We start from the raw sequence: 57,671 nt of genomic DNA, 5'->3' as shown, positions 1-57,671 counted from the left end.
TTACCTGTTTTTTCGGTAATATTTAAGGTTTTAACTCCTTTACCACCACGGTTTGTAATTCTGTATTCGTCAAGACTTGAACGTTTTCCGTATCCGTTTTCAGCAACAACTAAAATTTCGCTGCTCATATCATTTACAGTAACCATGCCAATAACTTCATCTGTATCATCTTTAAGGGTAATTCCACGAACTCCAGAAGCTGTTCTTCCCATTGGACGGGTTTTAGTCTCTTCAAAACGAACTAATTTACCAGATTTCACAGCCAAAATAATTTGACTTTCTCCATTAGTTAATTTTGCTTCTAATAATTCATCGCCTTCCTTAATAGTAATTGCAGCAACTCCATTTACCCTTGGTTTAGAATATTTCTCTAAAGACGTTTTCTTAACCTGACCTTTTTTAGTCACCATAATAAGGTTATGGCTGTTGATATACTCTTTATCTTTTAAATCTTGGGTACAGATAAATGCTTTTACTTTATCGTCGCTTTCAATATTTACCAAGTTTTGGATAGCTCTACCTTTAGCAGTTTTACTTCCTTCGGGTATTTCATAAACACGCATCCAGAAACATTTTCCTTTTTGGGTAAAGAACATCATATATTGGTGATTCGTTGCCACAAACATATGCTCTAAGAAATCTTGATCCCTAGTACCAGCACTTTTTTGACCAACTCCTCCTCTATTCTGAGTTTTGTATTCCGTAAGATTGGTACGTTTAATATAACCTGCATGAGAAATTGTAATAACCACATTTTCATCAGCAATTAAATCCTCAATACTTACATCTCCACCAGAATATTCAATTATAGAACGACGCTCATCTCCATATTTATCACGGATTTCAGTTAGTTCTTCTTTAATCAAAGCAATTCTCAAGTTTACATCCGCTAATAAAGCTTTCAAATGCTCGATTAACTTCATGATTTCTTCGTATTCAGTTCTTAACTTATCTTGTTCCAGACCTGTTAATTGACGCAAACGCATTTCAACAATTGCACGAGATTGAATATCTGATAAATTGAATCTTTCGATTAATTTTTCTCTTGCTTCTTCGGTACTTTTTGAAGCCTTGATTAAAGCAATTACTTCATCAATATTATCCGAAGCGATAATCAAACCTTCTAATATATGCGCTCTTGCTTCCGCTTTTTTCAATTCAAATTGCGTTCTACGAGTCACCACATCATGACGGTGTTCGATAAAATAATGAATCAAATCTTTCAGATTCAACATTTGCGGACGCCCTTTTACAATTGCAATATTGTTTACACTGAAAGAAGATTGTAATTGCGTAAACTTATAAAGTGTGTTTAAAACCACATTTGGTGTAGCATCACGTTTTAAAATATAAACGATACGCATCCCGTTTCTATCCGATTCATCTCGGATATTTGCAATTCCATCAATTTTTTTATCATTAACCAAATCAGCCGTACGCTTGATCATATCAGCTTTATTGACTTGATAAGGAATTTCGGTAACGATAATACATTCTCTTCCATCCACTTCTTCAAAACCTACTTTAGCACGCATTACAATACGCCCTCTACCGGTTTTAAATGCTTCACGAACTCCTTCATACCCATATATTATACCTCCAGTAGGAAAATCTGGGGCTTTGATATGTGTCATCAACTCGTCAACTTCAATATCATTATTATCCATGTAAGCCAATGTACCATTGATTACCTCGGTCAAGTTGTGAGGTGGCATATTGGTAGCCATACCTACTGCGATTCCTGTTGCCCCATTAATTAATAAGGTAGGAACACGAGTTGGCATAACTGTTGGCTCTTCTAGTGTATCATCAAAATTTAATTTAAAATCAACCGTTTCTTTATCGATATCCGCCAAAATTTCTTCCGAAATCTTACGCATTCTAGCCTCCGTATAACGCATCGCTGCTGGACTATCACCATCCACAGAACCAAAGTTACCCTGACCGTCAATCAATAAATAACGCATACTCCATTCTTGTGCCATACGAACCATGGCATCATAAACAGAGGTATCTCCATGTGGGTGATACTTTCCAAGAACCTCTCCGACAATTCTTGCGGACTTTTTATGGGCAGATCTGGAGTTAACCCCTAAATCATGCATTCCAAATAATACTCTTCGATGTACTGGTTTCAAGCCATCTCTAACATCTGGAAGCGCTCTGGATACAATTACAGACATCGAATAATCGATGTAAGCAGTTTTCATTTCATCTTCAATGTTAATAGGAATTAACTTTTCTCCTTCAGACATAAGTTGTTATATTAAAAAATTATATTAGTTTCAAAACGTGCCAATATACGGCTTTTTGAAATTTTTGAACCTATTTTAACCTACTTATTTCAATGATTTATTAACAAATTAATCTTCACTTTTAGTTGATAAATTAAGGGAAATTTAACTTTAATATTATTATTATTTTTGTCAATTAGCTGACAGTAGTAGTTAAGGGAATGATTTTTGTTTTTCAATTACTAATTCACTAAATTTACGATATCAATTATATATTATGGATGATAATTTTTCACCAAGAGTAAAAGATGTTATTACCTACAGCAAAGAAGAAGCTTTGCGATTGGGTCATGACTTCATAGGAACTGAACACTTGATGCTGGGTATTTTAAGAGATGGAAATGGAAAAGCAATTCAAATACTGAATAACCTATCTGTCGACTTAGATCATTTACGCAGAAAAGTAGAAATCCTAAGCCCCGCAAGTCCAAGCGTAGACGTTAATGTTGAAAAGAAAAACTTACACTTGACACGTCAGGCAGAACGAGCGTTGAAAACCACTTTTCTTGAAGCAAAAGTATTTCATAGTTCGTCCATTAGTACAGCACATTTATTGTTATGTATTTTAAGAAATGAAAACGATCCAACAACCAAGCTACTAAATAAACTTAAAATTGATTATGATGTAGCTAAAGAACAATATTTAAATATGACTCCAAGCGAAGAAGAATTTTTAGAAAACTTGCCAAAAAACGAATCATATAATGACGATTCAGGACAAGATGACAGTCTTAAGGAAGGAACTTTTAACAATCCAGCCAACAAATCAAATAAAAAGTCTAAAACTCCTGTTTTGGATAATTTTGGTAGAGATTTGACTGAAATGGCCGAAGAAGGGAAGTTAGATCCTGTTGTAGGACGTGAAAAAGAAATCGAACGTGTTTCTCAAATTTTGAGCCGTCGTAAAAAGAATAATCCACTACTTATAGGGGAACCTGGTGTAGGAAAATCAGCTATTGCCGAAGGATTAGCTTTGCGAATTATTCAAAAGAAAGTATCACGAATCCTTTTCAACAAACGCGTTGTAACATTAGATTTGGCAAGCCTTGTCGCAGGGACAAAATACCGTGGGCAGTTTGAAGAACGAATGAAAGCTGTTATGAACGAATTAGAAAAGAATGATGATATTATTCTTTTTATAGATGAAATTCATACAATTGTTGGAGCTGGTGGCGCAACAGGTTCTTTAGACGCATCTAACATGTTCAAACCTGCATTAGCAAGAGGAGAAATTCAATGTATTGGAGCAACAACTCTAGACGAATACCGTCAATATATTGAGAAAGATGGCGCATTAGAAAGACGTTTTCAAAAGATAATTGTGGAACCAACATCTGTTGCGGAAACTATTACTATTTTGAATAATATAAAAAATAAATACGAAGACCATCACAACGTTACTTATACACAAGAAGCAATTGAAGCTTGTGTGAAATTAACGGACAGATACATGTCAGAACGCTTCTTACCAGACAAAGCTATTGATGCATTAGACGAAGCCGGTTCAAGAGTTCACATTACCAACATTGAAGTTCCAAAACAGATTTTAGACTTGGAACGTCAATTAGAAGATGTTCGCGAACTGAAAAATGTGGTTGTCAAAAAACAAAAATACGAAGAAGCCGCTAAGCTTCGTGACGACGAAAAAAAGATCGAAAAAGATTTAGCAATTGCTCAGGAACAATGGGAAGAAGATGCTAAAAATAATAGAATTGAAGTTACCGAAGACAATGTTGCCGATGTAGTTTCTATGATGACTGGAATTCCAGTAAATCGTATTGCTCAAACTGAAAGCAACAAACTAGCTAAACTACCAGAACTTATTGAAGGAAAAGTTATTGGACAAAAAGAAGCTGTAATGAAAATTGCTCGTTCGATCCAAAGAAATCGTGCCGGATTGAAAGATCCAAACCGACCAATTGGTTCGTTTATCTTCTTAGGACAAACTGGTGTTGGTAAAACACAATTGGCAAAAGTATTGGCAAAAGAATTATTCGATTCAGAAGATGCATTGATTCGCATTGACATGAGTGAATACATGGAGAAATTTGCAATCTCTCGTTTAGTTGGCGCACCTCCGGGATACGTAGGTTACGAAGAAGGTGGACAATTAACAGAGAAAGTAAGAAGAAAACCATATTGTGTTGTCTTATTAGATGAGATAGAAAAAGCACATCCTGATGTTTTCAATATGTTATTGCAAGTTCTTGATGATGGTTATTTAACAGATAGTTTAGGTCGAAAAATCGACTTCAAAAACACTATAATTATTATGACTTCCAATGTTGGAGCCAGACAATTAAAAGATTTTGGTCAAGGAGTTGGTTTTGGTACCGCCGCTAAAGTTGCCCAAGCCGATGATAATTCAAAAAGTATCATTGAAAATGCATTGAAAAAAACTTTTGCACCGGAATTCCTTAATAGAATTGATGACGTAATTGTGTTCAACGCTTTAGAAAAACATGATATTGATTTGATTATCGAAATCGAATTAAAAAAATTATATGCTCGTGTTGCGGAATTAGGGTATCAATTAAACCTTTCTGATAAAGCAAAAGCTTTTATCGCTGAGAAAGGATTTGACAGACAATTTGGCGCAAGACCATTGAAAAGAGCTATCCAGAAATATGTTGAAGATGCACTTGCTGAAGAAATTATCACTTCAAAAATTGCCTCCGGAGATGAAATTTACATGGATATTGAAGACGGAGCCCAAGAATTAACTGTACAAGTTCATAAAGCTGGCGAACCAACGAATCCATAAATTCTTTTAAAATTACACGAAATAAACCCGTTACGTTTTTATAACATAACGGGTTTATTCTTTATACAAATTGAACATTTTTTGAAAACAAATATTTACATTTGATTTCTAAAAAAAGGTTTAAATAAAATCAATTTATGTCTCAAAATAAAGTTATCCTGGGTAGCGAAGAATGGTGTTCATTTCCTGAATTGGGAATTCCAACGATTAAAGCACGTGTTGATTCAGGCGCTAAAACATCTGCTTTACACGCTATAAACATTGCTCCTTTTATCAAAAATGAAGCAAACTGGGTAAAGTTTGATATCAATCCGATTCAAAATAATCTAAAAACGGTAATTCATTGTGAAGCACCTTTAGTTGATAAACGTTTTGTAAAAAGCTCCAGTGGCTTTAGAGAACAACGCTATGTTATTCAAAGTAATCTGAAAATTGGTGATTCAATATGGCCAATAGAAATGACATTGACTAATCGAGATTCCATGGGTTTTAGAATGCTTTTAGGTCGTGAGGCCATGAGTGGAAGAGTTCTTGTAGACCCAGAACAAAAATATCTTTTAGGACAACCTACCTCAGATAGCTTGAAAGAACTGTATAAAAATTCTGAAAAAGCCAGTTCAGGTCTGCGCATTGGCCTTTTAGCCAGTAATCCAGAATTATACAGCAACAAACGTATTATGGAAGCAGGTGAAATGCGCGGCCATGAAATGCATTTTTTGAATATCAAAGAATGTTACATGAAACTGGATGCAAAAACACCTGAAATTCATTACCGTGGAGGAAAAATATTAAATCAATTTGATGCTGTTATTCCCAGAATCAGACCAAGTATAACCTTCTACGGTTGTGCTTTAACGAGACAGTTTGAAGCATTAAAAGTATTTTGCCTAAATTCTTCAAACGCGATTACACAATCGCGCGATAAGCTGTATTCCTTACAATTACTTTTAAATCATGGTGTAGAAATTCCTACTACCGGATTTGCAAATTCACCTTTGGATACGGATGATTTAATAAAAATGGTTGGAGGCTCTCCTTTAATTGTTAAATTACTCGAAGGAACACAAGGGAAAGGCGTTGTATTAGCCGAAACCAAAAAAGCAGCCGAAAGCGTTATTAATGCATTCAAAAGCTTAAATGCCAATATATTAGTTCAAGAATTTATCAAGGAAGCCAACGGTAAAGATATTCGTTGTTTTGTAATTGACGGAAAAGTAGTAGCCGCCATTCAACGGGAAGCAATGCCAGGCGAATTTAGAGCTAACATCCATCTTGGAGGAACAGCTTCAGTCATAAAAGTGACAGCTGAAGAAAAACGAATAGCCATAAAAGCTGCAAAAGCGATGGATTTGAAAGTAGCTGGTGTGGATATTATTCGTTCTTCAAAAGGACCATTATTATTAGAAGTAAATTCTTCCCCAGGATTAGAAGGAATCGAAGGTGCTACCAATAAAGACATTGCAGGCGAAATGATAAAAGCCATTGAGAAAAATTTTAAGCAAAAATAACAATCTGTAGTTATCCAAAAATCTCAATTAGTCAATCAACCTTTAAACTTAAAAAGCATGAATCCATATCTTGATATCATCATTCGCAGTGCCGCCGTTTATTTTTTTATGGTTGTAGCTTTAAGGCTTTTTGGTAAGAAAGAATTATCGCAACTCAATACTGCAGACGTTATTTTAATATTATTAATCAGTAACTCTGTTCAAAACGCAATGGTCGGAAGCAACACCTCTCTTTATGGCGGAATGGCTGCAGCAACAGTACTTTTTACTATTAATTTTATCTTGAAAAAATTGATGTATAAGTACCAGAAGTTTAGTGATTTTATGCAAGAAAAACCAGAAATATTAATTCATGATGGAAATCTGGATTTTAAAGCATTAAGCAAATTAAACATTTCTTCTGATGAATTAAAAGAAGCGATGCGCGAACATGGAATCGAGTATTTTAAAGACGTAAAACTCGCTATGCTTGAGATTGATGGAAATATCAGTATTATTTCTGATTTAGAAAATCTTCGCCAAACCCATTATAAACGAAGACGTATTCATAAAAATTTAGCTGGAATAAACTAGCTACAAACGAACTCAAAAATACTTTTACACGAGTATTTCTGTAATCCTGAAATAACTATGCTGGATTCATTCAAAACATATTTTCAATCCAAAACCAATCTAACGGACGAACAATTCCTTTCGATTACGAGTACATTACAATCCAAAAAAGTAGAAAAAGGTACTATCCTACTCCATCAGGGCGACATTTGCCACCATTCCTTTTTTGTATCAAAGGGATTATTGCGTTCTTATACCATTGACGAAACTGGAAAGGAGCACATTATTCAATTTGCACCGGAGAATTGGATCATTTCAGACAGAAGCAGTTCTTATTTCAACGAACCTTCCGAATTGTTTATTGATGCCATTGAAGATACGGAAATTGTTTTTATCGATAAAAATTTCATTGATGCAGCAGCCGAAATTAGTATTGCTTTTCGACAACAGGACAATATTGCTTTGCACAATCATATTCGTCAACTTCAAAAACGAGTAAATCTCTTACTGGGAGCAACAGCAGAACAACGTTATTTGGATTTTATAACTATTTATCCGAGTCTTACTTTGCGTATTCCACAATGGATGATTGCTTCTTATTTAGGCATCACACCAGAAACATTAAGCAGGGTTCGCAAGGAATTAGCCAAAAGAAACTTCAAACCGTATTAATTCATACAAATTCATTTCTTATCCTACATCAATGCATCTGGTTTTAATCTATAGTAAATTTGTACTATAATTTAAATCAGACATAGAAATGAAAACAAAAAATATTGAATTAGTATTAGCTCCACCTACACCTCACATGGTTGGTGACGGATTTAGAGTACATAATTTTATTCCGAGTGGTCATAATTTAGACATGAAAAGAATGAGTCCGTTTATTATGATGGATTATAATTCTAAATTTTACTTCCCGCCAACAGATCAACCCAGAGGCGTTAGCGTACATCCACATAGAGGTTTTGAAACCGTTACTATTGCCTATAAGGGAAAAGTAGCCCATCACGACAGTTCAGGAAATAGCGGTGTCATTGGCGAAGGTGATGTACAATGGATGACTGCAGCTTCAGGTATTTTACATAAAGAATACCACGAAGAAGAGTTTAGTAAAAATGGTGGCGATTTTCAAATGGTACAACTTTGGGTCAACCTTCCTGCAAAGGACAAAATGTCAACACCAAAATACCAAGGAATTACCAATGACCAAATCAACAAATTCGAACTTCCTGAAAATGGTGGCGTGATTGAAATTATAGCCGGACAATATGAAAATGTAAAAGGTACCGCTTCGACTTTCACTCCCGTTCATTTACTAAATGCCAAATTGAATAAAGGAGCAAAAACCTCCTTCAATTTTCCTGCAAATTATAACACTGCGTTATTAGTAATTGAAGGAAGCATAAAAGTTAATGATACTGAAAATGTTCCAGCCAACCATTTTGCTTTATTCCAAAACGACGGTGAAACATTTACCATTGAAGCAATTGAAAACACAATCGTTTTAATTTTAAGTGGTGAACCTATCAATGAGCCAATTGCCGCACACGGTCCATTTGTGATGAACACCCAAGCCGAAATTATGCAAGCATTCAACGATGTGAATATGGGAAAATTCGGTTATTTGGAAGAATAATTTCCTTATTTTTATAGTTTAAAACATAAAAAATGTCAAATATAAAATTAATAATAGAAGAACGCCCGAGCAATATTGGTAACTTTATGGTTGGGCGATTGCTTCCCTTTCGAGAAAAAAGAATGGTTGGACCATTTGCATTCATCGATCATATGGGACCAACCTGCATGAGCGATTATGAAAATTTAGATGTTCCGCCACATCCACATATAGGGCTTTCGACTTTGACTTATTTGTTTGAAGGGAGTATTATGCACAAAGACAGCTTAGGAACTAAAATGGAAATCAAACCGGGACAAATCAACTGGATGACTTCGGGAAAAGGGATTGTCCATTCAGAGCGAACACCTCAGTATTTACGTAATTCTGATAAAATGTTGCATGGTCTTCAAATTTGGGTGGCTCTACCCAAGGAATTAGAGCAAATCGAACCTTCTTTTTTCCATGTACCCGAAAATGAAATTCCAGAATGGAAATCAGATACTATTGCTTTCAAACTTATAGCCGGAGAAATACTCGGAAGAAAATCACCTGTTCCAGTTTACAGTCCGCTTTATCTTTTGGAACTAAAAAGTACCACTCGCCAAACGGTGAATATTGGTAAAGACTTATTTGGCGAAAGCGCTTTATACATTTTAGAAGGCAGTATCGAAAGTGAAGGTAATACTTTCGGACCAAAGCAAATTTTGATTGCCAAAGACAGTAAACTTTGCACCTTTGACATGGCAGAGAATACAACCATTTATATTTTTGGAGGAGAACCTTTTCCCGAAGAAAGGATTATTTATTGGAATTTTGTCGCTTCAAGCAAAGAACTGATTGAAAAGGCAAAAGAAAAATGGTTGGCACAAACTTTTGATAAAGTTCCAGGCGAAAGTGAATTTGTTCCACTTCCGGAGCAAAATAAAAAATAGCAATTATGATTAAAATAACAGCGCACATTGGCGCAGAACTTTATAAAACAGAAGTAAAATCCGCTAGCAATACAATTATTTCAGACGAGCCTGAAAGTGCAGGAGGAAAAGATTTAGGCTTTGCGCCAAAAGAATTACTGGCCTCCTCATTGGCAGCTTGCACCTGCATCACGTTACGCATGTATGCGAACCGAAAAGGATGGGATTTAACAGATGTAAAAGTTGAAGTCACTTTTGAAAAAGATACAACGGAAAATAAGTCCAAAATAATGCGCAACATTCAATTATTTGGAAATTTAGACGATACTCAGAAAGCAAGATTATTAAATATTGCCGATAGATGTCCAATGCACCAAATACTAACTAATCCTATCGAAATTACAACTGAATTAAATTAAAAAATTATGGTAATTGAACAAATAAACGAAATTAAAAAAGGCTATTTTAGAGCTTCTGATAATGAAATAGAAGCAGGAAGAATGACCTATACTTGGGCTGGAACTGATAAATTTATTATTGATCATACCGAAGTGAATGATGCATTTGCTGGGCAAAGCGTGGGCAAAAAACTGGTAATGGAAGCCGTACAATATGCAAGGTTGAATAATCTTAAAATCTTGCCTTTATGTCCTTTCGCAAAAAGCGTATTTGACAAAACGGAAGAAATACAGGATCTTTTATTTTAAGAATTAAAAACTTCAAAGCCATAAAAAAACCATTCGCAGTTACGAATGGTTTTTTTTTATAGATCTTAATCTTACTGAATTATAAAAACAAACTAAGCAAGTAGTAAACTAATGCCGCTAAAATAGCTGAAATTGGAATAGTCAATACCCAAGCCCAAACTAAACTTACTGTAACACCCCAACGAACTGCTGAAATACGTTTCGTTAAACCAACACCAATTATAGAACCAGTAATGGTATGTGTAGTACTTACCGGAATTTTTAAATGTTCTGTAAAATACAAGGTTAAAGCTCCTGCAGTTTCGGCAGCAACACCTTCAAAAGAAGTTACTTTTGTTATTTTAGAACCCATTGTTTTTACAATTTTCCAACCACCACTTAAAGTTCCCGCTGCAATAGCAGAATAACAGGCTAAAGGAATCCATGCTGGCATAACACCTTTTATTTTTAAATCATCATTTGGAAGTATTACCTGCAACCAGTCTGGTAAGCTTACTTGCGCCACACCGCTTGTATGTATGTAAACTGCAACTGCCGCAGCAATAATACCCATTACTTTTTGAGAATCATTTCCTCCATGTCCTAAACTAAAGGCAGCAGAAGATAGTAATTGCATTTTTTTTAACGAAGCTGTAGCTTGATGTAAGTTTAAACTACTAAACACCAAACAAAAACAACTAACCGATAAAACGATAAAGGCAACCAAAAACCATTTTATGTTATGCGCTTCAAAAGCAACACTCCAAAAATGAGAATCAAAACGAGGTTTTTCAATAGCATCATAATATAACATTTGACCTTCTACAAACCAAATTGTTAAAACCATTAATCCAATTGTAAATAGTTTTGGGAGAATACTTTTTTTAGAAGCATTCAAAAGCCAAATAGAGATTAAATAAGAGATTAAAGCACCCAATAATGGAGCCAATACAATGAAAGCGATAATAATCAGTACTCCTGAAGGCATTCCGCCATCTTTTCCTGCTTTATACCAACTTACTATATTGTACCAATGTTGTGTTGTCCCATCCACCATATAACCTGAAAAACCATGAACCGCAATAGCATGTGCAATTGCTGCTCCAGCAAAACCTCCAATTAAAGTATGAGATGAACTGGAAGGAATTCCTTGCCACCAAGTCAATAGATTCCAGATAATTGCAGCTATAACCCCAGCCAGAATAACCACAAGGTTGATTTCCATGGTATGGGCTGTTTTTGCAACAGTATCTGCTACTCCAAAACCAAAAACCCAATAGGCCAAAAAGTTAAAGAAAGCAGCCCAAAGCACTGCTTGAAAAGGAGTCAAAACTTTTGTAGCTACAACTGTAGCAATAGCATTGGCAGCATCATGAAAACCATTGATGTAATCAAAGATTAAAGCCAAAACTATAATAACTATAAGTAGAGTAAATTCCATAAATATATTTCAGTCTAAACTGATTGAATTAAGAATGTTTTACAGAAATAGATTCTAAAACACTTGCTACACTTTTACATTTGTCTGTAGCTGATTCCAAAACAGATAAGACCTCTTTATATTTTATAATGTTTTTGGCATCAGTTTCATTTTCAAATATTTCGAATACTGCTTTATTATAAACATTATCCGATTTATTTTCCAACTTACTGATTCGTGCGCAAGCATCCGTAATATTCTTGATTTTTTTGAAACTTCTCAATTCTTTTACCGCAACATCAATATTCTGACACGCTTCAAGATTTATTTCTGTCAGTTTTCTGATTGATTTTGTAATCTTATCCACCTGATATAATCTCATTCTACTGGCAGCACCATGAAGATTATCAGCAACATTGTCTATTGAAGTAATCAAAGAGTGAATATCTTCTCTATCAAAAGGAGTAATAAAGTTTCTGCTCAATTCTAAATTTGTCTGACGTGTGATGTCTTCTCCTTTTTGCTCTAAAGCATCAATTTTTTGAAAAAGAACTTCTCTTTCTTTCAAAGGAAGATTCACTGCTTCGTGTAAGTTTGAAGCTAATTCAATTAAATTACTGGATGCTTCTTCAAAAAGAGGAAAGAATTTTTTGTCTTTTGGAACTAAAAACTGGAAAATACTATTTATTGACATTTTATATATTTTAGAACTGCAAAATTAGTTCATTATTTTAAGCTAATGTTAAGTTATCGTTAACAAATCATCTTCAATTTGAAAACTATTTAAAAAAGAAACTGTTTTTTCAATGTCGTAATGCAAAATTCGGTCCTCTTTTACCAAAGGAACTTCCTCACGATACGCATTTAAAAACATTTCGATAAAATCACTGGATTGCAATGGTCTTCTATATTCTATGGCTTGTGAAGCGTTCATCAATTCTATTGCTAAAATTCGCTCCAGATTATCCATAACACGCAACGCTTTTGTAGCGCCATTTGCCCCCATACTTACATGGTCTTCCTGTCCGTTGCTGGACACGATGCTATCGATACTGGCAGGAGTTGCTAATTGCTTATTCTGGCTTGCAATACTGGCAGCTGTATATTGTGGAATCATCAAACCGGAGTTCAACCCTGGATTATCCACTAAAAATGCAGGAAGATTACGCAGACCTGATATCAATTGATAGGTTCTGCGCTCCGAAATGCTACCTAATTCTGCCAAAGCAATTGCCATGAAATCCAATGCTAACGCTAATGGTTGTCCATGAAAATTACCTCCGGAGATGATTTGGTCACTTTCAATAAATATATTAGGATTATCCGTCACCGAATTGATTTCCGTTTTGAACACTTTTTTTACATAATCAAAAGCATCTTTTGAAGCACCGTGAACTTGTGGCATACATCTAAAAGAATATGGATCTTGGACATGTGTTTTTTCTTGCTCAATAATTTCGCTTCCTTCGAGAAAACCTTTTATACGATTTGCAGTTACAATTTGTCCTTTGTGAGGACGAATAAAATGAATCAATTCATGAAAAGGTTCGATTCTACCATCAAATCCTTCAAGAGAAATAGTTCCTATCAAATCCGCTAAATAAGAAAACTTATTCGCTTTCATCAAAATATGTGCACCATAAGCACTCATGAACTGAGTACCATTTAATAAAGCCAAACCTTCTTTGGATTGTAAAATAATTGGTTCCCAATTAAAACGCTTCAAAACTTCACTGGAATGTACTTTTTTACCTTCAAAACACACATCACCTTCTCCTAATAAAGGCAAGGATAAATGTGCCAACGGAGCTAAATCGCCCGAAGCACCAAGTGAACCTTGCGTATAAATTACTGGCAAAATATCATTATTATAAAAGGCAATCAATCGCTCCACTGTTTGCAATTGAATTCCGGAATGCCCATAGCTCAACGATTGAATTTTGAGTAACAACATCAGTTTAACAACTTCATTCGGAACTTCCTCCCCTGTTCCACAAGAATGTGATTTTACTAGATTTTCTTGCAATTTCGATAAGTTTTCATTCGAAATTTTCACATTACAAAGTGAACCAAAACCAGTATTAATTCCATAAATAGGTGCTGAATGCGTTGCCATTTTTTTATCCAAATAATCCCTGCATTTTTGGATATTTACTTTTGCCTCGTCTGATAATGCTATTGTTTTATGATGCGCAATAATCTCGTTTAAAACCTCTAATGAAAGTACTTCAGTGCTTATATAATGTGTGTTTTCCATTCCAATTGTATTTAAGTGCCCAAAATTGAATAAATCAATATTAAAAAGCAACATTTTTTAATAATAATTTAAAATTCATATTCAAAAAAAACCAAATAATAGATTTCATGCAAATTATCCTATATTTAAGATTATTAAAATTCTTAGTTTAGAATACCGGTTGAATTTATACTATGAACTAATTTATTGGCATAAAATTAAAGAAATTCAGAGTGTATTAACTACAAATAGGAATGAATTTAGAATTTAAGTTTAATCAAAAGTGAGACACAACCACTCAACAGCGTTATAAAATTCAGACAATTATAAGAATCATGCCAACGAAAAGGATATTTATTGAAAAATATTTATTTTTAATCCAAATGCGATTGAATTTTTAAAATATTCGCAAAAACTGAATTTAATGTTTTGGTTTTTATAAAAAACTGTACTTTTGGGAAATCAAAATGGTAAACAACAGATCAACATATCAATCTTCGATAACAACTCAAAACTGGGTTGCAATTTCTGTTACATCTACTGCTACAACAACTACAACTACCCCTTAGGGGTATTCATTTTACATATAATCCTAATTTATTATACTTTTTCCTGAAAGGAGAAAGATTTTGGATGTATAAAAAACATTGCATTTTTAAAATAAAACATATACAATGAAAGTATTAAAATTTGGCGGAACTTCGGTTGCCAATGCACAAAATATAAAACTGGTACTAGATATCGTCATCAATAAAGCAAAAGAAGAAAAATTAGTAGTAGTGGTTTCTGCTTTTAGTAAAGTCACTGACCTGCTTCAGCTTGCTTCGCAAAAAGCGGCTGCCGGAGATGAAAGTTTCAAAGATATTCTTGCCGAAATAGAGAAAAAACATTTAGATGCCTTAAAAGAATTTATTCCTGTAAGCGAACAAAGCAGTTTGTTAAGTCATATAAAAAGAATAATAAATCATCTTGAAACATTACTGGACGGTTGTTTTCTTTTGGGTGAATTATCCGCCAGAACTTCCGATACTATTTTAAGTTTTGGTGAATTACTGTCTTCTTACATCATTTCTGAAGCATTAAAACAAAATCTAAAAAACAGCAGTTATAAAGACAGCCGCGAATTAATAAAAACGGATAATCATTTCGGAAAAGCTACCGTAAATTTTGAAGTTTCAAATCAACTAATCGCTGATTTCTTTGCTTCGAATGAGAATCAAGTAGTTGTAATGCCCGGATTTATTGCCGCATCCCTTGATGGCATCAACACTACTTTAGGTCGTGGTGGTTCCGATTATACTGCCGCAATTATTGCTGGAGCATTGAATGCATCTGACTTGGAAATTTGGACTGATGTAAACGGAATGTTTACAGCTAATCCGAAAATTGTAAAACAAGCACAACCAATCGCCTTCATTTCCTATCAGGAAGCGATGGAGTTGTCGCATTTTGGTGCCAAAGTTTTATATCCACCAACGATTCAACCGGTATTGAGAAAGAATATTCCAATTCATATCAAAAATACTTTTGAACCAGAAGCCGAAGGAACTTATATTTCAAATCAAGAAATGGTTCACACAAATCCTGTAAAAGGAATTAGCCATATCGACAATATTACTTTGATTACACTTGAAGGACCCGGAATGATTGGTGTTACAGGTTCGTCTAAAAGACTTTTTGAAGTATTATCACATGAAAGCATCAATGTAATTTTCATTACTCAAGCTTCATCGGAGCATTCAATCTGTATAGGAATTTTAAATTCGGATGCTGATATTGCTGAAGAAGCAATCAATAAAGCTTTTGAAATTGAGATTTTACAAAACAAAATTGATCCATGTATCGTTGAAAAAAACCTTTGCATCATTGCTTTGGTAGGCGAAAACATGAAAAATCACCAAGGTTTAAGCGGCCGAATGTTTAGCACTTTGGGTAAAAATAACGTAAACATCAGAGCGATTGCTCAAGGTGCTTCCGAAAGGAATATTTCGGCTGTTATAAACGAAAGAGATGTAAAAAAAGCATTGAATACGTTGCACGAAAACTTTTTTGAAGAAAACACCAAACAATTAAACCTGTTTGTAATGGGTGTTGGAAATGTAGGTGAAAAATTCATCGAACAAATTCACCAACAAAAGAAATTCTTAAAAGACAATCTGAAAATAAACCTACGCGTTATCGCTTTGTCTAATTCACGAAAAATGTATTTTGATGAAGATGGAATCTCTCTAAAAGAATGGCAATTTTTATTGGAAACTGGCGAACCTGCTGATAAAGAAAAATTCATTTCGAATGTAAAAGAACTCAATTTACGTAACAGTATTTTTGTTGATATTACTGCAAATGAAAGCGTATCTAAAACCTACGAACAATATTTAAAACGCAATATTGCCGTAGTAACTTGTAATAAAATTGCCTGTGCTTCTGAGTACGACAACTATAAAAAACTAAAAAAACTATCCAGACAATTCAACGCTCCTTTTCTATTTGAAACCAACGTTGGAGCTGGATTACCGATTATTGATACCGTAAAAAACTTGATTGCCTCAGGTGATAAAGTGAATAAAATCCAGGCTGTTTTATCCGGAAGTTTAAACTTTATCTTTAATAATTTTGATGAAAACAATACTTTTCATGATGTCGTTAAAGAAGCTGGTGTACAAGGATTTACTGAACCAGACCCTAAGATTGATTTAAGCGGAATTGACGTTGCCAGAAAGATATTAATCTTGATTAGAGAAAGTGGTTATAAAATGGAAATTGACGAGATTGTCAACGAATCTTTCATGCCTGCTGAGTGTTTAGATACTACATCAAATGAAGCGTTTTTTGAATCTTTACTGAAACACGCTTCTCATTTTGAAACTATTTATAAGGAAGCCTTGAGCAAAGAATCCCGTTTGAAATATGTAGCACAATTTGAAAATGGAAAAGCAAATGTTGGTTTAAGATTCATTCCTAAAGATCATCCTTTTTACAATCTGGAAGGAAAAGACAATATTGTTTTATTCTTTACGGATCGTTATGTAGACCAACCTTTATTGATAAAAGGTGCCGGTGCAGGAGCTGCAGTTACCGCTTCAGGAATATTTGCTGATGTAATCAGAATTGGAAACGTGTAGAGACGTTACAATGCAACGTCTCTACGTAAAATAAAAACTATGAATGAAATAAAAATATTTTGCCCCGCCACAATTGCCAATCTATCCTGTGGATTTGATGTACTTGGCCTTTGTTTAGAAACTGCGGGTGACGAAATGATTATTCGAAAATCAGACATAAAAGGAATTCGTATCACTAAAATTGTGGGTGCCGACTTGCCTTTGGAAACCGAAAAAAATGTTGCTGGAGTATCTGCTTTGGCGATGTTGGAAGCAATTGAAACGGAGTTTGGATTTGAAATCGAAATCTACAAACACATCAAAGCCGGAAGCGGAATTGGCAGTAGTGCCGCAAGTTCAGCTGGTGCTGTTTTTGGAATCAATGAATTATTGGGACGTCCATTTACCCGAAAAGAATTGGTTTTATTTGCTATGCAAGGCGAAAAATTAGCCAGTGGAAATGCCCATGCCGATAACGTTGCTCCTGCCCTTTTGGGTGGCTTTACGTTGGTAAGAAGTTCAAATCCGTTGGACATTATCAAAATAGAAAGTCCTTCCCAATTGTACGCCACCGTGGTTCATCCTCAAATTGAGTTGAAAACATCGGATGCGCGTTCGGTATTGAAACAAACCGTTTCCTTGAAAAGTGCTATCACGCAATGGGGAAATGTGGGCGGATTAATCGCTGGATTGTACACCAAAGATTATGATTTAATCGGACGTTCGTTACATGATGAAATCGTGGAACCGTTGCGTAGTGTCTTGATTCCGGGATTTGATTTAATCAAAAAAACAGCTTACGAAAATGGAGCTTTAGGTTCAGGAATATCAGGTTCAGGTCCTTCTATTTTTGCTTTAAGCAAAGGAAAGGAAACCGCTGATAAAATCGCCAAAGCCATGAGCGCCGTATACGATGCCATGAATTTACCGTATGAAATTCACGTTTCGAAAGTGAATGATGAAGGAATGAAAATAATATAAGAAGTTGGATATTCGAAATACGATGTTAGAGTTTTAATATCGTATATCAAATATCGTAAATCGTAAATTTAAAAATGAAATATTACAGTTTAAACCATAACGCACCAAAAGTTTCTTTTCAAGAAGCCGTAATACAAGGATTAGCAACAGATAAAGGATTGTATTTTCCTGAAAACATTACCCCTTTAGCTCCTGCTTTTTTTGATACTATCGAAAATTTAAGCAACGAGGAAATTGCTTTTGAAGCGATTCAACAATTTGTAGGTGACGAAATCCCGGAAGCAACCTTAAAACAAATCATTGCCGAAACTTTGTGTTTTGATTTCCCAGTGGTTGAAGTAGAAAAAGACATTTATTCCCTTGAATTGTTTCATGGTCCAACGATGGCTTTTAAAGACGTAGGCGCACGTTTCATGTCACGTTGTTTGGGTTATTTCAATAAAGATAACAAAGACAGTAAAAACACGGTTCTTGTAGCTACTTCCGGTGATACTGGTGGTGCTGTAGCCAGTGGTTTTCTTGGTGTAAAAGGCGTTGAAGTTATTATTCTGTATCCATCTGGAAAAGTGAGTGATATTCAGGAACGACAATTGACAACTTTAGGACAGAATATAAAAGCGCTTCAGGTAGACGGTGTTTTTGATGATTGTCAGGATATGGTGAAAAAAGCGTTCTTGGATGAGAGCTTAAAACATAAAAATCTGACTTCGGCAAATTCGATTAATATTGCGCGCTGGTTGCCCCAAATGTTTTATTTCTTCTTTGCCTATAAAGCATTAAAGAAACAGAACAAACCGTTAGTTTTCTCTTGTCCAAGTGGGAATTTTGGAAATATTTGCGCAGGTATCATTGCTAAAAAAATGGGCTTGCCTGTTGAACATTTTGTAGCTTCTACGAATGTGAATGATACAGTTCCAAGATTTTTAGAAAACGGAATTTACGATCCAAAACCTTCGATAGCAACGATTTCTAATGCTATGGATGTTGGGAATCCAAGTAATTTCATCCGAATTCAGGAAATGTATCAAAACGATTTAGAGCAATTCAAAAAAGATTTCTCTTCGTTTACATTTTCAGATGCAGAAACTATCGAAGCCATGAAAACCATTTACAATACAGATGGTTATATAGCAGAACCTCACGGAGCAGTTGGTTATTTGGGATTGAAAAAAGAATTGCAAAACCACCCGAATGCGATTGGTATTTTCTTAGAAACTGCGCATCCAATTAAATTTTTGGACACGGTGGAACCAACATTAAACGTAAAATTGCCTATCCCTACACAAATTGAAAGTGTATTAGGAAAAGAGAAAATAAGTACAAAAATTAAAACCTACGAGGAATTGAAAGCGTTTTTGGGATAACAATTACTGCTGTCCCATGGCACGGGCAAAACCAACCGTATCGCGATACATTTGAGGAGAAACGTCAGCATTATTTTTGAAGAAACGACTAAAATAATGCTCGTCCTCATAGCCTAATTCATAAGCGATTTCTTTTACCGCTTTGTTCGTCAGATACAATTCTCTTTTGGCTTCAATGATTATGCGCTCCGCAATTAAATTAGTTAGGGTTTTATTGAAATGGGTTTTGGTTATTTTCGCCAATGCTTTTGGAGTCAGGTTCAACAAATTTGCATAATCGCTGGCAGAATGTTTCGTCTTGAAATGCAGTTCGATGTAATTCTTTAAATTCTGAAGAATAAAAGGTTCTTTGGCATCCAAGACTGTTTTTGATTCTTGGATTTGCAATTGATCTTTCAATCGGGAAGCCGTAATCAGGAAAATTTTCAAGTACGAAATCAACAACTCATATTGTGCCAAAGCTGGATTTTGCATTTCTATTTTTATTTGTTCCAAAACCATTTCCAACGTATTTTTGGCACCTTCATCAATCAAAACATAGGGCGGTTCGTAGATGTTATTAAACAAAATTCCATTACATGCTACTTCGGCTTGGTGCTTGTGAATACAGAAAAAATCCGGATGAAAATTCAACACTACGCCTTCTATTTTTTCTTTGGTTTGCAATAGAAACGGTTGGTACGGTGCAAAAGCCAACAAAACATTCTCCCCAAAATAATATTCCGAGAAATCCACTTTTACCGTTCCTTTTCCTTTTTTAATCCAAATCAGCGAATAATAATTCAGCCGTTGCAGGTGATCAAAAGGACTGTTGTCTTCAAAAGTAAATAATTTGAAAGCCAGATTCCCGTTTTGGGGATTGATTAAAGTATGTGCGTTTTTATCCATCATAACAGCGTGTATTATCTAAACTTTCTGTCTTTTTCTTCAATAGGCAAATCATTGATGCTGGCAAAACGTTTGCGCATCAACCCATTTTCATCAAACTCCCAGTTTTCGTTTCCGTAAGCTCGAAACCATTGTCCTTCGGCATTGTGGTATTCATACTCAAAACGAACGGCCATACGGTTTTCACGAAAGCCCCAAAGCTCTTTTTTGAGCGTGTAATCTAACTCTTTTTCCCATTTGTGTTTCAGGAATTCCTTCACCGCTTCCCTACCATTGATGAACTCGGTACGGTTGCGCCATTCGGTGTCGATAGTGTATGCCAAGGCAATTCGTTCCGGGTCTTTGCTGTTCCAGGCATCTTCGGCAAGTTGTACTTTTTGCAAAGCGGTTTCCATGTTGAATGGAGGAAGGGGCAGTCTCTGTTCCATAAATTTATTTTTAAGGATTACTATTGTTCTTGATTTCTAGAATAACAAAGTTATCATATAATGGCAGAACAATAATGGAGAATGTACGCAAAGTCATGGACAATTTTCTCAAATGCGATTGGTATTATCTTAAAAACTACCCACCCGATAAAGTTTTTGGATACGGTAGAACCAACATTAAACGAAAAACTGCCGATTCCTACACAAATTAAAAGTGTTTTTTAGGAAAGGAAAAAGTGAGCGTAAAATTAAAACGTACGAGGAATTGAAAGCGTTTTTGGCGTAAAAATTAAATACATATTTGCAAATACAAACCGACTGAGAAGTGATTTTTAGTTGGTTTTTTTATGGAAATAGTTCAATTTTTTTTATTGATAAATTTAGTTTTCTGTAAGTAAAATCATTAAGTTTGTTAAGTATAAAAAATAAATTATAGCGCAAAACCACCCAAATATAGGCAGATATACCCTATTTTATAGCGAGTATATACAAGTTAGCAGAAATTGCCCCACAAAAACCGAAAACTACAAGAAATTAATCCAAATAAAATAGATTTATGAAAGTATGCGCAATTGAAATAAAATCCAATAAAATAATCTTCGTGGTTTTGGAAAAAGATTCAGATAATCAAATTACGGAAAGTACCGGTAAAGTAAAATCTATTATACTTGATGACGACCATAATCACTCTCAAGTGATTGATTTTATAGAAACTATTCATTCACACTTTAATTCTTTAGAAATTGATAAAATTGTAATTCTATCAAGGAGTTCAAAAGGTCAATTTTCATCCTCCGGAATTTCTTTTAAATTAGAAGGTTTTATTCAAGCATATAAAAATAAACCCGTCGAATTTATTTCTCCAAAAACTTTAATTGCTTTTTACAAGAAAAACGTACTTGGTATAACTCCACAATTTAGTTATCAATCGGAAGCTTCAAAATTGGCATACTATATTTTAAATTCTTAAAAAATGAATGACGAGAATGTAGATGAAATAATTAAAGATTTTATATTGTTACAAAATGATATTGTAATTGATAGATATTCCGACAGTGGAGCAAATGGAGAATTATATTTTGGTAAAAGAGAATTACTATCTGATAGAGTTGCTCTAAAGTTTTATTATTATAACAAGGATGTTTCAACTCATAATGAACCATTAATTCTTAAAAGTATTGAACATCCAAATATTCTAAAAATTTATGATGCAAAAATAATTCACAAACAATATGCTTATTTTTTAACACCTGAAATTAGTGGTGGAGATTTAAAAAATTTTAAAGATAATAATATTGTAAGTCTCTATGATGCGATAAATATTACGCAAGGAATATTGAATGGTTTAAGTGAATTACATAGAAACCCAAATAATTTACTTCATAGAGATTTAAAACCCAAAAACATCCTAATAGACCAAGAAACTAAAACACCTTATATTGCTGATTTTGGTTCAGTAAAATTTATTTCAAATACAGAAAACACAGTTGTTGCATCAAAATCTACACAAATATATAGACCCAATGAATCCGTTCTTCAAAATGTTTACAATAGACAATCAGACATCTATCAAGTTGGCATAATTCTTTTTCAACTTTTAGGAGGTAAATTTCCAGAAGCGCCATTTGATTGGTTAGATGAAAGGCAAAAGTCCAAATTTTTAAAAATTACAGGAAGTGAATTTGAAAAATGGCAGTTTATCGATTCAGCAATTGACAACTTAATAGTAAAAAACAAATTACTTGATTATGATTCTTTACCAATTTACATAAATAATAAAATTAAAGCGGTAATCAAAACTGCTACTAATAAAGGTTTAGATAAAAGATATTCTACTTGTTCTGAATTTATTAAAGGATTGTTTGACTTGAAAAAACAAAATAAAGATTGGTGGATTGACAACAACGATATTTATGCAAATAAAGAAAATAAAAAATATTACAGACTAAGCGAAGATAGAAAAGGATATTGTTTACAAGTAAGTAAGAACCAAATAAATTGGACAAAAGACAATAAACATAATGGAACCTTGGAATCAATTATAAGTCGAATCCATAAAGATTAAGCAACTTCTGCTAACACACGCTACAAGCAATTTGGGTTTTATCCTTAATTTGAAGTTGGTTTTGTATCAGAAAGATTTTATAAATCCGAAAGTTAAGGCTAATTTAGTCCCAAACTTCTTGTAGTGCGAGAACGTCAGACTGTGAAAAAACTACTTAAAATTTAGAAAGTATTCGGAGGGCTACCAAAGAAAAATCTCAAATATGAGATTCTCAAGAGGTTCAATTTAGTTTTTTCCCCGCTAGCGCGAGCGTCCCGCTCGTGAACACAAACAGAAGCGAATAAATTATAAATTGGAGTGGGCACGAGCGGGACGCTCGCGCTAGCAAAGGATAGCCATTTACAATTACGCTTAAAACAAAAAACGACTGAGGATGAATTCTCAGTCGTTTTTTTTATAGAAATAATCCTAAACTATGTGAAATTGAGCGCAGTCTAAAACGAGAGTTTTCACTAGCCAAAAGAGTATTACAATTTATTAAACTTAAATTTCTGTCCACCAATCGATGCCTCGTACATGAGTCCGCCTTTCTGCATGGTGAACACCATAACGCCATCCGTATACTTTACATTTGCTGAGGCGCCAGCTGTTACGGCCACTGCTGAAGCTTGAGCGGAAAACTCGAATCGGCTGTCTTTAAACCGTTCCAATTCCTCCTTTGACTCAAAAAATATTACTTCCCGATACGCTTGTCCGCCAGCCTGAAACCCTATGCTCAATTGCGATAACTTTGCCATACCTATCATCTTGTTATGTTCATATACCACTCCGTTTCCAGCCGCTCCTCCAATGCCGAGTCCTGCTTTACCCACATTAGGAAAGATGACATAGCCAGACGCTTTATCAAAAAGCCCTTTCATAAGAGCATCACTTTTAATGAACTCCGCCTTTGCTGTATGGCTGTCAGCAATAATTTTATTCTTTTTAGCCTTCGATTGTCCCAATATAGGAGTTATGTTTAGTAAACAAGCCATTACAATTACCCAAATAATATTTAAATTTTTCATAATTATAGCTATTAAATTGTTGTAAAATTTCTTTATTCAAAGGTAAAAAAAAATCTTCATATTAAATATAAAATACTGATTATCAGTAAAATAAATTCACTTAATGTGTTTTTTTGCAATTTTAAAAAAAGCAACAATTTTTTGGTTATTCACCTATTAAACACTAACAAGACTTGGAACGAAATTCGATAATGTTATCCTTTTTTCTACCTTTGAAAAATACAAAGCCAATAACCCAAGAATATATATTACGAATGATTACAAAAGCAACAGTAGAAGACGTTTCTTCATTAAATACATTAATCAATTCAGCGTATCGCGGGGAATCTTCTAAAAAAGGATGGACCACTGAAGCCAACTTATTAGAAGGACTCCGAACCACTGAACAGGAACTGACTGAAACGATTCAGAATACTAAAAATACCATTCTAAAATTTACGGAGAACAACCAAATTATAGGTTGTGTATTGTTGATGGAGAAAGAACAGCAATTGTATTTAGGAATGCTAACGGTTTCGCCTGAGTTACAAAATAGCGGTGTTGGAAAAAAACTACTGCAACAGGCTGAAATTTATGCTTTGGCATTGGGACTGCCTAAAATTGTAATGACGGTAATTTCCGTTCGGGAGGAATTGATTGCTTGGTACAAACGCAACGGTTATGTAGATACGGGAGCAAGAGAACCTTTTCCGGCAAGCGATGTTCATATTCCAATTTCTAATCAACCTTTGGAGTTTATAGTATTGGAGAAAAGAATTGGATAAACATGAAAAGATTTTTGAATGAAGAATAACGATTCTTGATTGCAGATTTCTGAAAATCTTTAATAAATGAAAATATATTTTTTCACACATTTTAACGAAAGAAGAGGTTTTATAGATCTAAGATTCAATACAGTAAACCCATCAATCGGATAACAATAATTTCTCTCGATTCGCAAATCGCTCGCGTAAGGGATTGCGGCGGCATCCTTTATTTTTTTTCTTTAAAAAAATAAAGATAGAGCCAAAAGCCCGACCCTAAAGCTGTAGATTCGTGAATATAAAACGGGATTTTCTGCTTTGGGGTTACGCCCAAAACATCATAAAAAATAATTTATTTTGGATGGATACTTTCCAACAAAGCGGTGAGAACTGCGTTTAATTCCTGAAGTGTTTCGGGATTTGTGATCTCCCCTGCTTCATTCATTTTACTTTTGATGGCGCCAATAGCCAACGAAGCATTTTGGGTCGTGTTAGTCCCTAACGCTGAAAGGGTCAGCAACAAAGACGCCAATGCCTTATCGCCTCCGGTGTGCATGGGAGACACGCTGATTGCGGCAACGGGTTTATCATTCAACTCACCCGAAGAAACAAGCCAATCCAACGCATTTTTTAATACACCGGGCACGCCAAAAGCATATTCTGGAGTAGAGAATACAACGCCATCGGCAGCTTTAATTTGGTTTCTGAAATGGGTTACCACAAGGATATCTTCAGTGATTTCAGGGTTAAAATGGGGCAATTGGTCTAATCCTTCGACTATTTTTATGCTTATATTTTCGGGAGCGATTTTAGCCATTGCCCTTAAAATATTAGTATTCGCCGAAGTCGATTTCAAACTTCCTGAAATAGCGACAATGGTAGTGATTTGTTTCATGTTTCCTATTTATTTCAAAATAAAAAAGTAAAAACCAATAGCGTTAATTGGCTTTTACTTTTTTGAATTCATTGCTTTCATTTTATAAATTTCCTGCTTTATAGCTTAACAGGTTAAAAATACCATTTATTTTTTATAAAGCGGGAGCCAAAGGAAAGTCAACTGGAACTTGAGTCAAATTATGTAAAAAGTTCATCGCAGTTTTGTCACTTACTTGCAGAATCAAATCAACCAAGTTTTCATTAGTATAGCCTTGTGCGAAAAAAGCATCTACAGCTTCGGTGCTTGCGTTTCCTTTGTTTTGTGTAATTTCTGCCGAAAGTTGTACTAAGGAATTTAGTTTGGCATCAGTACTTTTTCCTTTTCGGATGTCTAATAATTGATCTTCGGAGAAACCATTCATTTTTCCTAAAACGAGATGCGCACTTTGGCAATAGACACAACCATTTACTTGGCTTACGATTAAGTTTACCGCTTCTTTTTCTTTGTTGTTTAAAGAAGTTTTAGCATTTTGATACGCCAAAAATCTAGATAAACCGTTATCAGAATGTGCAATCGTGGCGTACAAATTAGGAACAAAACCCAATGCTTTTTGCAAGTTGTCGAAAATGTCTTGGTTAGCTGGCGCTACTTGGTCTCTTGTTGGAACTGTAAATGTTGTCATTTTATTTTTGTTTAAATTGGTTGTCGGTATTGACTTAGCAAAGATGCGACAGCGCTGAACAGTTTAAAATGGATAATAAACGCCAGTTGATGGACGATTTTCTTTGTTTAAATATTTAACAAAACCAGCTCTTCAAACAAGCGTTGTGCAGTTTGTTTCATCACCACACAATCCCAGATGTTTTTATATGCTACGCTGCGAAACAACAATAGCTAATATAAAAACCCATATCAGGGTTAATCGGTAAAACAAACCGTATTTTTGTGGCGTGAAGAAATCAGTTTCAATTATTGGAGGAGGACCCGCAGCACTTTTGCTCGCTGCATTACTCGATTGCAAGAAATTTACCGTTACCATCTACGAGAAAAACAAAACACTGGGAAGAAAATTTCTGGTGGCCGGAAAAGGAGGGTTTAACCTCACCCATTCGGAACCTATAGCTGAACTCATAGCTCGCTATACACCACCCCATTTTCTAGAAAAAGCACTCCTTGATTTTGATAATCACGATTTCCGAAATTGGATTGATACCATTGGGATTCCAACCTACATAGGCAGTAGCAAACGTGTGTATCCTGAAAGAGGCATTAAACCTATAACAGTACTCAACGCAATCCTAAAAGTTCTCGATGAACAAGGCGTTTCCATACAATACGAAAACAACTGGACGGGTTGGACTACTAACAATAACCTTATTTTTAATACTGATACAGAAGTACAATCGGATTACACCATTTTTGCTTTGGGCGGTGGCAGTTGGAAAGTAACCGGTTCTGATGGCACATGGCTTGATTTATTCAAAACACAAGATATACCTGTCGTTCCGTTTCAATCTTCTAATTGTGCGTATCGTGTTCACTGGCCAGAAGATTTTATTATGGAACATGAAGGCAGTCCTCTTAAAAACATTTCTATTAGCTGTGCGAATAAAACTCAAAAAGGCGAAGCGGTAATCACGCGTTTCGGTTTAGAAGGTAATGCCATTTATGCCCTCAGTCCACAAATTAAGGAGCAGCTTGAAAGCCAACAAAATGCCACTATTTTTCTGGACCTAAAACCAGCATTAAGTTATGATGATTTGCATCAAAAGATCAAAAAATCGACCTTAAAAAAGACGAGCGAAAAATTACAAAAAGAGGTTAAATTGAGTCTTGCGCAGATTGGCCTTTTGAAAAAATACCTTTCAAAAGAAACCTACCTGAATCCGGAACTATTGGCACAAAACATCAAAAAACTGCGTATCGAAATCACAGGTTCTTCCCTATTGAACGATGCGATATCCACAACGGGAGGTATTCAATTGAATGCCGTGGATGAAAACTTCCAATTGAAAGAGATGAAACATCACTATTGTATTGGCGAAATGCTGGACTGGGATGCGCCCACAGGTGGTTATCTCCTTCAGGCTTGCTTTAGCATGGGTATGCATCTTGCGCGTCATCTGAATAGTATTTCTTGATTTTTTGAAGGTTAATTAGCTGAATTCAAAAGAATATTTTTATCAGAATACAAAACCGTTTTCCCAATCCAATTCATTACAATACCATTTCCTCAAACAAGCGTTGGGCTGTTTGTTCCAAATCATCACACAATCCCGGATGCGGTCTTGAGGTTTGAATCGCCGAACTGCGAAGAGCAGTCAACCAACGGAAACGGGATGGAATATCGAATTGCGCTATTGGTCCACCCGATTTTTCCCCATGCCCCACTTTCTCAAATGCCTGCAAGTTTAAATGCAATTGTTCCAAATCTAAATCTGCTGAAAACAATTGAAGTTTCGCTTCGTTAAACGAACAGAGCACTTTTATAAACTTGGCTTTTTTACAAAAGAGAATAATACCCACATTGAGGAATTCTTCGCGTTCTACCCTTGGTACAACCCGGATTACGGCATACTCATATAAGTGTTTCTCTTGCATTTTGGGCTTCATTTATAAATATTTCAGAATGGTTTAAGCGTATGGATAAAAACTGGAAATAGACTTCCCGAAGCGCTTCGGGAGTTTCATCCGTATCTTCCCATTGCAGCCACTCCGTTGGAATAAGATTGACAATGGACTGCAGCACTTCGTCAGTTAATATTTTTTTGAATACTGCGTCGGTTTCTTTCAGCAATGAAGCTTGTGGCAATAATACATGGTCTTTTATCAGTGCAAAAGGACTTTGTGCATGCGTTTTCCAATTGGTCCACGAATGATGAAAATAAAGACTTGCACCGTGATCAATCAGCCATAATTCTTTGTGCCAAATTAGCATATTCGTATTTCTGAAGGTTCGGTCAACATTCGTGATAAAAGCGTCCAACCAAACAATTTGAGAAGCTAATTTTGCATCAACCACCGTCACTACAGGATCAAAATTTATAGCTCCCGATAGATAATGCAAAGCCAAATTAAGTCCTTGACTCCCTTGAAGCAAGTCCTGAATTTCTTCATCACCTTCGGAACGACCGAAAGCTTCGTCGAGATTTGCGTAAACGAGTTCCGGCATTTTTAGGTTTAAAACACGGGCTATTTCACCGCCAATTAATTCGGCGATTAAGGCTTTTACGCCATGACCGGCACCTTTGAATTTCAATACATATTTAAAATCATCATCGGCTTCAGCGAGCGCAGGTAAAGAACCGCCTTCCCGCAACGGAGTGATGTATCGCGTAACATTTACGGTTCTAAGATGGGGTGTTTTTTCCATAATCAAATTGGATAAAGCTATTTTTGCTTAGGTACAAACTTACAAATAAGTAGGATGATTTTGTATTAGTAATTACTAAAAGGGAAAATTACATTATTACTTACTGGTATAAGTTTTTCCATCAACTTCTTTTACAGAAATTAGTTCTTTGCAATAATAAATTTTGTCTCCTCTAGTTTCAATATTCATTTTTAGGATTACTTTTCTATTATTTAAAATCAAATCATTTGAATTGTAATTCTTTACTTTTTCATAATCATTTAGCTTTAAATAGACGTTTATAATTGATTTTTTTGTTTTGAGCTTAATCCACGGAGACTTTATAACCTTATACTTTTTTAAATCATCAAAATAATTTAAAACCGATATATCATTCGCACTAGGGTTTTTAATTTGACGAGTGCTGTCAAGTACTCTTTCCCACGTATCAATAGTTTTTTGGTTCAGATTATAATAATTAAAAGAATTAACTGACTTAAAAGCTAAATCCCCTTCTATTATTTCGTCTTTTTGGGAACATGAAATAAAAATAAATGTAATAATCAGTAATTTAATTTTTTTCATGTTAAATGAAATATTATCAGTTGAATACTTAAAAAAAATGTCAATTTTAATAGCTTTATAAACTCAAAAACGCCTTCCCAATATTCGCAATAACATCAGAAGCTATAAAGGACTCATAACCGGTTTCGGGTAGTGCGATATCAGCGGTTAATCCATGAAGGTAAACGCCCAGTATGGCAGCATTTATTGGTTCATAGGATTGTGCCAATAAACTGGTAATCATTCCCGTCAAGACATCACCCGTTCCTGCAGTGGCCAAAGCGGCATTTCCGGTGGTGTTTTCGTAAATTGTATCACCATCAATAATGCATGTTGGTGCGCCTTTCATCACAATAATGAGATGGTATTGTTTAGAAAATGCGATTGTTTTTTCAAGTTTTTCAGTATCGGAATTCCATTTTCCTATTAATCGTTCCAGTTCTTTAGGATGTGGCGTTAGGATGGTTTTGGGCTGTAATAAAGGAAGCCATTCTTTGTTTTTGGATAGAATATTCAATGCGTCGGCATCGATTACCAAAGGGACTTTATTCGTTTTTAGCAATTTATAAACGGCTTGTTGTGTTTCGATTTCCAGACCTAAACCCGGTCCTAATCCAATGGCTTGCGGTTTGATATCGAAAGCAATATCCGAGATAAATTTTTCCTGATTATCAGTTATAACCATGACTTCTGAAATGGCAATTTGAAGGATATCATAGCCGCATTTAGGTATAAAAACAGTGACTAATCCACAACCGGTTTTCAAGCAAGCTTTGGACGAAAGACAAACAGCTCCTATTTTTCCATAACTCCCACCAATAATTAAAGCATGTCCTTGAATGCCCTTGTGGGCAAATTTGTCTGGTTGTTTATAGCGTTTTAGAATTTCGTTTTGGTTGATATAAATTGGATTCATCATGGAATTTATTTGTCTAAAATTACACATTTAAAATGAAACAGATTCCTTAATTGTAACCGAAATTTCCTAGCCCTGATGGCAGTGAAAATCCTTTTTATCCGCCTTTTCGGCGGATAAAAAGGATTTTCACTGCCATCAGGAAATAGCTCCTAAAAACTACCCTTCTTTTTTCATTTTTAATTTATTTACTGTTCCGTTTAATTCGAAACCTAACAATAATATCATGCAGTTAATCCAGATATAAAACATCATAATCAATAAGGTACCGATGGAGCCGTATAATTCGTTGTATTTTGAGAATCGGATTACCCAAATTCCAAAACCATAGGAGTCCAAAATAACCAATATCGTAGTAAATACAGATCCTATAGAGATAAAAGCCCTATTTTTATCATGCATGGTACCAAACTTAAAAAGTATGGAAGTTGTGATTAAAATCATTACAATTACAAACGCATAGCGCCATAAAATAATCAATTCAACTTGGTCGCTCAGTATCGTTTTTTGAATAAACACCTCGAAAACAACGATTGCTGATACGGTTACTATCAATAGTATCGACAATAATAATGACATGCCGAGAGCGACAATATATTGGTGAACAAATCCTCTTTTGATGAGGACGTGACGCGAGGATTCGAAACCGCCCAAAATTCCATTTAAACCATTTGCCATCAAGAAAATAGACAATATAAATCCCGAAGACAATAATCCGGAATGGCTATTGTGGAGAATATCATTGATGATTTTGTAAATGGCATCATAGGTATTTGGCGGAACTCCTTGCCTTACAAATTGAAGAAAATCTTCTTGAAAACCTTCGATTGGGATGTAGGGAATAAGATTTAAGATGAACAGCGCAAAGGGAAATAATGCCATGAAGAAACTAAATGCAATCGCACTGGCGTGATAGGTCAAAGCGCTTTCGACAATTCCTAATCCGTACAGTTCCAATAAATCATACAACGATAATCCCTGCAACCATGGGAGTTTTACCTTTTTCAACCCACGAGCGAGATTCCGTATTATGGGAACTTTTTCTATTCTTTCTTCAATTTCTTTACTCATATTTTGCAGATTTCAGATGGCAGTTTACAGATTTCAGTCCGCTCATAAAAAATTCCAGATAGCAGATTTCAAATAACTGTTTACAGTTTTCTAAATTCATAAAAATTTTTCTTTATTATTCATCATGTAATTTAATAACTTTCCAACCTCAATACTTTTAGCTGTTAATGTTTCAAAGTCAACTTTATTGATGTAATTACAAGCACTTGCATACTCTAACCAAACTTGCGTTTCAGCATTTTCAGCATCACTATCCGTCAGTTTTGATATAAAATGTTTGTCATACCTTCTTTTTCTTGAAGCTTCAGCAATATTAGCTGACACACTTCGGGACGATCTTCTTATTTGATCAGTTAATGAATATTTTTCTTCGGATGGAAAAACCTTAGTCATGGTATAGATATCCATTCCTAATTCAAAAGACTTCTTATAAGCTAATAAATCTTGAAATCTCATATGTTATTTTGTTTTTTTTCTGAAATCTGCAACCTGAAATCTGCTATCTAATTAAATTGCTTTTAAGCTTAAATCCATATTGTAAACAGAATGCGTTAAGGCTCCGGACGAAATATAATCAACACCACATTCCGCATAATGCCGAATGGTACTTTCATTGATATTCCCAGATGATTCAGTTTGGCACTTATCACCTATCAAAGCTACTGCTTTTCGGGTATCTTCATAATTGAAATTGTCTATCAAAATTCTATAAACGCCTTCGCTTTCTAATATTTCTTTAATTTCATCCAAGTTTCTGGCTTCGACAATAATTTTTAGATCCAAATTATTTTCCTTCAGATACGCTTTGGTTTTGGCTATGGCCAAAGTAATTCCGCCTGCAAAATCATTGTGATTGTCCTTGAGCATAATCATGTCATACAAAGCAAAACGGTGGTTTTCGCCTCCGCCAATTTTGACTGCCCACTTCTCACAAGCCCTGAAACCTGGTGTCGTTTTACGGGTGTCAAGAATTTTAGTTTTTGTCCCTTCCAGAAGCTGAACATATTCTTTAGTTTTGGTAGCAATTGCCGACATTCTTTGCATCGAATTCAAAACTACCCGCTCTGATTTCAAAATGGATTGTGAACTTCCCGAAACATGAAAAACAACATCCCCTTTTTTTACTGGGGTTCCATCCTCAATGAACGTTTCTATTTGCAAATTAGAATCTACATATTCGAAAACCATTTTGGCGAAAGCCACACCGGCAATAATACCATCTTCTTTTACAAGCAACTTCGCTTTTCCGGTTGCCGTTGCAGGAATACAAGCCAAAGAGCTGTAATCGCCAGGACCAACATCTTCTCTAATGGCATTTTCAATTAATATATGTAACTCGTTTTTGAACTGTGCTTCGCTAATCATTTTATAGGAAATTTATGGATGCTAAAGTAAGGTATATTTTGTGGATTTGAAAATATGTGTCTTTTAAAAGTATGTTAATTCAAGTTTTTGAAAAATGAAATTTTATAAGTTTCGGTTTAAGAGAATCAATAACATTATGATACACAAACCTTATTTTTATTATATAAATTAAAGCACGAAGCTCTTAATATTAATTACCTAAATTCGATTATTATTTTGTTTCGTAACAACTTTATTAGCATTAAAAAACAAAACAATCATTTGACTTACAATTAATTAACAAAAAATACATTGAGATTAACTTTTTGTTTTCAACTAATTTTGTACTTTTAATACCCAAAATAATTGCTTCATATCAAATGATGCAATCTTCTTCTTTTTCCTATTTTGTAATTTAATTTTAATACGTAAAAAGCGGCTTTATGGAAAATAAAAAAATAATTTCCCAAAAAATCACACCCTGTTTGTGGTTTAATGACAATGCAGAAGAAGCCGTGTCTTTTTACGCTTCAATTTTTAAAAACGCAAAAATTGGAAAAGCAACCCATTACGGTAAAAATGCCCCCTTGCCAGAAGGAACAGTTTTGACCATTTCTTTTCAATTAGACGGGGAAGATTTTTTGGCCTTGAATGGAGGACCGGTTTTTACCTTTTCGGAAGCTGTTTCATTCATCGTTAATTGTGAAGACCAACCAGAGATTGATTCGTTTTGGGAAAAACTTTCTGAAGGAGGACAAATCCAACAATGTGGCTGGTTAAAAGATAAATTTGGCGTTTCCTGGCAAATTGTGCCAGTAGTATTAGGCGAAATGATGCAAAGCGATGATACAGAAAAATCAAATCGTGTGTTGCAGGCGATTATGCAAATGGTAAAAATTGATATTAAAGAACTAGAAACAGCCTATAATGGCTAAAACATTAGAACGAAACCATCATAAAAGTTAAAGTAGCGAAATCATTATATAATTAAAAACAGATAAAATGGCACGAGTAAGCACCTATCTAAACTTTCCTCGCAATACTGAGGAAGCATTTAATTTTTATAAATCTGTATTTGGAGGAGAATTTGGCGGTCACGGTCTAGTACGATTCAAAGATATTCCACCAGCAGAAGGGATGCCTCCAATTAATGAAACTGATATAAATCTAATCATGCACATCGAATTGCCCATTGTTGGCGGACATATTTTGATGGGAACCGATGCACCTGAATCAATGGGATTTAAAGTCAATTTTGGAAATAATGTTTATATAAATCTGGAACCAGACACAAAAGCCGAAACGAAAAAGTTATTTGTTGCATTAGCAGCTGAAGGAACAATAACGATGCAACTTCAAGTCATGTTTTGGGGCGCCTATTATGGAAGCTGCACCGATAAATTTGGTGTTCAATGGATGTTTAACTGTGTTGAAATAACAGAATAATTTAAAATATGGACAAAAATAACAAAACATTAATAACTGTGGAAACTGTAATTAATGCACCAATCGAAACCGTTTGGGATAAGTGGACAAATCCTGACGATATTGTAAAATGGAATAATGCCTCTGATGACTGGCATACAACCAGAGCTGAAAATGATTTGAAAGTTGGAGGTAAATTTGTTTCAAGAATGGAAGCTAAAGATGGCACTATGGGATTTGACTTCAGTGGTACTTATGACAACATAAAACAAAATGAACTTATTGAATATACCGCTGATGACAATAGAAAAGTAACCGTTCACTTTTCTAATGTCGCTGATAAGACAAAGGTTATTGAAATTTTTGAAGCCGAAAATGAAAACCCAATAGCCATGCAACAATCAGGTTGGCAATCTATAATTGGATAATTTCAAAGAATATACCGAATATAAATCGTAAAAAAATTAAAAACTAGTCCTAGAAAGTCCATTTATATGGGCTTTTTTTGTTCATCAAATACGATATCAATTTTCTATCTTTGCGCCTCTGAAATTCCACAAAATGAACATTAAACTTATTGCTATAGGTAAAACGGATAACAAAGCCTTACAATCTTTGATAGACGATTACACCAAGCGCTTGTCTTTTTATATCAAATTTGATCTGGATATTATCCCTGATATCAAGAATGTAAAAAACCTGTCTGAAAGTCAACAAAAAGAGAAAGAAGGCGAATTGATTTTGGCAAAAATAACACCAACGGATCAACTTATTTTATTGGACGAAAATGGAAAAAACTTTTCCAGTGTTGGTTTTTCAGAGGAATTACAAAAGAAAATGAACTCAGGTGTCAAGACTTTAGTTTTTGTAATTGGTGGTCCTTATGGATTCTCGGAAACTGTTTATGCCAAAGCACAAGGGAAAATCTCGCTTTCCTTAATGACTTTTTCACACCAAATGGTTCGTCTATTTTTTATCGAACAATTGTATCGTGGTTTCACGATTTTAAGAAACGAGCCGTATCATCATCAGTAAAAAAATTGTTTCAGGTTTTCTTTGTTTAAAGTTCCTAATAAATAAATTCTTGATTACTTTTCATAGCTATTTTTAAACTTTCAATGAAAATTTTATCTTGAATGTAACTTCCAAAACTTAAATCTTTATCAAACCTAAATAAAAAGTTAGTTGCAACTTCTTTGGATAAAATGTTGTTAATTAAATCTTGAAGTTTTTCCCTTTTAAGAACTTGATTTTCAATTAAAATCTCATTATTCTTATTGAAAAATATGATGGTTCCAATTGGTTTTTCTAATTTGTAAAATACTTTTGTAAAAGGAATAAAAGCTAAGTTTTTGCCAATAGTATCGGCATACGAATAATAATTTTGAGCTAATTCGTTCTTATGAGCTTTTTCTTCGCGTTTTTTTTGTTGCAGTTTCATAACCTCAGGAATTACCAATCGCAAAGGCAAACGCTTGTCAATATTGAAAATCCAATTGGTAGAAATAATTTCGTTTTTTCTGTTTACTTCTGCCAAAGTATCTTTTCCTTTTGTTCTAAAAAAAATATAGATTGGCGAATGATCTTCTACATTTTTGACGATTGTTGTATTGGCTTTTGGCAATAAAATGTCTTCTTTATTCCCGCAAGAAAACAACATAAAAAGGATAATCAGACTAAAATACTTCATGTTTATGGATTGATTTTATTAAATAAGGTAACACATTCCATCGCTTCTTTTACATCGTGAACACGAAGAATTTTTGCTCCTTTGGTCAATGCTAAAGTATTTAAAACAGTAGTTCCGTTTAAAGCATGTTCTGCATTAGAATTCAGCGTTTTATATATCATTGATTTTCTGGAAATCCCTATCAGCATTGGTAATTCTAATCCGTTAAACAATTCCATTTTTTTAAATACTTCGTAGTTTTGTTCCAGTGTTTTGGCAAAGCCAAAACCAGGATCTATAATTAAATCATTGATACCAAAACTTCTTGCACTAGCAATTCGTTCCGAAAAATAGAATACTATTTCTTTTACAATATCGTCATAATTCGTGAGCGTTTGCATCGTCTGAGGGTTCCCACGCATGTGCATCATAATATAGGGAACATTATATTTTGCAATGATTTCAAACATTTTTTCATCCAGATTTCCTGCGGCAATATCATTAATAATAGCTGCTCCACTTTCGATGGAGGCTTTCGCTACTTCTGCTCTAAAAGTATCAATTGAAATAATCGTTTCGGGGAAATTTTTTAAAATCAAAACAATAGTAGGAACAATTCTTGAAATTTCTTCTTCTTCCGAAACAAATTCGGCACTAGGCTTACTGGAATAAGCACCTAAATCAATGAAAGTAGCGCCATCTAAAAGCATTTTTTCAACCCGAGAAAGTATTTCGTTTTCATTTTTATACTTTCCACCATCAAAAAAAGAGTTGGGTGTAACATTCAAAATCCCCATTACTTTTGGAGTTGATAAGTCGATGAGTTGTCCTTTGCAGTTAATAGTCATTTGTTTACAGTTTTAAAGACTTCAAAATTCTACAATCAAAAAAAATATGTTATTTTTGAAAAAATTTTAGACAAATATACACCAATAATGAAGAATACTTCAAAGGAATATGATACTGTGATTGCGATTTGTCGTTCGTTGTTTATCAATAAAATGAAAGATTACGGATGTGCATGGCGTATTTTAAGATTGCCATCGCTGACGGATCAAATCTACATTAAAGCCCAAAGAATACGAAGTTTACAAGAAAATGAAGTTCGTAAAATTGACGAAGATGAAACAAGTGAATTCATCGGAATTATCAATTATTCCATCATGGCATTAATCCAATTGGAGTTAGGCGTTGCAGACCAACCTGATTTAGAGGTTTTAAAAGCAACCGAATTATACGATGCCAAAGTTAAACTGACCAAAGATTTAATGGAAGCCAAAAATCATGATTATGGTGAAGCTTGGCGCGATATGCGTGTCAGTTCGCTTACGGATTTGATTTTGCAAAAACTACTTCGTGTGAAACAAATAGAAGATAATAAAGGAAAAACATTGGTTTCTGAAGGCATTGATGCCAATTATCAGGATATGATTAATTATTCTATTTTCGCATTGATTTTAATGGGCTTTGGAAATAAAAATTAAAATAAAACTATGAAAAATATAATTACTCAATTCTCCCGAATTTTCGTTGGAATCTTATTTATCATTTCGGGATTAATAAAGCTGAACGACCCAATTGGTTTTTCTTACAAACTGGCTGAATATTTTGGTGAACCCGTTTTTAACATGCCTTTCTTAGTACCATTTGCATTAGCGATTGCTTTGTTTTTGGTTATTCTTGAAGTTGTTTTGGGTGTTATGTTGCTCATTGGTTACAAATCAAAATTTACGATTAACAGTTTGTTATTATTGATTGTATTTTTCACTTTCCTTACGTTTTATTCCGCCTATTTTGATGTTGTGAGAGACTGCGGTTGTTTTGGTGATGCTTTACACATTACACCATGGCAATCTTTTACTAAAGATGTCGTTTTATTACTTTTTATTCTGATTCTATTTTTCAATAGAAAATTGGTAAAACCGTTATTTGGAAATACTTTTCAAAACATATTGGCTTTTGCAAGTATTGCTTCCTGTGTATTTATGGGCTATTGGGTTATCAATCATTTACCTATAATCGATTTTCGTCCATATAAAGTAGGAACTAATATCCAAAAAGGAATGAAAATTCCTGATAATGCACCAAAAAGCGTTGTCGAAATGATTTTTATCTACAAAGTAAATGGTGTTGACAAAGAATTCACTGAAAAGGATTTGATGGCACTACCTGAAGGAGCCACATTTGTAGACAGAAAAGACAAAGTGATTACGGAAGGTTACGTTCCTCCTATTCATGATTTTGCCATGGAAAAAGACGGATCTGATTATAAAGATGAATTTTTAGATGTGCCAAAATTAGTCATGATTGTGGCTTATGATTTAGTTCATGCTGATAAAGAAGGTCTAATGAAATTAGAGAAATTGAATCAGGAAGCTAAAGCAAAAGGGTATAAAGTGATAGGAATGACAGCTTCATCACCGGAAGAAATTGCCAAATCGAAAAAAGAATTCGGGATGACATTCGATTTTTATTTCTGTGATGCCACTGCTTTAAAAACTATCGAAAGAGCCAATCCTAGCATTGTGGTTCTTGAAAAAGGGACTATTTTACAAAAAGTACATTATAATGATATTAAAGATTTAAAGCTATAAATAAAAGGTTTAAAGTTACTGAAACTGGTAATTTTAGACCTTTAATTATTTTATATACTCTTATAAATCTTGTCCAATTTAGTATTGCATTATACTGGAATATCACTTGAAAATGGATAAATTAGCTTACTTTGAAAGGCCTTCTTTTAATTTATTTCAATAAACGCTCCATTTAACAGTTAACTATTACGATTTCACTACTTTTATCATTACAAAAAAATCATTTTTTGTGATATAATAGCCGAGAATTCAAAATTCGTCAATCTCTATTCCTCAATCAAATTGTTTGTTTAACTTTGTTCCAAATTATAAAAAATGAAAAAAATATTCGTTTTATTCATTGCTTTCGTTACATTTTCTTGTACGCAAGCCCAAAAAACAGCATTTTCCAAAGAAGCGTTATCAGAAACATTATTGTCAACTGATGGAAGCCAAGTTGCTTTTAAGAACATTTTAAAAAAGCACAAAGGCAAAACTTTAGTAATTGAAGTTTGGGCATCTTGGTGCGGAGATTGCGTAAAAGCAATGCCGAAAATTAAAGAATTACAGGCTAATAATCCTGATGTAGCTTATGTGTTTATTTCTATGGACAAAGCTGCCGATAAATGGAAAGTTGGTATTGAAAAACACGAATTAAAAGGAGATCATTTCATGGCAAATGACCAAATGAAAGGTGTATTCGGAAAAGCAATTGATTTGGATTGGATTCCAAGGTACATCATCATTGACAAAACAGGAAAAATAGTTTTATATCGTGCGATAGAAACTGATTTTGACTTAATAAATGAAACTTTAAAAAAATTGAAATAATAGCAGTATTCATTTCAAAAAAAACTACCTAACTAAAATAAAAAACAACAAAATGAGAAAGAAGATTGTAGCAGGAAACTGGAAAATGCATAAAAACGCAGAACAGACTGAAGATTTATTGAATGAATTAATTGCAAAAATCCCAACAGAAACTAAAGCACAGGTAATTGTAGCTCCAACTTTTGTTAACCTAGCTTCTGCTGTTGATCATTTAGAATTTACAAATATTGATGTGGCTGCTCAAAATGTACATCAAGCTGAAAGTGGTGCTTTTACAGGCGAAATTTCTGCTGATATGCTTAAAAGTGTTGGTGTAAATATAGTAATTCTTGGACATTCAGAGCGTAGAGCAATTTTTAATGAAACAGATGCTTTAATTGCAAGTAAAGTAAATACAGCTTTAGAACATGACATGACTGTTATTTTCTGTTTTGGTGAAGAGCTGAAAGACCGTCAATCTAAAAACCATTTCAATATCGTTGAAAATCAATTGCGTGATGGATTGTTTCAGATTGAAGCTAAAGACTGGGCAAATGTTGTTTTAGCATACGAGCCAGTTTGGGCAATTGGAACTGGAGAAACAGCTTCTCCGGAACAAGCTCAAGAAATGCACGAATTCATCAGAGAAACGGTACGTAAAGCTTTTGGAAGCGACATCGCTGATGATGTTTCTATTCTTTACGGTGGAAGTGTAAAACCAGAAAATGCAAAAGAAATTTTCTCTAAACCAGATGTAGACGGAGGTCTTATCGGTGGAGCTGCTCTAAAAGCAGATGATTTTGTTGCTGTTGTGAGCGCAATATAATTTTTTACATACAATTTTAAAAAAGGTTTGATATTTTATCAAGCCTTTTTTTGTTTTAATTCTTCAATAAAAAGAGATAATACTACCTTTGCCAAAAAAAAATAAACATGTCAAACATTTATATCGGATATCATTTTACCATAGAACCAAAAGAATTAGGTTCAGAAATATTAATTGCTCAATTAGGAGAAAAAGCTTTTGAAAGTTTTACCGAAACCGAAACAGGTGTTTCTGCTTTTGTGCAAAAGGATTTATGGGATGAAATGATTCTTGATGAAATTCAAATTTTGCAATCAGAGGAATTTAAAATTGACTATACTTTCGAAGAAATAGAGCAAGTGAACTGGAATGAGGAATGGGAAAAGAATTTTGAACCAATCGATGTAGATGGAAATTGTCATGTACGCGCTCCTTTTCATCCAAAAACGGATGCCGAATTTGATATTGTAATTGAACCAAAAATGAGTTTTGGAACCGGTCATCACGAAACCACTCACATGATGATTCAACATTTATTGGAAATCGATGTTACTGGTTTAAAAACACTTGATATGGGTTGTGGGACAGCAATTTTGGCTATTCTTGCCGAAATGAAAGGAGCCCAACCAATTGATGCCATTGATATTGACAATTGGTGTTATTTGAATTCTATCGAAAATGCAGAACGCAATAATTGTGAACATATTACAGTTTATGAAGGTGATGCCGCTTTGTTGAAAGACAAAAAATATGATTTGATAATTGCTAACATCAATAGAAATATTTTGTTGAACGATATGCAAAGTTATGTAGATTGTTTGAATCCAAAAGGAACCTTACTATTAAGCGGTTTCTATGTAGAAGACATCCCATTTATTGACGCTTCTTGTACGGAAAAAGGTTTAACTTATGTTAAAAAATTCGAAAGAAACAACTGGGTTTCTTTAAAATACGTAAATTAGTATTGAAAATCAACTAGATGGAAATCAACAAAAAAAATCATTGGGAAACTGTTTATGAAACGAAACAACCCAATGAAGTAAGCTGGACTCAGGAAAATCCTAAAATATCACTTGATTTTATTCGACAAACCAATTTAGGTAAATCGGCAAAGATTATTGATATAGGTGGTGGCGATAGCAAACTTGTTGATTTTTTATTGGAAGACGGTTATGAAAATATAACCGTTTTAGATATTTCGGCAAATGCTTTAGAACGGGTCAAAATTCGTCTGGGAAAAAAGGCTGAAAAAGTAACTTGGATTGTTTCAGATATAACAGAATTCAAACCAATAACTACTTACGATATCTGGCATGACCGAGCTACCTTTCATTTTTTGACTAGTGATGCCCCGATAAATAGTTACATTAAAATTGCTGAAAAATGGATTTCCAGTTTTTTGATTATTGGTACGTTTTCAGATAAAGGTCCTATGAAATGTAGCGGACTTGAAATCAAACAATATACCGAAACAACTCTAGAAAATCAATTTCAAGCAACGTTTGAAAAATTAAAATGCATAAATGAAGATCATATTACCCCATTTGAAACAACACAAAACTTTATATTCTGTGTTTTTAGGAAAAGATAAATTAAACTATATTTTTATTTAACCCCCAAAGTATCTAAAAATGAGTACCAAAGAAAAAGTAAGAGAAAGAGTCAGTGTAAAAGAAATTATATCCATTAATAACGAAATTATTGTTTATAATGATGATGTAAACACTTTTGACCATGTTATAGAAACTTTAATACGCGTTTGCAATCACACTGCAGAACAAGCGGAACAATGTTCATTGATTGTTCATTATAATGGAAAATGTACTGTAAAAACAGGTCCATATGATAAGCTAAAACCACAATGTACCCAACTATTGGAAGCTGGATTAAGTGCTGAAATTATATAGCCGTATTTAAATCTCATAGCCTGTTATAGAATTATTGCAAATAATTCAAAAAATATATACTTTTATTATATATTTGAACAATACACCAGGCTTTTATGGAAGAATACGGAAAAATTTTAGTTTTTGTAATGCCCATTTTTTTACTATTAATCATAATAGAAAAAATATATGGTCATTATAAAGGAGAAGATACTTCTCCTAACATGGATTCAGTTTCGAGCGTAAGTTCAGGAATGGTCAACTCCTTGAAAGATGTTTTAGGACTTAGCATCACCCTTATTTCTTACGATTGGATCGCATCAAAAATTGCAATTTTCCATTTAAAACCTACCATTCTTGCTTATATCATTGGTTTCATAGCTATTGATTTTTATGGTTATTGGAGCCATCGATTTTCTCATCAAATCAATTTTTTATGGAATAAGCATGCCATTCATCACAGCAGTGAAGAGTTCAATTTAGCTTGTGCTTTACGCCAACCCATATCCAGTTTTGTGAATTTATTTACTTTTCTACTGATTCCTGCTGCTCTGTTAGGAGTTCCTTCAAAAGTGATTGCGATTACACTACCCATTCATTTATTTCTTCAATTTTGGTATCATACCAAGCACATTAAAAAAATTGGCTTTCTGGAAAATATCTTGGTCTCCCCTTCTCATCATCGGGTGCATCATGCCATTAATCCGGAATATATGGATAAAAATCATTCCCAAATATTTATAATTTGGGATAAGTTATTTGGTACATTTCAAGAAGAATTAGAATCAGTTCCGCCAGTTTTTGGAATCACAAGACCTGCACAAACCTGGAATCCCATCCGCATTAATTTTCAACATCTTTGGCTACTGATAACCGACGCTTGGCGTGCTGAAAACTGGAAAGATAAATTCACTATTTGGTTTAAACCAACGGGGTGGCGTCCAGAAAATTTTGAAGAAAAATATCCTGTACACAAAATTAAAGATGTTTATGCTTTTGAAAAATACGGTACCCAACATTCTAAAAAACTGATGTTTTGGTCCATGATTCAAGCTATAATTACTTTATTATTTATCAGCTATTTATATAACTTTATTGCAATAATTGGTTTACCCAATGTGTTTGTATATGGCGCATTTATTTTTGTAACAGTTTATAGCTACACTGAATTAATGGATACCCGAAAAATTTCACTCTTTTGGGAAATTCTCCGATTTGCTTTAGGGATAACTATTATTGCTTATTTTGGAGACTGGTTTTCAATGAATCAGCTTTTCCCTTATGCAAATTATATCATAATTGGATATCTTACGTTATCCTTAATAGCCACAGTCTACTTTGTAAGTGTAAATTTCGAAAAAGAAAAAGTAGTAGCGTCATAATCTTAAAAACAATTCATGAGAAGTACCTTATCATTCAAAGCTTATATTGGAATCAGTTTCGCTTATCTCTTATTTATTATTTTGGGAAGAGAAGATATTTCATGGTTTATAAAACCTTTTTTAATTCCTTTTCTTTTTCTTGCAGTTTATTCCTGCGGCAATTTTCCTTCTAAAAAATTCCTTTTAGTAGCCTTAACTTTTTCTTGGATGGGTGATGTCGTTTTACTATTTGCTTACAAAGCCGAAATCTATTTCATAATTGGATTGGTAGCATTCCTAATTTCTCATATCGCTTATATCGTTTTATTCAGTAAACAATTAAGAATAAATTCGTCCAGAAACAAAGCTGTTTTCTGGGTAGGAATAACAGCTATTATAGTCTATTTAATACTAATGTTATCAATATTATTACCAACTTTAGGTGACTTAAAAATTCCTGTTTTTGTTTATGCCATCATACTCTCAACTATGCTTTTATTCGCATTTAAAGGGTATTTAAAATGGAATAAACCTGCCGGGACTTATGTATTACTAGGCGCAGTTATTTTTGTATGTTCAGACAGTACTCTGGCTTTCAATAAATTTTATGAACCCATTCGATTTAGTTCTTTTCTGATAATGGCAACCTACCTGCTTGCTCAATACTTGATTATAGTTGGTATTTTGAAATTAAACAGAAAAAAATAGCATTTCCATTTTCAGAAAATGCTATTCAAATTTAACTTTTAGTAAAATTAATGAGGTAATTTATCTTTTAATAATCCATAAATAAAGGTACCTAACAACGCACCAAAAAGCACTAAAAGCACACTCCAGAAACCTGCACCAATTAGAATAAATATTGGACCTGGACAAGAACCTACAAGTGCCCAACCCAATCCAAAAAACAATCCGCCAATCAAGTATCTAGCGGAACCTTTTTCTTTATCCAAAATTTCTATTGGCTGACCTTTTACATCTTTTAGTTTATTTCTTTTTATGATTTGGATGCCAATTACTCCCGTCAAAATAGCCACCGCGATAATTCCGTACATGTGAAAGGATTGAAATTGAAACATTTCATAAATGCGATACCAGGAAACTGCTTCCGATTTTGTAAGTACAATTCCGAAAACAAATCCAACTAATAAATATTTTAATACGTTCATATTCTAAAAAATTAAGGGTAATAAAAAATGAGCCATAATTAACCCTCCAACAAAAAATCCTATAACGGCTTTCAAAGATGGAAGTTGTAAATTACTTAAACCAGATATAGCATGTCCAGAAGTACAACCTCCGGCATAACGAGAGCCAAAACCTATTAAAATTCCACCAATTATAAGAATAAAAATACTTTTGGGAGATTCCCAAATCTGTGTTCCAAAGAGTGCTTCTGGCATTAATTTTCCGTTTGGAGCATCGATTCCCAATTGTGCTAACTGTGCAATAGTTTTTGGGTTTATAGCAACATTTGAAGCATCACTCATAAAATGAACCGCTACAAAACCACCTAACATCGCTCCTATAACCACAACTAAATTCCACCGTTGGGCTTTCCAATCAAAATCAAAAAACGTTACTCGTTTGCCTAATCCAGCAATAGAACAAAGCGAGCGCAAATTAGAAGACATGCCAAAAGTCTTTCCAAAATAAATCAGGCAAAGCATAATCATGCCTATTAAAAACCCGGAAACATACCAAGGCCAAGTTTGATAAATAATATCCATATTTGTAAATTTTATGCAAATATATAAAGCAAATTATTTATTCTATGTGAGAAAAGTTACAATAGTAAAAAACTGCACAATAAATTAATATTTGTTAATGTAATAGGCTTTAAAGTTCTGTTTATATTTGTACCTCTTTAAGCGGGCAATGGTATTATAATTGCTATAATCATTACCAAAAAATCAATTGAAAATATGAAAAAAATAATTCCTTTTGTCGTTTTATTACTACTTAGTGCCTCTTGTGTAAGTACAAAATCTACCTTGAAAAACGTAGATGACAATGCACCTGCACTAACACTTACAAAAGAAAATACTTTTGTAATAACAGCCTACAGCAAAGACAAAAAATATGGTTACGATCAAGATTATCCAATCAACATTTTTTACAGAAACACAGCAAACGAAACAATTAATCAGGAGCGTTTTTTAAATGCTTTGACAGGACCAAAAGGAGAAAAAATCACTTACTCAAAATTGGAGAGTTGTTGCCCGTTTCCAACAAAAAAGACAGATTTAGGAGCTGGTTTTCTGGATGTATATGAACTAAAATGGGATGGGCAAAAGAAACCTATAAAACTCTATTTGAATATTTACGAAAAAGGAATTTTAATGGTACCCGTTGGTCTTAGTTTAAAAAAGAATTAAATAAAACACGACTGCCCTAGCCCTGATAACAGTGAAAATCCTTTTCTTTTTTTCTTTCAAAAAAGAAAAGATTATAACGGATAGCAGGAAATAGCTTCAAAAAAATACTAACTCATTATTTCTAATTATCTTTGCACTTTCAAAAAATAAATTTTTATGAACATACAACATATCCCACTGATCAAATATACTGATAGTGGCAACTTTTTTCTTCTTGCTGGTCCTTGTGCTATTGAAGGTGAAGAAATGGCAATGCGTATTGCCGAAAAACTAGTTGGCATCACAGATAAACTAGAAATTCCATTTGTTTTTAAAGGTTCTTTCAAGAAAGCCAATCGTTCCAGAATTGACAGTTTTTCTGGCATTGGAGACGAAAAAGCATTAAAAATCCTTAGAAAAGTTTCGGAAACTTTTGGTGTTCCTACAGTAACAGATATTCACACCAATGAAGATGCTGAAATGGCTGCACAATATGTGGATGTATTGCAAATACCTGCTTTTCTAGTTCGTCAAACTGATTTAGTCGTGGCTGCTGCTAATACCGGAAAGGTTGTAAACTTGAAAAAAGGACAATTTATGAGTCCTGAAAGCATGAAACATGCTGTGCAAAAGGTTTTGGATTGCAACAATCAAAACGTAATGGTTACGGATCGTGGAACTATGTTTGGCTATCAAGACATGATTGTGGATTTTAGAGGAATTCCTACAATGCAAAACTATGCAACCACAGTTCTTGATGTTACGCATTCGCTACAACAACCCAACCAAACGGCTGGAGTAACAGGCGGAAGACCTGATATGATTGAAACTGTTGCCAAAGCAGGAATTGCTGTAGGTGTAGATGGAATTTTCATAGAAACTCATTTTGACCCTGCTAATGCTAAAAGCGATGGAGCCAACATGTTGCATTTAGATTATTTTGAAGGTCTGATGACTAAATTAGTCGCAATCAGAAAAACAATAAATCAGTTTTAATTTCAATTCAAATTCATTGAAAAATATAATTTTATATTCCGCATTCTTAATTATGTGTTTTTCAAAAAACACTTTTGCGCAAGAACAAATTAAAATACAAGATAAATATACAGCCCACAACAAAGGCAAGTTTTTTATTTCTTGGGGTGGAAACAGAGATAGTTACACCAAATCTGATGTTACATTTAGAGGAAAAGATTATAATTTTACTCTTGATAATATGGTCGCTCATGACAAACCAAAAGGCTGGCATGTTGATTATATAAACCCTGCGAGAATGACTATCCCTCAAACTAATTTCAGAATGGGGTATTTCATAAACGACCATTACAGTATTGCTGTAGGATGGGATCACATGAAGTATGTTATGACGCAGGATCAAACAGTTAATATGACAGGGACAATCAACCTTCCTTTGACAGATTCTGGATCAGATTACAATGGGACTTACAACAATACTCCGAGTGTTATGACAGAAAAATTTCTGATGTATGAGCATACTGATGGATTAAACTATGTAAACACCGAGTTTTCAAGACATGATGATATTTCTTCTTTATTCAAAATTGGGAATACTGATAAAATTCAAATCAACTTAACTGAAGGTGTTGGAGTTGGATTATTATATCCAAAAACAAATACGACTCTTTTAGGTAAACCGCGTCATGATGACTTTCACGTATCTGGTTATGGAACTTCTTTGAAAGCAGGTTTAAATGTCACTTTCCTAAAACATTTTTATGTTCAAGGGGAATTAAAAGGAGGTTATATTAATATGCAGGATATCAGGACTACTCAAAGTACGGAAGATAGTGCTTTTCAAGATTTTTTCTTTTTCCAAAGAATAATTGCTTTTGGAGGAATATTCAAAATATAAATAGTGCATAAATAATAATAAACGAGGCTGTCAGTAAAATGACAGCCTCGTTTTGTTTGACACTTTTTTTATTTTAATTAAGGTAATACGTTTTATTTTAATTACAAATTTGTTCATACCATTGCTTTTATTATAAATAATTATTAGCTAAATTTGGATATTATGTTTTCTTCTAAAATAACAGAATTAAACAATTCATAAAATTTGTATTTATCTAAACCCTGAATAAAAACAACTTTTACACTCCATGACTATAAAAAAAAGAAATCCTGATTCAGGTGGAATCTATCACTTTGATAATTTTTTTAATATCTCAGCTGATTTTATTTGTATTGCAGGATTTGATGGCTATTTCAAGCGAATAAATCCCGCTGTTTCAAAATTATTAGGCTATTCAGATGAGGAATTGTATGCTAACCCCATAAGTAGTTTTGTTTATGCACCAGACCTTAAAATTACTATAGAAACAAGAGAACAAGTATATAAAAACAAGCCTCTTTTAAATTTTGAAAATCGGTATTTAACTAAATGCGGAGAAGTTGTTTGGTTATCTTGGACATCAATGCCCGTTGAAGAGGAAAAACTAGTTTATGCTATTGCAAAAAACATTACTCATAAAAAAAGAATTGAAGAAGAACGAAACTTACTTCTTGCAAATCTGACAAAAATTAACAAAGACCTTAAGCATTTATCGTATACAACTTCGCATGACTTAAAGTCACCTGTAAATAATTTGCTGTCCGTATTTGATCTCATTGACCTTTCAAAGATTAATGACGAGGAAACACTTGAATTTATAACTATTTTAAAAACTGCAACTGAGAGTTTAAGGCAAACTTTAAAAAAATCAGTAGATGAATTAATTCATAAAGATGAGTTAAATGCTCCCATTGAAGAATTAGGTTTGAATAAAAATTTAAATGAAGTGCTACTTTCTATAAAATCTTTAATAGAAAATTCAAAAATCATAATTAACATTGACTTTTCAGATCTTGCTGAAATTAATTTTAATAAAGAATACCTGAAAAGTATATTTTTAAACTTAATTACCAATTCAATAAAATACTCGAAACCGGACACCTTACCTTCTATTTCTATTGTTTCTAAAAAAGTAAACGGTATCAGTCAATTAATTTATTCTGATAACGGATTGGGTTTTGATATGGAAAAAGTTAAAGATAAAATTTTTGGACTGCATCAAAAATTCCACGATCATATTGATAGTAATGGCATCGGACTTTACCTAATTTATAATCACATCACTAATTTAGGAGGTCGTATTGAAGTAGAAAGTAAAATTAATGAAGGTGTAAAATTCACGATTTTTTTTAAAGATTGAATTTAACAGCCATCTTTATACTCAAATATAGGTAATCATGAAAGCATAATTAACTAAACTCCTGAAAGACATGAACAACTTTGACTGGACAACATTTACTAGACGAATTGCGGTAAAATCAACTCTTGCAGAGATGTATGCTGCTTGGACTAAAGCTGTAGAAATCGAAAAATGGTTTTTAAGAAATGCTACTTATTTCGATGCCGGCAAAAACCTCATGGACAGAAACACAAGTATTGAAAAAGGTTCCTATGAATGGAGTTGGTATTTATATGATGTAGTCGAAAAAGGAATTATAACGGACTCAAATGGACTCGATTTTATTCAATTTTCATTTGCGGGAGACTGTTTGGTTGATATTAAGCTTTCAACTCAAGACAATTACATTATAGTTGAACTAACCCAGAAAAACATTCCGACGGATGATAGTTCAAAGGTGAATATCAGGCTTGGATGTGACTCCGGTTGGTCATTTTTTCTGGTAAACCTAAAATCTGTGTATGAAGGAGGACTTGATTTAAGAAATAAAAACCCTGAACTAAAAAAAATGATTAATAATAGTTAGAATTAAAATAATTTGACTTTGCATTCAAAACAAAAAAACTACAAGCGTATAACTTGTAGTTTTTTTTATGTTTTTATTAAAGTCAGGAAACATTTTTTTTAAAATCTATTGCACTTCCTTACTTGCTTGAGTCCCATTCTGATCTATCAAATACATTAATGAAGCCATTGTTGCAGCTCCTAATTCTAGTTCTCTTTTATTGACAGCATCAAATGTGTCATTTAATGCATGGTGATAATCAAAGTAACGTTGTGAATCTGGTTTTAAACCTGCTTTTACAAGCGTTTTAGAAGTCAATGGTCCAATATCTGAACCAGCATGTCCTTTTACAAAACTATGGATCAAATACGGCTCAAAAAGGTTTTTCCATCCTAGAATTTTATTAAAATTAGCATCATCACTTTCTAAAGAAAAACCTCTAGGACTGAATCCGCCTGAGTCGCTTTCCAAAGCAAAAATGTGATTTTCATTATTTGCTTGAGCCAATTCTTCATATTTTTTTCCACCTTTACCACCGTTTTCTTCATTCATAAAAAGTACAACACGAATGGTGTTTTTTGGTTTATAACCCAAGTTTTTAAAGATATTTACCACTTCCATACTTTGAACCACCCCTGCACCATCATCATGGGAACCATCGGCTAAATCCCAAGAATCAAGATGTCCGCCAACAACCATAATGTTTTCAGGATGCTCACTTCCTTTTATTTCTCCTATGACATTGTAGGATAAAACATCATCCATTTGCTTACAAGATTGTTTAAAATAGAATTTTAATTTTGGGTTATTTTTCAATTTTTTGCTCAATAATTCCGCACCGTTTGTACTAATAGCAGCTGATGGAATGTATTGTGATTTTGAAATATCACCATAACTTTGTGCTCCTGTATGAGGAAAATCATCCAATCGAAGATTCATAGATCGTACAATCGTACCCAAGGCACCAAATTTTGAAGCCTCCATAGCTCCCGCATATCTTTGATCTACACAACCACTATAAGCATTGAAAGCTTCTATTTGTGCATCCTCCATCGGTCGGTTGAAAAAAACTATTTTCCCTTTAATTTTATTTCCTAAGGCTTCTAATTCTTTGATGCTATGCACTTCAATTACTTCAGCAGTAAGTCCATTTTTGGAGGTAGCAACAGAACCTCCTAAAGCACAAATAGGCACATTTATTTTAGTTTTATTGTCTTGAATGTAAGCAGTTTCTTTTTCGCCACGAACCCATTTTGGCACCATCACTTCTTGAAGATAAACACGATCCAACCCTAGTGTTTCTAATTGTGCTTTGGTATACTGAACCGCTTTTTCAGCGCTGGCTGAACCTGATAAACGAGAACCTATTTTATTGGATAAATAGTCCAGCCAAGAATAACATTTTGAGTTGGTTAATGATGATTTGTAAATTTCTTTTAGCGTTTGTTCATCTTTAGTTTGTGCAAAAAGAACAATTCCGCTAAGGAATAGTATAACAGATAAAATTGATTTTTTCATAATTTAATATGGTGATTGTTTGAAATAGTACTTAATAATTTAGGTTCTAATATTAATGGCAATTTCGTAATTCTTAACGAATATTTGATGCTACATTCAAAAAAAAACCTCCCTATTTTTTAAAAAAAATTGATAAAATTAAATATGACTGTCCGTGACTAGTACCAAAGCGATAAAATAAGCCACAGATTAAAAAGATTTTCACAGATTCCTTTAATAATGCTTATAAAATCTGTGTGAATCAGTGAAATCTGTGGCTAAAAAAAAGACTTGGTACGAATTAAGGACAGTCATAAAATTAAATAAACCATTATGACTAAAAGTCTATAGATTTGGTAGGCAGACTTAAAGTATTCACGGTTACAAACCAAATATTAGCTACGAATTTCACCAATTAGCACAAATTAATTAGTGGAAATTCGTGAAATTCGTGGCTAATATTTTTTAGAAGCTAAAGTGCATAAATTTGAGACCAATAAAATATCCGTTCCTCATCGTGTTGCTTTTAATATGCGCACTTTTTTTATAAAAAAACCCTTCGATATAAATACCGAAGGGTCGTCACTAAATAAACAAACCAAATTTATTTAATCAACTCCAAACTAACTTTCTTCTCTGCATTAGAATCAGTGCCAACAAAAATTTGAAACGCACCTGGCTCAGCAATAAACTGTAAATCAGAATTATAAAATTTCAACTCTTCAACGGAAATTTCAAAAGTTACCGTTTGTTTTTCTCCTTTTTTAACAGCGATTTTTTGAAATCCTTTCAACTCTTTTATAGGTCTTGTAACAGACCCCACTAAATCTCTTATGTACAATTGAACTACTTCCTTACCATCATAATTTCCGGTATTTGTAACATCAACGGTAACGTTTACTTTTTCGTTGAAATACATTTTATCCGATGAAATTTTAAAGTTCGAATAGTCGAATGTGGTATAACTCAATCCAAAACCAAAAGGAAATAAAGGCTCATTTCTTTCGTCGATGTAATTAGATCTGAATTTTTCAAACTTTCCTTCTTTGTTCCCTAATGGTCTTCCAGTATTTTTTTGGTTGTAATAAATAGGCACTTGCCCTACACTTCTAGGGAAAGTAGCAGTCAATTTTCCCGAAGGATTTTCATTTCCAAACAAAACATCCGCAATAGCACTTCCTGCTTCACTTCCTGCAAACCATGTATTCAATATCGCTGGAACAGTTGCATTTTCCTGAACTAAAACTAATGGCCGCCCTGTAAATAAAACCAAAACCACTGGTTTTCCTGTTTTTAATAATTCCTGTAATAAATCTTTTTGAGCCTGTGGAATTTCTAAATTGGTTCGGCTACTGCTTTCTCCACTCATTTCTGCAGATTCACCAAGAGCTGCAATAATCACATCGGATTGATTGGCAATTTTCAACGCTTCTGCCAATAATTCTTCCTTAGTTCTATTATCTCGGTGCAAGGTTTTACCAAACATGGTTGCTTTTTCTTCGAAAGCCGCATCATAATCCAGATTACTTCCTTTAGCGTAAAGCACTTTTGTAGTATTCCCAACCACTTCTTTAATTCCAGTTGCTAATGAAATCGACGTTTGCATATTTGTCGCAACACTCCAAGTACCTGCCATATTTTCTTTGGCCTCAGCCAATGGTCCAATCACGGCAACAGTTCCGGTTTTTTTCAAAGGAAGCAACTGGTTTTGGTTTTTAAGTAAAACCAAAGATTGAGCAGCAATTTTTCTAGCTTCAGCTCTATTACTGCTTGTAAAAATTTCTGTTTTTGCTCGTTTTTCATCACAATATTTATAAGGATCTTGAAACAATCCTAAATCATATTTGGCATTCAAAATAAGTCGAACAGCATTGTCGATTTGTTCTATGCTTACCTTTTTTTCATCCAATGATTTTTTCAAAGTAGTAAGAAAACCTTCGCCTACCATATCCATTTCAACTCCGGCATTTAGAGCCAACGCAGATACCGTTTGTAAATCTCCCATACCGTGTTCTATCATTTCGGGAATTCCTGTAAAATCAGTAACCACAAAACCTTTAAAACCCCATTGTTTTCTCAACACATCAGTCATCAACCATTTGTTTCCAGTTGCCGGAATTCCGTCAATTTCGTTGAAAGATGCCATAACCGATCCAACACCGGCATCAACAGCCGCTTTGTATGGAGGAAAATAATCATTATACATTTTTATTCTGCTCATATCAACCGTGTTATAATCGCGTCCTGCTTCCGGCGCACCGTACAAAGCAAAATGTTTCACACAGGATAAAATGGTATTGTTTTTTGACAAATCATCCTGTTGGTATCCATGAACCATAGCTTTGGCAATTTGGCTTCCCAAAAATGGATCTTCACCAGAACCTTCAGAAACTCTACCCCAACGCGGTTCGCGTGAAATATCAACCATAGGAGAAAATGTCCAGTTGATTCCATCGGCACTGGCTTCCTGAGCTGCAATTTGAGCACTCCTTTCAATCAGTTTCATGTCCCATGTACAAGACAAACCAAGCGGAATAGGAAAAGTCGTTTCATAGCCATGAATGACATCCATTCCAAAAAGTAATGGGATTTTCAATCGGCTTTTTTCGACTGCAATCTTTTGTACTTCTTTAATTTTCTGAACCGATTTTATATTGAATAAACCACCTACTTTACCTTCTTCAATATTTTTAGCTACATTAGAACTATTGGCAGCTCCAGTGGTAATATCACCCGAAGTAGGCAAATTCAATTGCCCTATTTTTTCGTCCAAAGTCATTTTCGACATTAAGTCGGATACAAATTCTGTTTTGGGTTTAATTTTAACCGTCTTTTTAGCTGTCTTTTTTTGGCTGTAGCCAAAAAGTGAAAAGCCTAAGAGAAGTATAATTAGTTTAATTTTCATTTTTTATTTTTTTATTTGTTTAAACATCCAATCATAAATTTCTTGGTTGTCATATACTCTTGACCAACTGTCATGACCTGCATCATCAAAAATGGTTAGTTCGACATTACCATTACACTTTTTTAGTTCTTTATAAATGGCGATTGCATAATCTGGATTCACAACATCATCCATCAAACCGTGAAAAACCCGAGTTGGAATTGCCGCAATTTTACACGCTTCTTCTAATTGAATCAGATCAACAAATCCAGAAATTGGAACAATTGCAGCAAACATATCAGGATGCGCAAAAGCCAGATTCCAAGTTCCCCAACCACCTAAACTCAATCCGGTAAGGTAAATTCGGTTTGGATCTATATTGTTTTCTTTTTGGATTTTTAAAATCAAACGATACAATACTTCATTATTCCATTCTTCGTTTTCAGGGCATTGCGGTGCCAAAATATATGCGTCGAGTTCGTGGTTTTTAATGTATTTAAAAGGTCCATGAATTTTTACTTTTTCGATATCCGTTCCTTTTTCACCTGAACCATGAAGAAAAATGATTAACGGTTTTTTATCTTTTGTATTCGCTGGAATGTGCAATGCAAAACCCATTTCGTGTTTTTGCACGATTTCAGTTTTCATTTTTCCATTTACCTCCGATTGTGAAAAGGCATTCCATGAGAATAAAAAGACGATTATTATAATTTTATACTTCATAATTCCTTAAAAATTATATTTCCCGGAATGAAAACCAAGTTTTACTAAACCTTGTTTTACCTCTGGTGAATTCATAAATAATTTCCATAATAAACCGGTACGATAATTTTCAATCATTGGGGCTATTGTACCTTGATCGATCGCTAAATATCGTGGCGTTATCCAATTATAATGCGGAGAAAAAGCGTCATAAGGTCCCGCAATTCCAACTAAAGAACTCTTTTTCTCATCATATAAATAATGGAGAAATTTCATTGATTCCGTTGGCGTATAAGGAAAAGAAGATAAGGCAGCTGTAGGTGAAATCACTCCTAAATCATTATTAGGCTGATGTGCTGAATATCCTGTAGACCCGTCACTATTACGAGAATAACTTGCCGTTAATCCCCAACATTTATCCGAATACCCATTCCATTGATGTGGATTAGCAATACAATATTTGTTCATGATTTTAGCATGGTTTTGGGTCAGTGCCCAATAATCTGCATATTGATCCGTCAAGTTAGTAGGATCTAAACCTAAATAGGAATAATGCGCCCAAAACATAGGTCCTACATTTCCTGTAGCTCCATTATAATTGAATATCACTGGAATTCCGTATTGTGAACTACTATTTACAATTGCTCCGTTTCTTGCCCAAGCTTGATGATAAGCTGCAGCGGGAATAGGATGTGTAGGAGACGCAGCACCCATTATATAGGTAATCAAACATTCGTTGTATCCTTCTAGTTTAAAATTCATTTCCCAACCGTAAGTAGGTGACCAATGCCAGTATAATGCATTTTCTCCTTTGGTATACCAATCCCATTCTACGCCTTTCCACAAATTATCTGCTTTAGTGGCTAAAGCTTGTTCAGCAGTAGTTCCATTTTTAAAATATTCTCTAACAGTTAACAAACCCTGACATAAAAAAGAAGTTTCTACTAAATCTCCTCCATTATCTTTAGTTCCAAAAGGAATTACTTTGCCTGTTGTTCCATTTATCCAATGTGACCACGCACCATGAAACCGATCTGCATTTTCGAGAAAAGTCAAAGCAGTTGTAAGTCTAGAAACAGCTTCGCTTCTATTAACAAATCCTCGCTCTACACCAACGACTATTGACATTAACCCAAAACCGGAACCTCCAGTAGTAACTATATTAGCTTCAAAACTTGGATCATCAGTTAGATAACGTTCTCTTGCTAATTTTGAATTAGTTTCAGCATAATCCCAAAAATATTTAATGGCATCTTTTTGGACTTGATCCATAGCTTCAGTATCTGTTAATGCCGCAGAAGGTGGGCTTACAACTATACTTGCATTTGGCTTATCTGCAGAGGAAGCACAGCCTAGAAAAGTAAAAAGCAGGAATGAAACTGTAAATTTAATCATTGGTAAATTTTATAATATTTATAAAATAAACACTCCTTACTTCTCTAAAAAAAATAAGAAATAAGGAGTGTTTTTTAATTAATAACCTAGATTTTGAGATGACATCCCTTTAGATTGTCTTATAAACGAATCTGGAATAGGGAATAATTCATTTTTACCCTCAGTAAACGTTTTACCATCAATTGCAAAAGCTGTTTTAGCCTGACCAGTACGAACTAAATCAAAGAATCTGTCAAATTCAAAAGCCAACTCTACTCTTCTTTCTTTCCAAATAGCAGTTCTTACATCAACTTGAGACACTGCAGTAGTAACTCCTAATCCGGCTCTATTTCTAATTTGGTTTAACAACGGAATAGCTTGTGGTGTTTGACCTAATTCATTCAATGCTTCGGCTTTCATCAACAATACTTCAGCATATCTCAAGTATTTGATATTAGCATCTGTTTCCCATCCATCGGTATATTGAGAAGAATAGGCTTTAAAATTATACATTGGATTTTCAACAGTATTTGGCACCACTCTACCATCATATAAAGTAGTTCCTCTAAAAATAATAGTTGCATTTTTTCTAACATCACCTGCCTCATAAGCATTTAATAAACTTTGTGATGGAGTATTGAATCCCCAACCCCATCCTCCAGCACCACGAGCACCTTGAGAGGCAGAATATCCTTCAATTCCTTTTGCAGGAACTGAACCAACACCATTAATTTCAAATATAGATTCAGCATCATTTTCCCCTTCTAATTGGAACATTTTAGCATAATCAGCTGAAATAGAATATCCTGTAACAAGATTACAGTTGTCTACCACTTTTTGCCAATTTTTTTGATACAAATTCACTTTTGCTAATAAAGCATAAGCGGCGCCTTTTGAAGCTCTTGCTTTCTCATCGGCAGCATAAGCAGCTTTATTTGGTAATGCCGCAATAGCATCAGCCAAATCACTTTCGATAAAAGCATACACTTCAGCAGCAGTTTTACGAGTAAGCAACATTTTTTGATCGTCATCAGAAACTGGATTTGGTAAGTGATCCACGATTGGAACTCCACCATAACATTTCACCAAAGTAAAATACATAAAAGCTCTTAAAAACTTAGCTTCACCCATTAATCTTGTTCTTAAATTAGCATCTGCTTTATCAAGCTTAGGCAAAATATCTAAGGCTTGATTGCATCTGTTAATTCCGTCATAATTAGCATTAAAAGTACTCTCAGCAGATGGGTTTGACGAGTTATATGTTAGTGCATCCAAAACATCTTTATCACTACCCGTATCTCCTGGAGATGATCCTTTGTCAGCATCATCAGAAGTAATACTTGCTAAACCAATCCAACCAAATGAACTCATATCCCAGTTTAAAAACTTACTGTAAATAGCAGTTACAAAAGTGGCTGCACCAGCATCATTATTAAACAATTCGATATCTTTCGTAGAGATAGACTCTGTTTGATTTACATCTAAATAATCATTTGCACATCCCGCAAAAAAGAGCGCCGATACGGCAAACATTGATATATATATCTTTTTCATACTATTAAAATTTTAAATTAGCACCAATTACTAAAGATCGTAGTGTAGGATAAGCATCCAGTTCAACACCTTGACTACGGTAAGGATTACCATCACCGTTAAGTTCAGGAGAAAAACCAGAGAATTTTTGAGTTATAAATGGATTAATTGCATTTACATATACTCGGCAATAGTTCAAGAAACCTTTTTCTGCTAAAGGAAGTTTGTATCCTAAACTAATATTATTAACTCTGAAGAAATCTCCAGATTCCATATAATAAGTAGAAGCTACAGGAACTTGATTAAATGGAGCTGGATTTGAAGCTGTTGTATTTGTAGGTGACCA

59 protein-coding genes (2 of these 59 cut by a window edge) are annotated in these 57,671 nt (G+C 34.0%); 33 read left to right on the top strand and 26 right to left on the bottom strand.

The features are described from left to right. Nucleotides 1-2,255, bottom strand: partial view of a DNA gyrase subunit A gene (gene gyrA / locus OA85_RS11175; protein ID WP_039109827.1) — the 5' portion only. The gene continues 370 nt to the left of window position 1, outside the view; the window shows 2,255 of its 2,625 coding nt (coding positions 1-2,255); its start codon is at nt 2,253-2,255; its stop codon lies off the left edge, out of view. Nucleotides 2,256-2,511: 256 nt separating this feature from the next. Here gyrA and OA85_RS11170 point away from each other — a divergent pair, with 256 nt between their 5' ends. The 8 genes from OA85_RS11170 to OA85_RS11135 all read left to right on the top strand — a co-directional run bounded on the left by OA85_RS11170 (nt 2,512) and on the right by OA85_RS11135 (nt 10,357). Next, nucleotides 2,512-5,058 carry an ATP-dependent Clp protease ATP-binding subunit gene (locus OA85_RS11170; protein ID WP_039109826.1) on the top strand — a complete coding sequence of 849 codons (2,547 nt, stop codon included), beginning with the start codon at nt 2,512-2,514 and terminating at the stop codon, nt 5,056-5,058. 137 nt (nt 5,059-5,195) lie between these two features. Continuing rightward, complete coding sequence (rimK, locus tag OA85_RS11165) at nt 5,196-6,566, top strand: 30S ribosomal protein S6--L-glutamate ligase (protein ID WP_039109825.1); 1,371 nt, start codon at nt 5,196-5,198, stop codon at nt 6,564-6,566. Nucleotides 6,567-6,623: 57 nt separating this feature from the next. Further along, nucleotides 6,624-7,139: a DUF421 domain-containing protein gene (locus tag OA85_RS11160; RefSeq protein WP_039109824.1), complete on the top strand. Its 516-nt coding sequence runs from the start codon at nt 6,624-6,626 to the stop codon at nt 7,137-7,139. Between the two features lie 57 nt (nt 7,140-7,196). Next, nucleotides 7,197-7,790 carry a Crp/Fnr family transcriptional regulator gene (locus OA85_RS11155; RefSeq protein WP_039109823.1) on the top strand — a complete coding sequence of 198 codons (594 nt, stop codon included), beginning with the start codon at nt 7,197-7,199 and terminating at the stop codon, nt 7,788-7,790. A gap of 88 nt (nt 7,791-7,878) precedes the next feature. Further along, nucleotides 7,879-8,757: a pirin family protein gene (locus tag OA85_RS11150; RefSeq protein ID WP_039109822.1), complete on the top strand. Its 879-nt coding sequence runs from the start codon at nt 7,879-7,881 to the stop codon at nt 8,755-8,757. A 32-nt stretch (nt 8,758-8,789) separates the two neighbouring features. Beyond that, nucleotides 8,790-9,671, top strand: a complete 882-nt coding sequence (locus tag OA85_RS11145; RefSeq protein WP_039109821.1) for a pirin family protein — start codon at nt 8,790-8,792, stop codon at nt 9,669-9,671. A gap of 5 nt (nt 9,672-9,676) precedes the next feature. Beyond that, nucleotides 9,677-10,069 (top strand): OsmC family protein, encoded by a 393-nt coding sequence (locus tag OA85_RS11140; RefSeq protein ID WP_039109820.1) that lies wholly within the window; start codon nt 9,677-9,679, stop codon nt 10,067-10,069. Nucleotides 10,070-10,075: 6 nt separating this feature from the next. Continuing rightward, nucleotides 10,076-10,357, top strand: coding sequence for a GNAT family N-acetyltransferase (locus tag OA85_RS11135; protein ID WP_039109819.1), 282 nt, complete (start codon nt 10,076-10,078; stop codon nt 10,355-10,357). A 79-nt stretch (nt 10,358-10,436) separates the two neighbouring features. On the opposite strand, the gene OA85_RS11130 is transcribed toward OA85_RS11135, so the two are convergent. From OA85_RS11130 to hutH, 3 genes are read right to left on the bottom strand one after another with little or no spacing between them, the layout of a single operon-like run. Next, nucleotides 10,437-11,777, bottom strand: coding sequence for an inorganic phosphate transporter (locus OA85_RS11130; RefSeq protein WP_039109818.1), 1,341 nt, complete (start codon nt 11,775-11,777; stop codon nt 10,437-10,439). 28 nt (nt 11,778-11,805) lie between these two features. Beyond that, nucleotides 11,806-12,450 carry a DUF47 domain-containing protein gene (locus OA85_RS11125; protein WP_039109817.1) on the bottom strand — a complete coding sequence of 215 codons (645 nt, stop codon included), beginning with the start codon at nt 12,448-12,450 and terminating at the stop codon, nt 11,806-11,808. Nucleotides 12,451-12,498: 48 nt separating this feature from the next. Further along, the gene (gene hutH, locus OA85_RS11120) at nt 12,499-14,013 is read right to left on the bottom strand and encodes a histidine ammonia-lyase (RefSeq protein ID WP_039109950.1); all 1,515 of its coding nucleotides are present in this window, start codon (nt 14,011-14,013) and stop codon (nt 12,499-12,501) included. A gap of 653 nt (nt 14,014-14,666) precedes the next feature. Here hutH and thrA point away from each other — a divergent pair. From thrA to thrC, 3 genes are all read left to right on the top strand, one after another. Continuing rightward, nucleotides 14,667-17,114 carry a bifunctional aspartate kinase/homoserine dehydrogenase I gene (gene thrA, locus OA85_RS11115; protein ID WP_039109816.1) on the top strand — a complete coding sequence of 816 codons (2,448 nt, stop codon included), beginning with the start codon at nt 14,667-14,669 and terminating at the stop codon, nt 17,112-17,114. A 39-nt stretch (nt 17,115-17,153) separates the two neighbouring features. After that, entirely contained in the window at nt 17,154-18,074 is a 921-nt protein-coding gene (locus OA85_RS11110) for a homoserine kinase (RefSeq protein WP_039109815.1), read from the top strand. 74 nt (nt 18,075-18,148) lie between these two features. Beyond that, nucleotides 18,149-19,438: a threonine synthase gene (gene thrC, locus OA85_RS11105; RefSeq protein ID WP_039109814.1), complete on the top strand. Its 1,290-nt coding sequence runs from the start codon at nt 18,149-18,151 to the stop codon at nt 19,436-19,438. A gap of 3 nt (nt 19,439-19,441) precedes the next feature. Here the strand turns inward: thrC and OA85_RS11100 are convergent, their stop codons facing one another. Together OA85_RS11100 and OA85_RS11095 are read right to left on the bottom strand one after the other, a co-directional pair. Further along, nucleotides 19,442-20,329: a helix-turn-helix domain-containing protein gene (locus tag OA85_RS11100; protein WP_039109813.1), complete on the bottom strand. Its 888-nt coding sequence runs from the start codon at nt 20,327-20,329 to the stop codon at nt 19,442-19,444. An 11-nt stretch (nt 20,330-20,340) separates the two neighbouring features. Next, nucleotides 20,341-20,754, bottom strand: coding sequence for a nuclear transport factor 2 family protein (locus OA85_RS11095; RefSeq protein WP_039109812.1), 414 nt, complete (start codon nt 20,752-20,754; stop codon nt 20,341-20,343). A 556-nt stretch (nt 20,755-21,310) separates the two neighbouring features. On the opposite strand from OA85_RS11095, the gene OA85_RS17045 reads away from it, so the two are divergent. Then, the gene (locus OA85_RS17045; protein WP_052257222.1) at nt 21,311-21,724 is read left to right on the top strand and encodes a DUF3010 family protein; all 414 of its coding nucleotides are present in this window, start codon (nt 21,311-21,313) and stop codon (nt 21,722-21,724) included. Nucleotides 21,725-21,727: 3 nt separating this feature from the next. Further along, complete coding sequence (locus OA85_RS11085; RefSeq protein WP_039109811.1) at nt 21,728-22,819, top strand: protein kinase; 1,092 nt, start codon at nt 21,728-21,730, stop codon at nt 22,817-22,819. 467 nt (nt 22,820-23,286) lie between these two features. Here the strand turns inward: OA85_RS11085 and OA85_RS11080 are convergent, their stop codons facing one another. Then, nucleotides 23,287-23,826 carry a YSC84-related protein gene (locus OA85_RS11080; protein ID WP_039109810.1) on the bottom strand — a complete coding sequence of 180 codons (540 nt, stop codon included), beginning with the start codon at nt 23,824-23,826 and terminating at the stop codon, nt 23,287-23,289. Between the two features lie 254 nt (nt 23,827-24,080). Between OA85_RS11080 and OA85_RS11075 the strand changes: the two genes are divergently transcribed. Beyond that, nucleotides 24,081-24,590: a GNAT family N-acetyltransferase gene (locus OA85_RS11075; RefSeq protein ID WP_039109948.1), complete on the top strand. Its 510-nt coding sequence runs from the start codon at nt 24,081-24,083 to the stop codon at nt 24,588-24,590. Nucleotides 24,591-24,921: 331 nt separating this feature from the next. Here the strand turns inward: OA85_RS11075 and OA85_RS11070 are convergent, their stop codons facing one another. Together OA85_RS11070 and OA85_RS11065 are read right to left on the bottom strand one after the other, a co-directional pair. Then, nucleotides 24,922-25,464 (bottom strand): NADPH-dependent FMN reductase, encoded by a 543-nt coding sequence (locus OA85_RS11070; RefSeq protein ID WP_039109809.1) that lies wholly within the window; start codon nt 25,462-25,464, stop codon nt 24,922-24,924. A gap of 133 nt (nt 25,465-25,597) precedes the next feature. Next, complete coding sequence (locus tag OA85_RS11065) at nt 25,598-26,128, bottom strand: carboxymuconolactone decarboxylase family protein (protein ID WP_039109808.1); 531 nt, start codon at nt 26,126-26,128, stop codon at nt 25,598-25,600. Nucleotides 26,129-26,396: 268 nt separating this feature from the next. Here OA85_RS11065 and OA85_RS11060 point away from each other — a divergent pair, with 268 nt between their 5' ends. Continuing rightward, nucleotides 26,397-27,587, top strand: coding sequence for a TIGR03862 family flavoprotein (locus OA85_RS11060; protein WP_039109807.1), 1,191 nt, complete (start codon nt 26,397-26,399; stop codon nt 27,585-27,587). Nucleotides 27,588-27,663: 76 nt separating this feature from the next. On the opposite strand, the gene OA85_RS11055 is transcribed toward OA85_RS11060, so the two are convergent. From OA85_RS11055 to nadC, 7 genes are all read right to left on the bottom strand, one after another. Continuing rightward, nucleotides 27,664-28,047 (bottom strand): DUF3037 domain-containing protein, encoded by a 384-nt coding sequence (locus OA85_RS11055; protein ID WP_039109806.1) that lies wholly within the window; start codon nt 28,045-28,047, stop codon nt 27,664-27,666. Next, nucleotides 28,025-28,819, bottom strand: a complete 795-nt coding sequence (locus OA85_RS11050; protein WP_039109805.1) for a HipA family kinase — start codon at nt 28,817-28,819, stop codon at nt 28,025-28,027. Before OA85_RS11050 ends, OA85_RS11055 begins: the two co-directional genes overlap by 23 nt. 96 nt (nt 28,820-28,915) lie before the next feature. Then, the gene (locus OA85_RS11045; RefSeq protein WP_039109804.1) at nt 28,916-29,383 is read right to left on the bottom strand and encodes a hypothetical protein; all 468 of its coding nucleotides are present in this window, start codon (nt 29,381-29,383) and stop codon (nt 28,916-28,918) included. Nucleotides 29,384-29,438: 55 nt separating this feature from the next. Next, nucleotides 29,439-30,281 carry an NAD(P)H-hydrate dehydratase gene (locus OA85_RS11040; RefSeq protein ID WP_039109803.1) on the bottom strand — a complete coding sequence of 281 codons (843 nt, stop codon included), beginning with the start codon at nt 30,279-30,281 and terminating at the stop codon, nt 29,439-29,441. 156 nt (nt 30,282-30,437) lie between these two features. Further along, nucleotides 30,438-31,349 carry a YihY/virulence factor BrkB family protein gene (locus OA85_RS11035; RefSeq protein ID WP_039109802.1) on the bottom strand — a complete coding sequence of 304 codons (912 nt, stop codon included), beginning with the start codon at nt 31,347-31,349 and terminating at the stop codon, nt 30,438-30,440. Nucleotides 31,350-31,445: 96 nt separating this feature from the next. Next, nucleotides 31,446-31,805 carry a four helix bundle protein gene (locus tag OA85_RS11030; protein WP_039109801.1) on the bottom strand — a complete coding sequence of 120 codons (360 nt, stop codon included), beginning with the start codon at nt 31,803-31,805 and terminating at the stop codon, nt 31,446-31,448. Between the two features lie 51 nt (nt 31,806-31,856). Then, complete coding sequence (gene nadC / locus OA85_RS11025) at nt 31,857-32,714, bottom strand: carboxylating nicotinate-nucleotide diphosphorylase (RefSeq protein ID WP_039109800.1); 858 nt, start codon at nt 32,712-32,714, stop codon at nt 31,857-31,859. Between the two features lie 422 nt (nt 32,715-33,136). On the opposite strand from nadC, the gene OA85_RS11020 reads away from it, so the two are divergent. From OA85_RS11020 to rlmH, 4 genes are all read left to right on the top strand, one after another. After that, complete coding sequence (locus OA85_RS11020) at nt 33,137-33,628, top strand: VOC family protein (protein WP_039109799.1); 492 nt, start codon at nt 33,137-33,139, stop codon at nt 33,626-33,628. A 67-nt stretch (nt 33,629-33,695) separates the two neighbouring features. After that, nucleotides 33,696-34,139 (top strand): VOC family protein, encoded by a 444-nt coding sequence (locus OA85_RS11015; RefSeq protein WP_039109798.1) that lies wholly within the window; start codon nt 33,696-33,698, stop codon nt 34,137-34,139. A gap of 8 nt (nt 34,140-34,147) precedes the next feature. Continuing rightward, the gene (locus OA85_RS11010) at nt 34,148-34,546 is read left to right on the top strand and encodes an SRPBCC domain-containing protein (RefSeq protein ID WP_369699885.1); all 399 of its coding nucleotides are present in this window, start codon (nt 34,148-34,150) and stop codon (nt 34,544-34,546) included. 133 nt (nt 34,547-34,679) lie between these two features. Continuing rightward, a complete protein-coding gene (gene rlmH, locus OA85_RS11005; protein WP_039109797.1) occupies nt 34,680-35,153 on the top strand; it encodes a 23S rRNA (pseudouridine(1915)-N(3))-methyltransferase RlmH in 474 nt (157 codons plus the stop codon). Between the two features lie 34 nt (nt 35,154-35,187). Here the strand turns inward: rlmH and OA85_RS11000 are convergent, their stop codons facing one another. Together OA85_RS11000 and folP are read right to left on the bottom strand one after the other, a co-directional pair. After that, complete coding sequence (locus OA85_RS11000; protein ID WP_039109796.1) at nt 35,188-35,808, bottom strand: hypothetical protein; 621 nt, start codon at nt 35,806-35,808, stop codon at nt 35,188-35,190. Between the two features lie 2 nt (nt 35,809-35,810). Continuing rightward, entirely contained in the window at nt 35,811-36,635 is an 825-nt protein-coding gene (folP, locus tag OA85_RS10995; RefSeq protein ID WP_039109795.1) for a dihydropteroate synthase, read from the bottom strand. A gap of 87 nt (nt 36,636-36,722) precedes the next feature. Here folP and OA85_RS10990 point away from each other — a divergent pair, with 87 nt between their 5' ends. From OA85_RS10990 to OA85_RS10950, 9 genes are all read left to right on the top strand, one after another. Then, nucleotides 36,723-37,271 (top strand): DUF1599 domain-containing protein, encoded by a 549-nt coding sequence (locus OA85_RS10990; RefSeq protein WP_039109947.1) that lies wholly within the window; start codon nt 36,723-36,725, stop codon nt 37,269-37,271. 9 nt (nt 37,272-37,280) lie between these two features. Further along, nucleotides 37,281-38,381 (top strand): BT_3928 family protein, encoded by a 1,101-nt coding sequence (locus OA85_RS10985; RefSeq protein WP_039109794.1) that lies wholly within the window; start codon nt 37,281-37,283, stop codon nt 38,379-38,381. 315 nt (nt 38,382-38,696) lie between these two features. Beyond that, nucleotides 38,697-39,191, top strand: coding sequence for a TlpA disulfide reductase family protein (locus OA85_RS10980; protein ID WP_039109793.1), 495 nt, complete (start codon nt 38,697-38,699; stop codon nt 39,189-39,191). A gap of 52 nt (nt 39,192-39,243) precedes the next feature. Further along, nucleotides 39,244-39,996, top strand: a complete 753-nt coding sequence (gene tpiA, locus OA85_RS10975; protein ID WP_039109792.1) for a triose-phosphate isomerase — start codon at nt 39,244-39,246, stop codon at nt 39,994-39,996. Nucleotides 39,997-40,103: 107 nt separating this feature from the next. Beyond that, entirely contained in the window at nt 40,104-40,937 is an 834-nt protein-coding gene (gene prmA / locus OA85_RS10970) for a 50S ribosomal protein L11 methyltransferase (RefSeq protein ID WP_039109791.1), read from the top strand. Between the two features lie 17 nt (nt 40,938-40,954). Beyond that, entirely contained in the window at nt 40,955-41,566 is a 612-nt protein-coding gene (locus OA85_RS10965; RefSeq protein WP_039109790.1) for a class I SAM-dependent methyltransferase, read from the top strand. 40 nt (nt 41,567-41,606) lie between these two features. After that, the gene (locus OA85_RS10960) at nt 41,607-41,882 is read left to right on the top strand and encodes an ATP-dependent Clp protease adaptor ClpS (protein ID WP_039109789.1); all 276 of its coding nucleotides are present in this window, start codon (nt 41,607-41,609) and stop codon (nt 41,880-41,882) included. A gap of 95 nt (nt 41,883-41,977) precedes the next feature. Further along, complete coding sequence (locus OA85_RS10955) at nt 41,978-43,243, top strand: sterol desaturase family protein (protein WP_039109788.1); 1,266 nt, start codon at nt 41,978-41,980, stop codon at nt 43,241-43,243. A gap of 15 nt (nt 43,244-43,258) precedes the next feature. Next, nucleotides 43,259-43,930 carry a lysoplasmalogenase gene (locus OA85_RS10950; RefSeq protein ID WP_039109787.1) on the top strand — a complete coding sequence of 224 codons (672 nt, stop codon included), beginning with the start codon at nt 43,259-43,261 and terminating at the stop codon, nt 43,928-43,930. A 47-nt stretch (nt 43,931-43,977) separates the two neighbouring features. Here OA85_RS10950 and OA85_RS10945 read toward each other — a convergent pair whose 3' ends face one another. Both OA85_RS10945 and OA85_RS10940 read right to left on the bottom strand, forming a co-directional pair. After that, the gene (locus OA85_RS10945; protein WP_039109786.1) at nt 43,978-44,391 is read right to left on the bottom strand and encodes a DUF6691 family protein; all 414 of its coding nucleotides are present in this window, start codon (nt 44,389-44,391) and stop codon (nt 43,978-43,980) included. 3 nt (nt 44,392-44,394) lie between these two features. Beyond that, nucleotides 44,395-44,952: a YeeE/YedE family protein gene (locus tag OA85_RS10940; protein ID WP_039109785.1), complete on the bottom strand. Its 558-nt coding sequence runs from the start codon at nt 44,950-44,952 to the stop codon at nt 44,395-44,397. A gap of 195 nt (nt 44,953-45,147) precedes the next feature. On the opposite strand from OA85_RS10940, the gene OA85_RS10935 reads away from it, so the two are divergent. The 5 genes from OA85_RS10935 to OA85_RS10915 all read left to right on the top strand — a co-directional run bounded on the left by OA85_RS10935 (nt 45,148) and on the right by OA85_RS10915 (nt 49,356). After that, nucleotides 45,148-45,600 (top strand): hypothetical protein, encoded by a 453-nt coding sequence (locus tag OA85_RS10935; protein ID WP_039109784.1) that lies wholly within the window; start codon nt 45,148-45,150, stop codon nt 45,598-45,600. A 156-nt stretch (nt 45,601-45,756) separates the two neighbouring features. Further along, nucleotides 45,757-46,575: a 3-deoxy-8-phosphooctulonate synthase gene (gene kdsA, locus OA85_RS10930; protein ID WP_039109783.1), complete on the top strand. Its 819-nt coding sequence runs from the start codon at nt 45,757-45,759 to the stop codon at nt 46,573-46,575. Between the two features lie 16 nt (nt 46,576-46,591). Then, the gene (locus OA85_RS10925; protein WP_039109782.1) at nt 46,592-47,452 is read left to right on the top strand and encodes a hypothetical protein; all 861 of its coding nucleotides are present in this window, start codon (nt 46,592-46,594) and stop codon (nt 47,450-47,452) included. A 247-nt stretch (nt 47,453-47,699) separates the two neighbouring features. Further along, nucleotides 47,700-48,791, top strand: a complete 1,092-nt coding sequence (locus tag OA85_RS10920; protein ID WP_052257221.1) for a PAS domain-containing sensor histidine kinase — start codon at nt 47,700-47,702, stop codon at nt 48,789-48,791. Nucleotides 48,792-48,861: 70 nt separating this feature from the next. Next, nucleotides 48,862-49,356: an SRPBCC domain-containing protein gene (locus tag OA85_RS10915; protein ID WP_039109781.1), complete on the top strand. Its 495-nt coding sequence runs from the start codon at nt 48,862-48,864 to the stop codon at nt 49,354-49,356. A 105-nt stretch (nt 49,357-49,461) separates the two neighbouring features. On the opposite strand, the gene OA85_RS10910 is transcribed toward OA85_RS10915, so the two are convergent. From OA85_RS10910 to OA85_RS10885, 6 genes are all read right to left on the bottom strand, one after another. Continuing rightward, complete coding sequence (locus OA85_RS10910; protein ID WP_039109780.1) at nt 49,462-50,853, bottom strand: M20/M25/M40 family metallo-hydrolase; 1,392 nt, start codon at nt 50,851-50,853, stop codon at nt 49,462-49,464. Nucleotides 50,854-51,436: 583 nt separating this feature from the next. Continuing rightward, nucleotides 51,437-53,737 carry a beta-glucosidase BglX gene (gene bglX, locus OA85_RS10905; RefSeq protein ID WP_039109779.1) on the bottom strand — a complete coding sequence of 767 codons (2,301 nt, stop codon included), beginning with the start codon at nt 53,735-53,737 and terminating at the stop codon, nt 51,437-51,439. A gap of 3 nt (nt 53,738-53,740) precedes the next feature. Next, complete coding sequence (locus tag OA85_RS10900) at nt 53,741-54,439, bottom strand: prolyl oligopeptidase family serine peptidase (protein WP_039109778.1); 699 nt, start codon at nt 54,437-54,439, stop codon at nt 53,741-53,743. Between the two features lie 6 nt (nt 54,440-54,445). Next, nucleotides 54,446-55,813, bottom strand: a complete 1,368-nt coding sequence (locus tag OA85_RS10895; RefSeq protein WP_039109777.1) for a glucoamylase family protein — start codon at nt 55,811-55,813, stop codon at nt 54,446-54,448. A gap of 78 nt (nt 55,814-55,891) precedes the next feature. Beyond that, complete coding sequence (locus OA85_RS10890; protein WP_039109776.1) at nt 55,892-57,346, bottom strand: RagB/SusD family nutrient uptake outer membrane protein; 1,455 nt, start codon at nt 57,344-57,346, stop codon at nt 55,892-55,894. 4 nt (nt 57,347-57,350) lie between these two features. After that, nucleotides 57,351-57,671, bottom strand: partial view of a SusC/RagA family TonB-linked outer membrane protein gene (locus tag OA85_RS10885; protein WP_039109775.1) — the 3' portion only. Its footprint extends 2,676 nt past the window's final position; only the last 321 of its 2,997 coding nucleotides appear in the window; its start codon lies off the right edge, out of view — the gene reads right to left on this strand; the stop codon is at nt 57,351-57,353.

The sequence above is a fragment of the Flavobacterium sp. AED genome, from assembly GCF_000812945.1.
In the GTDB taxonomy this organism is placed as follows: Bacteria; Bacteroidota; Bacteroidia; order Flavobacteriales; family Flavobacteriaceae; genus Flavobacterium.
Note: the sequence above shows the minus strand (reverse complement) of the source record. Positions and strands in the feature narration are given on the sequence as shown.

Excerpts from the sequence above, each read along its gene's own strand:
- OA85_RS10915 (WP_039109781.1), top strand. The coding sequence starts at position 48,862 with ATGAACAACTTTGACTGGACAACATTTACTAGACGAATTGCGGTAAAA.
- thrC (WP_039109814.1), top strand. The coding sequence starts at position 18,149 with ATGAAATATTACAGTTTAAACCATAACGCACCAAAAGTTTCTTTTCAA.
- OA85_RS10900 (WP_039109778.1), bottom strand. The coding sequence starts at position 54,439 with ATGAAGTATAAAATTATAATAATCGTCTTTTTATTCTCATGGAATGCC.
- OA85_RS11170 (WP_039109826.1), top strand. The coding sequence starts at position 2,512 with ATGGATGATAATTTTTCACCAAGAGTAAAAGATGTTATTACCTACAGC.
- folP (WP_039109795.1), bottom strand. The coding sequence starts at position 36,635 with ATGACTATTAACTGCAAAGGACAACTCATCGACTTATCAACTCCAAAA.
- OA85_RS10965 (WP_039109790.1), top strand. The coding sequence starts at position 40,955 with ATGGAAATCAACAAAAAAAATCATTGGGAAACTGTTTATGAAACGAAA.
- OA85_RS11130 (WP_039109818.1), bottom strand. The coding sequence starts at position 11,777 with ATGGAATTTACTCTACTTATAGTTATTATAGTTTTGGCTTTAATCTTT.
- OA85_RS10985 (WP_039109794.1), top strand. The coding sequence starts at position 37,281 with ATGAAAAATATAATTACTCAATTCTCCCGAATTTTCGTTGGAATCTTA.
- OA85_RS11045 (WP_039109804.1), bottom strand. The coding sequence starts at position 29,383 with ATGAAAAAAATTAAATTACTGATTATTACATTTATTTTTATTTCATGT.
- OA85_RS11125 (WP_039109817.1), bottom strand. The coding sequence starts at position 12,450 with ATGTCAATAAATAGTATTTTCCAGTTTTTAGTTCCAAAAGACAAAAAA.
- OA85_RS11050 (WP_039109805.1), bottom strand. The coding sequence starts at position 28,819 with ATGGAAAAAACACCCCATCTTAGAACCGTAAATGTTACGCGATACATC.
- OA85_RS11095 (WP_039109812.1), bottom strand. The coding sequence starts at position 20,754 with ATGGAACAGAGACTGCCCCTTCCTCCATTCAACATGGAAACCGCTTTG.
- rlmH (WP_039109797.1), top strand. The coding sequence starts at position 34,680 with ATGAACATTAAACTTATTGCTATAGGTAAAACGGATAACAAAGCCTTA.
- bglX (WP_039109779.1), bottom strand. The coding sequence starts at position 53,737 with ATGAAAATTAAACTAATTATACTTCTCTTAGGCTTTTCACTTTTTGGC.
- OA85_RS11010 (WP_369699885.1), top strand. The coding sequence starts at position 34,148 with ATGGACAAAAATAACAAAACATTAATAACTGTGGAAACTGTAATTAAT.
- OA85_RS11020 (WP_039109799.1), top strand. The coding sequence starts at position 33,137 with ATGGAAAATAAAAAAATAATTTCCCAAAAAATCACACCCTGTTTGTGG.
- nadC (WP_039109800.1), bottom strand. The coding sequence starts at position 32,714 with ATGATTAGCGAAGCACAGTTCAAAAACGAGTTACATATATTAATTGAA.
- OA85_RS11035 (WP_039109802.1), bottom strand. The coding sequence starts at position 31,349 with ATGAGTAAAGAAATTGAAGAAAGAATAGAAAAAGTTCCCATAATACGG.
- OA85_RS10950 (WP_039109787.1), top strand. The coding sequence starts at position 43,259 with ATGAGAAGTACCTTATCATTCAAAGCTTATATTGGAATCAGTTTCGCT.
- hutH (WP_039109950.1), bottom strand. The coding sequence starts at position 14,013 with ATGGAAAACACACATTATATAAGCACTGAAGTACTTTCATTAGAGGTT.
- OA85_RS11100 (WP_039109813.1), bottom strand. The coding sequence starts at position 20,329 with ATGATGGATAAAAACGCACATACTTTAATCAATCCCCAAAACGGGAAT.
- OA85_RS10920 (WP_052257221.1), top strand. The coding sequence starts at position 47,700 with ATGACTATAAAAAAAAGAAATCCTGATTCAGGTGGAATCTATCACTTT.
- OA85_RS11065 (WP_039109808.1), bottom strand. The coding sequence starts at position 26,128 with ATGACAACATTTACAGTTCCAACAAGAGACCAAGTAGCGCCAGCTAAC.
- OA85_RS10990 (WP_039109947.1), top strand. The coding sequence starts at position 36,723 with ATGAAGAATACTTCAAAGGAATATGATACTGTGATTGCGATTTGTCGT.
- tpiA (WP_039109792.1), top strand. The coding sequence starts at position 39,244 with ATGAGAAAGAAGATTGTAGCAGGAAACTGGAAAATGCATAAAAACGCA.
- OA85_RS11145 (WP_039109821.1), top strand. The coding sequence starts at position 8,790 with ATGTCAAATATAAAATTAATAATAGAAGAACGCCCGAGCAATATTGGT.
- OA85_RS10945 (WP_039109786.1), bottom strand. The coding sequence starts at position 44,391 with ATGAACGTATTAAAATATTTATTAGTTGGATTTGTTTTCGGAATTGTA.
- OA85_RS10960 (WP_039109789.1), top strand. The coding sequence starts at position 41,607 with ATGAGTACCAAAGAAAAAGTAAGAGAAAGAGTCAGTGTAAAAGAAATT.
- OA85_RS10895 (WP_039109777.1), bottom strand. The coding sequence starts at position 55,813 with ATGATTAAATTTACAGTTTCATTCCTGCTTTTTACTTTTCTAGGCTGT.
- OA85_RS10935 (WP_039109784.1), top strand. The coding sequence starts at position 45,148 with ATGAAAAAAATAATTCCTTTTGTCGTTTTATTACTACTTAGTGCCTCT.
- OA85_RS11140 (WP_039109820.1), top strand. The coding sequence starts at position 9,677 with ATGATTAAAATAACAGCGCACATTGGCGCAGAACTTTATAAAACAGAA.
- OA85_RS11110 (WP_039109815.1), top strand. The coding sequence starts at position 17,154 with ATGAATGAAATAAAAATATTTTGCCCCGCCACAATTGCCAATCTATCC.
- OA85_RS11015 (WP_039109798.1), top strand. The coding sequence starts at position 33,696 with ATGGCACGAGTAAGCACCTATCTAAACTTTCCTCGCAATACTGAGGAA.
- OA85_RS11055 (WP_039109806.1), bottom strand. The coding sequence starts at position 28,047 with ATGCAAGAGAAACACTTATATGAGTATGCCGTAATCCGGGTTGTACCA.
- OA85_RS17045 (WP_052257222.1), top strand. The coding sequence starts at position 21,311 with ATGAAAGTATGCGCAATTGAAATAAAATCCAATAAAATAATCTTCGTG.
- OA85_RS11155 (WP_039109823.1), top strand. The coding sequence starts at position 7,197 with ATGCTGGATTCATTCAAAACATATTTTCAATCCAAAACCAATCTAACG.
- OA85_RS11040 (WP_039109803.1), bottom strand. The coding sequence starts at position 30,281 with ATGATGAATCCAATTTATATCAACCAAAACGAAATTCTAAAACGCTAT.
- prmA (WP_039109791.1), top strand. The coding sequence starts at position 40,104 with ATGTCAAACATTTATATCGGATATCATTTTACCATAGAACCAAAAGAA.
- OA85_RS10980 (WP_039109793.1), top strand. The coding sequence starts at position 38,697 with ATGAAAAAAATATTCGTTTTATTCATTGCTTTCGTTACATTTTCTTGT.
- OA85_RS11080 (WP_039109810.1), bottom strand. The coding sequence starts at position 23,826 with ATGAAAAATTTAAATATTATTTGGGTAATTGTAATGGCTTGTTTACTA.
- OA85_RS11160 (WP_039109824.1), top strand. The coding sequence starts at position 6,624 with ATGAATCCATATCTTGATATCATCATTCGCAGTGCCGCCGTTTATTTT.
- thrA (WP_039109816.1), top strand. The coding sequence starts at position 14,667 with ATGAAAGTATTAAAATTTGGCGGAACTTCGGTTGCCAATGCACAAAAT.
- OA85_RS11030 (WP_039109801.1), bottom strand. The coding sequence starts at position 31,805 with ATGAGATTTCAAGATTTATTAGCTTATAAGAAGTCTTTTGAATTAGGA.
- OA85_RS11075 (WP_039109948.1), top strand. The coding sequence starts at position 24,081 with ATGATTACAAAAGCAACAGTAGAAGACGTTTCTTCATTAAATACATTA.
- OA85_RS11085 (WP_039109811.1), top strand. The coding sequence starts at position 21,728 with ATGAATGACGAGAATGTAGATGAAATAATTAAAGATTTTATATTGTTA.
- OA85_RS11150 (WP_039109822.1), top strand. The coding sequence starts at position 7,879 with ATGAAAACAAAAAATATTGAATTAGTATTAGCTCCACCTACACCTCAC.
- OA85_RS10890 (WP_039109776.1), bottom strand. The coding sequence starts at position 57,346 with ATGAAAAAGATATATATATCAATGTTTGCCGTATCGGCGCTCTTTTTT.
- OA85_RS10955 (WP_039109788.1), top strand. The coding sequence starts at position 41,978 with ATGGAAGAATACGGAAAAATTTTAGTTTTTGTAATGCCCATTTTTTTA.
- rimK (WP_039109825.1), top strand. The coding sequence starts at position 5,196 with ATGTCTCAAAATAAAGTTATCCTGGGTAGCGAAGAATGGTGTTCATTT.
- OA85_RS10940 (WP_039109785.1), bottom strand. The coding sequence starts at position 44,952 with ATGGATATTATTTATCAAACTTGGCCTTGGTATGTTTCCGGGTTTTTA.
- OA85_RS10910 (WP_039109780.1), bottom strand. The coding sequence starts at position 50,853 with ATGAAAAAATCAATTTTATCTGTTATACTATTCCTTAGCGGAATTGTT.
- OA85_RS11000 (WP_039109796.1), bottom strand. The coding sequence starts at position 35,808 with ATGAAGTATTTTAGTCTGATTATCCTTTTTATGTTGTTTTCTTGCGGG.
- kdsA (WP_039109783.1), top strand. The coding sequence starts at position 45,757 with ATGAACATACAACATATCCCACTGATCAAATATACTGATAGTGGCAAC.
- OA85_RS11135 (WP_039109819.1), top strand. The coding sequence starts at position 10,076 with ATGGTAATTGAACAAATAAACGAAATTAAAAAAGGCTATTTTAGAGCT.
- OA85_RS11070 (WP_039109809.1), bottom strand. The coding sequence starts at position 25,464 with ATGAAACAAATCACTACCATTGTCGCTATTTCAGGAAGTTTGAAATCG.